Raw genomic sequence first — 56,024 nt, 5'->3', positions numbered from 1 at the left:
GGCTGGGCTATAGCTGCTGCAGGGTGCTTTGAATGGCGCAGTCGTCGGGACAGTTGGAAATGGAAGCTTCCAGGCGCAGGCGCACGGCCTGCAGTTGCGCAATCTTCTCGTCGATGACCCCGATTTTCTGCTGAACCTGCTCCTTGCCTTCGGGGCAGTTGAACAGGTCGGCATCCCACCAGTCAATCAGCTGCTGAATCTCGCGCAGGGTGAAGCCAAACCCTTTCAGGCTTTTGACGGCCAATAGCCGCCGCAGCATTGCCTCGGAGTAGTCTTTGTAGTTATTGGGCTGGCGCTCCTTCCGGCCCACGGAGATGAGGCCCTCACGCTCGTAGTAGCGAATGGTGTCCCGAGACAGGCCGGCACGCTGGGATAATACGCTGATGAGCATGGCAGTCAAAAAGTTAGAAGATAATGCTTGACCCTGGAGCATACTCCAGGGTTTAAGTTTACACCATCATTTTCATTTCTACCTATGAACCGCCTGTGCGTATTCCTCGCCGCCAGCCTGACCATGTGCCTGGGCGGCAGTTGCTCTTCTGCCTCCAATCACCAACCAGTTCCGCCCATGAACCCGGCCCCGACCTCCGCTAGCGCATCGTCCTTACCCGGTCAGCCGGAATTGGTTTGCAAGCTGACCACTCCGGAACTGCGGGCCCGGCAGCAGACGGTGCTCGCCAGCCTTAAGCGCCAGGTGCTGCACAGAAAGGAACTGGCCGATGGCTTTGCCTACGAATTTTCCGGCACCGATGCCATGCTCACCGAGTTGATGACCTTCATTCAAACCGAGCGGCAATGCTGCGGCTTTTTCCGCTTTGAGCTGGCCGTTCAGGACGAAACCCGTACCGCGTGGCTGAACATCAAGGGGCCCGAGGGTGTCAAAGACGTTATTCACAACGAACTGGCGCTATAAGCCCGGGGGACACGGCGCGCCGCCGCGGTTCCGGGTGGCGACGGCGCTCTGAACGGGCCTGAACGCTAATGGGCATCGGCCACGGCCTGGCTACGCTGCAACAGCCAGTTGAGCTTCGTTGTGCCGTGGAACTTGTCCCAGGCCGCCAGGTCGCTGCCCGGCGGAAAATGCGCGTCCAGCAGTTCGTGCAGGCGGTAATTGGTGGGAAAGGCCCGTTTCAGGTGCAGCAAGGTCAGGGGTTGTAGGGGCGCGGCCGCCGTGGTGCTGAAGTACAACCGCACAAAGCCGGGGTTCTTGCCCATAGGAGCCTGCTCTACTTTGTAAAGCAGCACCGCTTCGGTGGGGTTGAGCACAGGAAACGGCTGATTACGAACCAATCGATAGGTGCGGCCGTCGGCGTCGCGGTACCCATACACGGCCGCTTTCTGCACCGTGTCTTTGCGCCCCCCGTGAACGACGGTGAGGTAGGGGCGAAAGGGCCACTCGTGCAGGCGCACGCGAAAGGAAGCAGTCGTGGCAGGTGTTTCCAGAGTCAAGCGGTTTTGACGGAAGTCCTCGGCGGAGCGGTACAACCCGGCGCTGGTGGGGGCAGGCTGCGCCGAACTGTTAGACGGCCAGCCCAGCATGCCGAGCAAGCACAACAATGGATAGTTCATGGTAACGGGCTTGTTGAAGTGAGATACTGTGATGAAAAGCAAATAGTGGGGCAAGTTTTTTTTACCTTTGGGCTCTTTCAAGGAGGGCCTTCGGGTTCATCCTGCGTAGCCTCGGTTCGTTACACGGCCGGGGCTACTTCTTTTTGCGGCTGGTGGGCTGGATGATAGTGCGGGTCGTAAGGCCGGTCGTTTTTCCAAAGCGAGTAGCAGAGCAGCAAGAGTTTGCGCATGACAGCAATCACACCGGGCTTGCCGGTGGGGTGGCGACTGCGCAGGCGGGCATAAAAGGCCATCTGCTGCGGATTGTAGCGCAGGCTGCTCACGGCGGGCAGGTACAGGGCCGTGCGCAGGCGCACGTTGCCCCGACGCGAGATGCGCGTGGCCCCGGCCGAGAGGCCGCTTTGGCGCTGCACCACGTCCAGGCCGGCGTAGGAAGCGAGCTGGCGCTCGTTTTCGACCAGGGCGAAGCCCGTGGTCTCCGCCACCAGGGCGATGGCCGTGGTCAGGCCGATGCCCGGCACGCTCGTCAGGTGCGCCAGCTTACGGGCCAGCTCCGGCTCGGCGTTGACCAGGTCGGCCAGGTCTTTATCGACGGCTTTGAGTTGTTGGTCAATGAGTTGCTGCTGGGCCTGCAGGCGTTCCAGGGTCCGGGCATCGGGCTGGTAGCTGTGCTGGTAGGCGTGGCGGCGGATTTTGAGCCGCGCGCCCTGCCCCGTCAGGCTGTGGCGCTCGCGCGAGAGGGCCCGCAGCTGGCGCAGGGCCGGGGTGGGTGGCTGCCAGGCGGGCAGCACCCGCTCCAGGCCCAGGCGGCAGAGCAGGCGGGCATCGAGCAGGTCGGTTTTGCTTTTCTGCTCGGTGCTGTGGGCGAAGTGCCTGGCTTTGTTGGGCAACAAGACGCTCAGGGCCTGTTGCTGGTCGGCCAGGAAGTAGGCCAGCTCTTCGTAATACACGCCCGTGGCCTCGACCACGAACCAGAGCGGGGCGCTGCTGGCTTGCTGGCGCGCAGTCCAGGCCAGCAGTTCGGCAAAGCCGGTGCTGGTGTTGGCAAAGGTGGCCGGTTTGCCAAAGTGCAGGTGCTGCGTAGGGTCGATACGACCGAAGCAGGCCACGAAGCTGTCTTTGGCAATGTCGAGGCCCACGACGTATTTAAGGGGCGTAGCAGATGGCAGGGGCATAGGCGGGAGGTGGGAACGTGAGAAAGCAGCTTGCCAGGCAGGTTTTTACCGCAACTATCCTTGCACAAATACGGGATGCGCGGGCCCGGCCGTGCTCCCTCCATACTGTTCAGTCTTCGGGCAAAAACGGGAAACGGGGCACAGTCTCTAACGCACAACGTCAACGCCGAAGCGCCGCATTTAGGGATGGATGGTGACCCCGCTTCCTTTTCTGGCTACCCTTCTACGAAAGGCACTGCAATCATACAAGGGATGGAAAACATGCTTCCGGAAGTATTCCAACCGCACGCCAACAATGGCCTGTTCAGGGCTTTTTTATGCAATCACATGGTGATTAATTACTTATAACCAACACCGGTTTCTCCCCCAGACAACAGACATGGTTGCGCATTTCATTTCGGGTAGGCCATTTTTCATTCTGGAAAGCAATAGCTGATTCCCCGCGGCTTTTCGCCAGCTACTGTTTGCTGCTATGACGGAGCGAATGCGCCGGGTGTGCGGGGCTGTGGGGCGGGCAGGCCCCCGTTCGTTTCCACGCTTGGCTCCAGCAACAGCAGATGATTACTTTTCGTGACCAGGAACACCATGCCCAAGTTCGCTTTCCATGAACACCACCAGCCAAGCCGCGTACCAGGCCCTGGCGAATGTGCCGGCGGCGTTGCTTGCCAACCTGGAGGCGTATCTGGTCGGCAAAACGTCGTACCAGGATGAGACCGGCCAGCGCTGGATTTGCGCGGCCGACCTGGCCGCCTGGGCCGGCGACCCCATCCACGGGGCAGGCCTGGCCGTTCCCCTGCCGCTGGCCACGGTCGACCCAGACGACTTCCGGGCGACGACCTTGAAGCAGGCCCCCCTAAGTTACGTGAGTTGCCGGTGTGCGAGGCCAATGGCGGCGGTGCGCTCCTCGCTCATGCCGGCCGTAGCGGCAAACTCCGGCCATTGCGCCACGTGCGTCACGACCTCGTCGACGAGTTCGTCGGCCCCGCGGATGTTCATTTCCCGGGCCACCGCCCGCAGGTCGGCGCGGGTGAAGCCGTCGCGCTTGCCGTTCAGGGCCAGCTGGTGCTGGCTGGTCCAGCGGTTGCCGGGCTGGTAGGCGTAGGCCACATCGTAGGCCGGCGCCAGCTGCCACTGGCCCGCTTGGTTCATCAAAAACGAGATGTTCTTGGTGTGGTCGTCTTGGTTGCGGGCCACCACGTTGAACACCATCCGCCGGTAGAACTGCTCGGCCGCCGTGTAGGGCAGCCGCAGGTCGCGCATCACCTGGAATGCCTGCTCGTAGGAATAGGCGGCGGGCTGATTGTAGTCGTAGTGGGCCAGGGCGCACAGGGTCTGCGCGTGCAGTTTCTCTCCCTCAGGCGTCCGGTCAAAGCGCCGCGTCATGAAGTGGGCCCGCGGCCCTTCTGTATAGAGGCGGCACTCGCTCATCTGCAGGCCGCTGGCCGTGGCCATGAGGTAGTAGGCGTACTCCAGCCGGCCAAAGTCCTGGGGGTCGGCCAGGGCCAGGTCGCGTACCCCGTCGAGTTTGAGCAGCCAGTAGCCGAAGCCGGGCGGGGCCTTCACCTGGCCCGAGCGCACTTCGCCGCTTTCCTCGTTGAAGGCAATAATGGCCTTGGGCCGGGCCCCGCCCGCCGAGGTACCCACGGCCAGCAGGGCCGCCAGCCCCTCGGCCGCCTCGTCGCGCAGGTTGACGTGGAAGGCCTCGCGCTGGCCCACTACCTGCTGCGCCAGCTCCACCAGGGCGGCTACTTCCAGTGATTCGGCACCCGCCCCGGCCACGTTGCCCACCTGGGGCTCGAACTCCAGCGCCCCCATGCCGCGGTTGGCAATGTAGCACAGACGCTCCACCGGCGAGAAGTCCGCGGGGGCGCGGCCCTGCGTGGCCAGCCAAGCGTCGATAAGTTGGTTTCCAAACCGGTCCGGCAGCGCATCGGCCAGCAGCCCGGGCAGGCCGTGGTAGGTGTCGGGGTTCAGGCGCGGAAACGCGTACACCTGGTCGGCGCGGGTGGGCAGGGGCATCTGCAGCGGCGCCACGTTCAGGCCGGATTTGACAAAGCCCGGGTCGTAGGCAAACGTGGCCAGCGACCGGGCCGCATCCCACCGTACGACGCCGACTTCCTGCCCCCACAAGCGAACAAAAGCGAGGTCTACCATTCAGCAGGCGGGGGTGGGGGCGGTGTGGATGAAGCCGGCGACGCGTTGCGGCGCTGCTTTTTGGCGAGGCGGGCCAGGGCCAGGGGACTGATTTCGGCTTTGGTTACCAGGGTATCCAGCAAATCGAGCTGCTCCAGCGTGCGCAGCAGCTGCACGAAGGTGAGCAGCGAGGTGGGCCGGCCATGCTCAATCTGGCTCAAGGTGGCCCGGTCGATGCCGGCCGCCTCCGCTACCGCCTGCTGGGACTGGTTGCGGTTGAGCCGAATCTGGCGCAGGCTGCTGCCCAGTTCGCGCAGGATGGCCAAGTCGGAAAGGGAGTACCAATTCATGTTGTATAGACGCAACAAAGATGGCCAAATATACCACGTTTGTTGCGTTTGCACAACATAAATACAGCCATCGCCAGAATTGGCTCAAGGCCTACCTTAGCAACACACGCCTGTTAAAGTCGAAAGCCGGAAATAGCCTACAACGAGGTCGGCGGTATCACACCGGGCCGGTTACAGCAGGCGGGCATTGACGGCAAACAGCTTCGCCAAAGCCGGCGTCACGTTTTTGATAAGCGCGTGGGCCGGATTGCCGGCCACCGGGTCGTGGACGCAGGGGCAGCTCTGGTCCAGCGGGACTTTGGCCAGCAGCAGCGCGCCGGTGTGCGTGGCTGGGTTGGCAATGGCCTGCTCCAACGAAGTCAGTCCCAGAATATCAACCGAGAGGCCATCTTCGCCGCTGCGCATTTTGAAGGCCGCGCTGGTGGGTCGGCGCACGCCGTCCGGGGTGATTTTAAAGAACTGGGGCTGCAGGATGATGCGGCGAAGCAACTCGTCCTCGGGGGTTATCTGGTGCACGCTCATGTACGGCTGGCCGGGGGCGGGGGCGTGATAAAATGCCGCAGGGCCGCAAACAGCGACGGGTAGGAGCCCAGGACGGTGCCGTCCGGGGTGAAGAGCAGGTAGTCCTCGGTCCCGTCGGGGTGCACCTCGATTTCCATGGACGCCGCGTCCCGGTCCAGTTCGACCTGCACGCCGCCGTCGCGCATGGGAAACACGTGCACGCTCACGGCCGGCGCGTACACCAGCTGCAGGGAAAGCGCCTCCAACAACTGCCGGGCGCGTTCGAGCGCGCCGGGCTCGATGGGCAGCGCGCCGTAGGTGTCCCAATCCGCCGCCAGGGCCCGGAACGAGTCCAGTTGAGCCGCCAGCTTGGGAATCAACAGCCCCAGGCCCGTGGCCGGGTTCCGCCTGGTTTTGGTGGCCAAGGTTTCCAAGGTGATGAACAGGGCGAACTTGTTGCTCACCCCCCGGGCGCTCTTGCGGTTGGTGCGCTCGTTGCGCACGAACTCGTCCGCGTCCATGGCCCACATGTCGATGCCCTTCACCGACGGCGAGCCGCTGCGGACAATGGCCTTGCGCATGGTTAATTCCTGGGGTTCCATGGGAGGAAGTTATACCGCACGAAATTCGTACGAGGCTAATTTTAAAATCATGGTCAGTACGAGAAAGACGTTTTCGACGCCGTACTCGTCGTCGTCCATCAGGCCGTGGGCCACGCGGTTGCGCAAGTTATAGCCGGCCTTCTCACTGAGGAAAAACTTGATGAAGAACCGGTCTTCCTCTTCGAGTTTCCCTTTCAGGTCCGCCAGCAGTTCATCCAGCAGCTTTTCCATGGTTACGTCCGTGTTCTCGCGCATCTTGAAGGTGGGCAGGCGCAGCTGCACGCAGATGTAGCGCAGAATGTACTCCACTTTTAAGGTAAGCGAATCCGTGCTGGCGATAAAGTCGGGCTCGTAGTCCGGGTCTTGCCGCCAGGCTTCCAGCTCGTGGAACAGCAGGCGCACCCCGGACATGACCAGGCGCAGCGGCTGGGTCTGGGTTTGCTGGCCGCTCGACTCCACCAGCCGGGGCTGGCCCAGCCAGCTGCGCTGCAGGAACACCTGCACGGCATCGGCCGTCAGCTTCCGGGCCTTAAAGGCTTCCAGCATCAGTTTGACCAGCGTCTGGGTGGAGAGCTGCGCCAGCAGGCTGTAGGTGTTCAAAAACTGGAACTGCTCCTTTTCTTCTTCGGTGTAAAAGGTTTGGACCGTGTTGCCATGCTTGTCCTCCAGACTCTTGGGCAGCATGTCCATGAACGAGTCCCGCTGGGCCTGGGCCGCCTCACTGACTCGGTCCAGACTGTGAAACATGGGGGTCAGGCACAGCTCGGCGATGATGCCCTGGGCGTCTTTTGACCGCACGACTTCCGCGATGTACTCCATCAGCGCCCGCGTCGCTTCGTCCGGCATCTGGGTGCGGGTCTGGGTCAGGGCGAAGCGCGTGCGCAAGCGCTGGTATTCCAGTTCCAAGCGCCGGCTGTTCTCCTCGTCCTTCAGCTGCCGGTAAATGCGCAGGGCGCGTTCGGTGAAGGCCACGGCGGTCATGTTGTGCTGCACCTCGGCCTCCTGGGCCAGGGCTTCGAGCTGCTGGGCCTGAAAAAACGACCACCGCGCCCGTTCGCGTCCGGCTTTGCCGGCCAGCTCGGATGCTTCCGCGGCCAGCTCAATGGCCCCGTGCCGGTAGGTTTGCGCCAGTTGCTGCACCCCACGCCAGTCCTGCTCCAGCAGGGCATCGGCCTGCTCAGGCGCGGTCAGGGCGCGGTAGTACTCCGTGAACAGCTCCGTAATGGCGCTCAGTACCCGCAGCGTAGCCCGGTTGTCCAGGGGCCAGGTGGTGTGCAGCGCTACCAGGTATTGGACGATTTCGCCCAGCAGCTGCGCCACGGAAGCATCGTTTTTTCGCGTGTTGGCCAGCTGAAACGCCTTGCGCAGCGCCTCCAGAGCGTGCAGGGCGTAGTGGGTTCGTTCTCCGCCGACGCGGTGCTTCTCGACGTAGCCCACGCCCAACTGAAACAGGGTGGCCGCCAGCTCCCGCACCTGCTCGTTGGTGCGCAGGTGTTTGCGCAAGTACAGAAACAAGCCGTATTCGCTTTTCAAGTACAGATTCGGAGTTTCCTGGTAGCGCCGGCGCACGTACGCGTATTCGGGCTCGGCGTACCCGGACGTATCGGGCCAGCCCACTTCGTGCTCAACGCCCTGCTCATCCTTGCGCGTACCGCTGATTTGGTAGCCGACGCCCCTATCCAGCTGCTTGCTGGCCGCCAGTACTTCCTGTTCAACCCGGGCCCACCGGGCCCCGTCGGCATCCCCCGCTTCCGCCAGCTGGACAGCCAATTCGCCCAGCCGCGCCGTTAGCGCGTGGTTGTCCCGAACATCTTCGCTGGCGGTATCAAGGTAGCGGAGGTAACTCTGAAGGTCTTGCATGGAATGAATTTCCCGGGACTCGATTAACAACCTGGCGGGCAGAATTGCTCCAAGTACGGCACTGCGGAGAAAGTACGCTATTTTTCACGGCTGTCCCCGGCCGCCAAGCCCCACGTACGCCCTTGCCAAGCCCATTACTGCGCATCCGGGCGGGCGCCTGATTCGCTGCCAGCGAGTACTTCCGGAAGGGCTAAAAACCCCATGCTCTGCGCAAGGGCCAACCAGCACGTTGCTCTAGTGGCCTGGCGAAATGGCTGCTAAGTAGCTGGGCCGGCCTCCTAAACGCCCTTCGCAATCTTGCGCATGGCGGCCGGCGAGTCGCCAAACTTGCACAACGCCTCGCAGTGCTGCCGCAGCTCCGAAAACAGGATGTAGTGGATGGTCGCTCCCGCAGCCCGGATGGCAGGCCGCGAAAGCTGGGCCTGCACCTCCTTCTCGCGGGCATCGGGCACCACCAAGTACAAGGCCGTCTCGTTCTCCGGCATGGAAAACGCCAGGTCCGTCAGGCGCAGGATGCCGCTGTAGATGCTGGTGCTTTTCTCCACCTCGAAGGCCGCCACCACCCGGCTAGTGCCGGGGGCAAACCACACGATGTCAATCAGGCGGATGGTGCTGGCCACGTCGGCGGGCACGGGCAGCTCGGGGTGCTGGTCGAGGCAGAGAAACGAGAGCTTCTGCCCGCCGCAGAGGCGGTTGCGGTCATTGATGGCCGTGGTTACGTCGCAGCCCAAGGCCTTGCCTACGCGCAGCAGGTGGTGCTGCATCTCGGTGTGCTGGTTTTCCTCCTGGGCCTCGGTCTGCACCTCCTTGTGGCGCTTCTGGGCCTGCTGCTGGTACTTATCACGGTCCTCGTCGGTGGCAAACTGCTGGTCGCCGGCAATCATCTTCTTCACGCCCACGTCGAAAAGCAGGCCGCTCAGCGCGCCGTAGTCGAGGCTCAGGTGCTGGCGGTGTTCCTGGTTGAGGTCGCGCAGCCGGTCGCGCATGCGCAGGTATTCCGACCAGGAGCCGAGCTTAATTTTCTCCCCGAACAGCGCGTTGAAGCCGTTGACGATGGCCGTGTTGCAGGGCGGCATCAGGGTGGGGTGCAGGAAATACAGTATGCTGGCAACGGCCGGGCCGAGGCCCTTGATTTTGCGGCGGTCCAGAATGTCAATTTCGCGCAGCAGCTGCTGCTCGGTGGTGGCGGCCAGGCAGCTTTCCAGAAATTGCCCGAAGGCGCGCTTGTTGTCCTCGTGTTCGTAGATGTCGGGGATGCGCAGCTTGGGCTTCCAGTAGAAGGGGTGGGCCGCGCCCTGGAACACCTGCTTCTGCTCGCTAATGACGCTGAGCACGAATTCGAGTGAGGTGCCTTTAAAGTCGTTGCCGAAGCTGCCCGCTTTGATGTCCTTGACTACCTGCTGCACCCCGCGCCGGATGGAGCGAAAAGCCTTCAGGCGCTCCTCGTTGTTGATAAACCAGGTGTTGTAGACGGACTCGGAATCGGCTTTGTATTGCTGGATAAGTGGCGGTAGTGCAGCAGACATAAAACGGGGTAAACCAATGAAACCACTAAGATGCACAGAAGTGTACTTCTGAACGCTATTAGGTATGCCTGGCGAGGCTTGGCCTGATGTCATCGGGCAGCAAGTAGGGTTTAGTGAGGGCCAGCGCCGTCCGTCCGGCTCTGGCACAGCAGCCAGTTGATTTTGGTCATGCGGTGGTAAGTATCATACATCGTCAGGTCCCCGCCCGCGTGAAACTGTGCATCCAGCAGGTCGTGAAACGCATGGTTGTCCGGAAAGGCGCGCTTCAGCGTCAGCAGGGTTAGGGGCTGCACCGGGGCCTGCGCGGACGAGCTGAAGTACAGCCGTACGAAGCCCGGGTTCTTGCCCACCGTCGGCTGCTCAATCTTATAGAGCAGGACTTCCTCTCCGGGATTCAGGATGGGGTAGTGCTCGTAGTTGGAGGCAAAGCGGTAGTCCCGCCCATCGCAGTCGCGAAACCCGAACAGGCTGTCTTTGGCCAGCTGGTACACCTTCCCGCCATGCTTAACCGTCATAAAACGCTTGCCGCTGAATTCGTGCAGGCGCAATTTGTGAGTCGCCGTCTTGCAGTCCACGGCCAGCGTGAGGCGGTGCTGGCGAAAGTCTTCGGCCGAGCGGTAGATGCCGCTACCTATCGCCCCGGTCTGGCCCCAGGAGCCGGTGGACAGCCCAAAAATTGCTGCCAGGGCTAACAATATGTTTTTCATAGTAAAGTGAGGTTAGGGTGTCTCCGATTCTCTAAGCAGCTGCCTTGGGCCGGGTTACATGGGCATGTTGGCCATGCTCCCGCTGCCCCGCCGCAGCTCCCGCTCGCTTTCCAGCAGGTAGGCCCCGGAGGACACGACCCGCTCCCCGTCGTGCACGCCGCTGAGCAGCTCGACGTAGCTGCCGGCCCGGCGGCCGGTGCGAACCATGCGCCGCTCGAACACATTCGGGGCGGTCTGCACCCAGGCCGTGGTCATCGTCCCGATGTTCAGGGCCGTGAAAGGAGCGGCCAGCCCGCGCCGGGCAGCCGAACCCAGCTGGACCGTGGCCATCATCCCCGGGCGCAGCTGCCCCGCAGGGTTGGTCACGCGCAGCCGGACCAGGGTAATTCGGCTGTTTTCCGCCAGCGCGGGCCGCTCGTCCACGAGCCGGGCCGGGAACGTCTGCCCCGGATAGGCCTCCAGCGCCACCACCGCGCTGCCCAGCTGCCGTAGCTCAGTCAGCTCCGTGGGGTAGAGCTGGGCCTCGACCCATACCGTGGCGGCGCTGGTAATGCGCAGCAGCGGGGTGCCCTGCGTCACGTACTGCCCCTCCCGCACCAGCAGCTCCGCCAGGTAGCCGCTGGCCGGGGAGTCGAAACGCAGGGTGGCGGGCAGCTGCCGGGCTGACGCCAGCGCGGCCAGCTGCGCGGCGCTTATGCCCTGCAGCCGCAGCTTACGGGCCGCATTGGCCGGCAGGGACGGGGCGCCGGCATTGGGCTCCTCCGCCCGCTCGCGCAACGTGCGCCGGTACTCCAGCGCATCGGCTAGCAGCGTTTCGCTGTACAGCCCGTAAAGAGGCTGCCCGCGCCGGACCGGCTGCCCGGGGGTGTTCGCGTAGAGATGGTCCAGGCGCCCGGCCGCGCGGGCGCTGACCACTACGGTCTGGGTTTCATCCGACACCACCGTGCCCAGCACCTGCTGCCCGACAAAGAGAGGGCGGGGCGTTACCACCACCATTTTCAGGCCGGCCCGCGCCTGCTGGCCAGCGTCGAGGGTCAGGGTATCCTCAGCCGGGGCGACGGAGGACGACCCGGCATGCTGGTGCGCGGGCTCATCCGCGGGGGGCGCGGCACTCTTGCTGCCCTGGTCGGCTGAATCGGTCGTCCGGGGCTGGCAGGCGCTGAGCAGCCCCAGGCCCAGCAGGAGGCCAAGGGCTCCCCGCCGAAGGCAGCGGGCACCAGGGTGCATTCTTTCGTTCATGGCTGCAGGTCAATAAAGCTTTCACTGTCGACGAGGTATCCGGCATTGCGGGCCACTTTTTCACCCGGTGCCAGCCCGCCCCGGATGGCCACCATGGGGCCACCCAACGGCCCCGTGCGCACGGCGCGCGCCTCGAACAGTCGGTGCCCGCCGGCCGTGGGCCCGCGGTACACCCACACCAGCCGGCGGCGCCCCAGGTCGTACACGCTGGCGGCAGGCAGCTGCAGGCCGGCCGGCGCCGGGGCTTCCAGGGTGCCGGTGAGCAGGGAGTTGATTTTGAGATGCCCCTCCGGATTCGGCAGGTAGACGCGCACCTGCAGCAGCTTCTGGTTGGGAGCGAGGGCGGGCTCCACGTAGGCCACCCGGCCTTCCAAAACCTGCCCCGGGGCCAGCTCACTGCGCAGGAGCACGCGCTGGCCGGCCCGCACCCGGGCCACGTAGCGGGCCTCCACGGCCAGCAGGCCCCATACCTGGCGCAGGTCATTGATGCGCAGCAGCGGCTGCCCGCGCTCCACGTAGTCACCTTCGCGGAGCAGGCTCGTGGCGGGCGCTGGCAGAACGGCCGGCGCTGCCAGGGCCTGTCCTTCGCCCATGCCGGCATCACCCCCCATTCCCGCCCCGCTGGCCATGCCGCCAGGGGCGGGCATGGGCGCCGCAGCCGCTCCTTCCCCGGGTACCACGTAGCCCGCGTAGGGGCTGACGATGGGCACGGTGGGGACGAGTCCCTTGCCACTGGAAGTCAATTGAGCGGCCGACAAACCTAGCAGCAGCAGGCGGGTGCGGGCCCGGCGAATTAGGTCTGCGTCGCTTCCCTGGGCGAGCAGGTACTGGTATTCGGCCAGCGCCGTGTTCAGCTCGGGGCTATACAGGTCCAGCAGCTTCTGTCCCTGGGTCACGTACTGGTAGTTATAACGCGCGTACAGTCGCTCTATCCGCCCGCCGACGCGGGCCGCTACCTGTCGCTCCCGCCGTGGGTCGGGCGCCACGTAGCCGGTCAGCGAAATGGTATCGGCCGGGCCTGCCGCCAGGGGGCTGACCAGGGACTGGGCCGACACGACCAGCCGGCTGGGCGACTGCGCCAGGTAGGCCGCATGGGGAGGCAGTCCGGTGGCGGGTGTTGGCAGTGCGCGCGGTGGCTCGGTGCCACCACAGTTGTACAAAGCGCCAACCAGCAGGGCCAGCACTCCCAGCGTCCCGCCGCGGAAAAGGGAATTACTGCTCGGTTTCATAGTCGTAGGCGGCTTGCAGGCCCAGGGCCCGCTCGTAAGTGTCCCAGTAGTCCATCTGCTTCATGAGCAGCATCTGCCAGGCGTCCAGCAGCACGAACAGGTTGCCGGTAGTTTGCCGGTAGGCCAGCTGCTGCACCTCGAAGGTGCGGCGGTAGGCCGGCAGGATGCGCTGCTGGTAGTTTTGCAGCTGCTGCCCGGCGGCCAGCAGCTGGCTGCGCTTTTCGGCCACCGCCCGCCGGGCCTGCCGCTGCCGGGCCTGCTGCTGCAGGCGCAGCTCGTCCAGCTGCAGGGTCAGGGCCTGGGTTTCCGAGCGGTACATGCGCGCCGACCAGGGCACGACGGGTACCGTGACCATGCCCATCAGGGCGTAGCGGTTGGCCATGCCCGCCGTCATCTGCATGTGCTCGAAGCGCACCCCGAAGTCCGGCTTGCGCCCCAGCCCGGCGAGTTGCCGCTCCAGCCGGGTGGTTTGAATCATGGCCTCGGCTGCGGCCAGGTCGCTGCGCCGCGCCACGGTGGTGTCGCTCCACTCCCGCCGCAGCAGCCGGGTGGTGTCGAGCTGGAACGCCTGTTCCAGGGGCTTCCCCAGCAGGGTGTTCAGGGTAATGTTGCTTTCGCGAATGGTGGCCAGCAGGGCCGCGTCGGTGTTGTCGAGCTCCTGAAGCTGGGCCTCCGCTTTGTAGAGGGTGCCCAGCGGCGCCTGGTTGTAGGTGTACCGGTCGCGGGTGAGAGCCACCAGGCGCGCCAGAGTGCGGCGGCTCCCTGTGAGCACCTGCCGCTTATGCTCGGCCGCGTACCGCTGGAAGTAGGCCATGCGGGCCATGGCGCGCAGTTCGTTGAGCTCCCATCGCTGCTCAGCGCGTGCCACCTGGACCTGGGAGAGCAGCAGGTCGCGCCGGGCCCGCAGCTTGGCGGGGTTGGTCAGCATCTGCTCCACCGAGAACACCGCCCCGGCCTGGTTTTCCGGCGAGTCCATTTCCTTCAGGATGGCAGTGCGGTACGGAAACTGGCTTACGCCCACCCCTACCTGGGGCGGCATCTGGCTGCGCGCCCCCGCGGCCCGCGCTTCCAACCCCTGCGCCCGGCGCTGGTAAGCCGCCAGGGAGGGGTAACGGGCCTCTATCTCCGCCAGCACCTGCGCCAGCGACTGGGTGGGAACCGACTGGGCCTGAACCCGCGCGGGGAACAGGACAGCAGCGGCCAGCAGAAGGAGGAGCAAGGGACGGCACATGGCATTAATCCTGAAGCGAGAGGTAAGTGAGCTGGCCCGTGCGGCGCCATTCCCACTCTTTGACCAGGGCAAAAAGCGTCGGCACCACAATCAGCGCGTACAGCGTCGAGGTCACCAACCCAAAGACGTAGGGCAGCGCCAGCGGCCGCATTAAATCGCTGCCCACCCCGGTGGCGGCCAGCACGGGAAACAAGCCCAGCATGTCCACCACCACCGTCATCAGCACCGGTCGGATGCGCAGCACGGCCCCGGCAAACACCGCATTCTCGATGTCCTGCTGGGTAATCGGCGCCGGGGCGGGCGCCGCTACCCCGACCTCGTCCGCTGTGGTGCCGGCCGGGGGGAGCTGCGGCTGGCGGGAACGGACCAGGTTTTCCAGCGCCTGGTTCAGGTACACGAGCAGCAGTACCCCCGTTTCCATGGCCACCCCGAACAGGGCGATAAAGCCCACGGCCACCGAGACGGAGAAATTAACGCCGTAGAGGTGCAGCGAGTAGATGCCCCCAAGCAGGGCCAGGGGCATGCCGGAAAGGACAATCAGCACTTCCCGCAGGGACTTGAAGGTGAAGTAGAGAATAAAGCAGATGACCAGCAGCACCCCGGGGATGATGAGCTGCAGGCGCTTCTGGGCGCTGACCTGGTTTTCGTACTGCCCGCTCCACTCGATGTAGTAGCCCTGGGGCAGGCGCGGAAAGTGCTTGGCGACCCGCTCCTTGGCCTCGCCTACGACGCCACCCATGTCACGGCCGCGCACGTTGAAGAGCACCGTGCCCCGCAGCAGGGCATTTTCGGAGTTAATCATGGCCGGCCCCTCGGTCAGGCGCAGGGTGGCCACGGCCGAGAGCGGCACCGGCCCGTATTGGGCCGTCTGCACCGGCACCCGGGCCAGCGCGGTCAGGTTATTGCGAAAATCCTGGGCCAGGCGCACGCTGATGGTAAACCGCTCCCGTTTCTCCACCGTGGTGCCGATGCGGGCCCCGCCCAGCGCCGTCTCGATGATGGTGCCCACGTCGTCCACGTCCAGCCCGTAGCGGGCCAGCTCGCCGCGGCGCACGTCGATTTCCAGGTACTTGCCGCCCGTCAGCGGCTCCACGTACAAATCCACGAGGCCCGGGATGCCGGTGATAACCTGCCGCACCTGCTGGGCCAGCACGTAAATACTGTCCAGGTCACGCCCGTAAATCTTCACGCCTACATCGGTGCGAATGCCGGTGCTCAGCATGTTGATGCGGTTGATGATGGGCTGGGTCCACGCGACCGATACCCCCGGGATGCGCACCCGCTCGTTCATTTCGGCAATCAGGCGCTCCTTCGTCATGCCCTCGCGCCACTGCGCGCGTGGCTTGAGCAGAATGACTGTCTCAATCATGCTCAGCGGAGCATTGTCGGTGGCCGTGCCTGCGCGGCCGGCCTTGCCCAGCACGTTGGCTACCTCCGGAAAGCTTTTCAGCAGCTTGTCCTGCACCTGCAGGATGCGCTTGGCCTCGGTGTAGGACACGTCGGGCAGCGTGGTGGGCATCATCAGCAGGGAGCCCTCGTCGAGGGGAGGCATGAACTCGGTGCCCGTGCGCAGCACCACCGGGATGCTGACCAGCACCAGGGCCAGGACCAGCAGCAGTACGGTCTTTTTCCAGCGCAAACACAGGCGTACAACCGGGGCAAACACGCCGATGAAAAAGCGCGAGACGGGGTTGCGGCTGTTGGGAATGAGCTTGCCTTTGAGCAGCACGCCCATGGTCATGGGCAGAATAAACACCGCCACGAAGGCCGAGCCCATCATGCAGAAGGTCTTGGTGAGCACCAGCGGGGTGAACAGCTTCTTTTCCTGCCCGGTCAGCAGCAGGATGGGGGCAAACGAGACCAGCGTGATGAGGATGGAGGAGACCACCGCCCGGCCGATGGTGCGCGCCGACTGCTCCACCAGCTGGAGGCGCTCGGCTTCGGGCAGCTCCCGGGTATGTCCGATGCGGGGCCGGTCCATCAGTACTCGCCTTTTTGCTCGTCCAGGCCTACCACTCGCTCGGTGAGCTGGCGGTAGGCATTTTCTGCCATGACGATGCCCGAGTCCACCAAATCGCCCACGGCCAGGGCCACGCCCCCCAGCGACATCAGGTTGGAATCCACCCCGAACAGCTTCATCAGGATAAACCCGATGAGAATCGAGAGCGGAATGTTGACGATGGCCACCAGCCCCGAGCCAAAGTGGAACAGAAACACCAGCACCACGATGCAGACCACGATGACCTCCTCGGTGATGGCTTCCTTGACCGTATCAATGGCGGCGGCAATTAAGTCGCTGCGGTCGTAGGCCACTTTAAACCTGACCCCGGGCGGCAGGCCCTTCTGCACGTCCGCGAGGCGGGTTTTCACGCGCGCGATGACCTGCTGGGCGTTCTCCCCGTAGCGCATCACCACGATGCCGCCCACCACTTCGCCCTCCCCGTTTTCCTCCGTGATGCCCAGGCGCAGGTCGGCGCTCATCTGCACCGTGGCCACGTCGCGGATGCGCACGGGCACGGACTTGTACTGGCCCAGCGGGATGTTTTGGATGTCCTCTATGCTTTTGATGTAGCCCAGCCCCTTGACCAGGTAGCCCGCGCGGTTCTGCTCGAACAGGCTGCCGCCCACGTCGCGGTTGTTGCGGTTGATGGCGCTGATGACCTTGGTCAGGGGCACGCCGTAGTAGAGCAGCTTGTCGGGGTTGACACTCACCTGGTACTGCTTCTGAAAACCGCCGAAGGAGGCCACTTCACTCACACCCTCCACGTTCTGCAGGGCAAACTTGACGTACCAGTCCTGCAGGGCGCGCAGCTCCCCCAGGTCGTAGTCCGGCGCTTGCAGCGTGTACCAGAACACGTGGCCCACGCCCGTCCCATCGGGGCCCAGCGAGGGCGTGATGCCGGGCGGCAGAAATTTCTGCGCGTAGTTGAGCCGCTCCAGCACCCGCGAGCGGGCCCAGTAGATGTCCACGTCGTCCTGGAAGATGACGAACACGAAGCTCATTCCGAACATGGAAGCCGCCCGAATCGACTTGAGCCGGGGCACCCCCTGCAGGTTGGATACCAGCGGATACGTGACCTGGTCCTCCATGATTTGCGGGTTGCGCCCCATCCACTCCGTGTAAATGATGACCTGGTTTTGGGACAAATCCGGGATGGCGTCCACCGGCGTGGTGTAGATGGAATAGATACCCCCGGCCACAATCAGGCCCATGAGCAGGCTCACCCAGAAACGGTTATGGACCGACCACGAAATGAGGCGCTCTAACATGGTTAAGGGGTTTGAAACGGCTAAAAAGTCAGGATTGCAGCGGGAGCTGGCGGGCCGCCATCCGTCAGGGGCTGGCTGCGGGCCAGGGTGGCGCCGGGGGCTGGGCCGGCGGGCCGGAAGGCTCCACGACGGCCGGAAAGAACCAGTAGTGATACAGCTGCCCGAACACCAGCACCAGCAAGCCGGCACTGCCCGCCAGGAGCCCGTCCCAGCCGCTGAGCGGGTAGAGGTCCAGCGCCTGGCGGGTCAGCGGAAAGGAGTACACCCCGAGCACCAGCAACAGGCACAGACCGATGGCGTACCAGGCGTAGGGGTTGCGCACTACTTCGTTGCGGGCCGGCGAGAGCCCCGGCGTACCCAGGTTGAAGACGTGCGTGAGCTGCCCCAGCACCAGCGCTAAAAACAAGATATTGTTGCACAGCGCCGGATTCCACTGCTCCCCCCGGTGGAGGGCAAAATGACTGATGAGCACCGCCCCCAGGCTGGTCAGCCCAATGATGCCGGCGTAGACCAGCAGGCGCTGCCAGTGCGAGCGGGTGAGCAGCGCCTCGGCCGACGGGCGGGGCCGCTGCTGCATGATGGTGACCGAGCCCGGCGTCACGCCCAGGGCCAGGGCCGGCAGCACGTCGGTGACCAGGTTGATAAACAGAATCTGCAGCGGCACCAGCTGAAAGTGCAGGTTCATCACCGAAGCCGCGCCGATGACCAGCAGCTCGCTCAGGTTGCAGGAGAGCAGGTACATCACGAATTTGCGGATGTTCTCAAAGATGGTCCGTCCCTGGCGGATGGCCAGCACGATGGAGGGAAAGGCGTCATCCTGCAGCACCATGTCGGCCACTTCCTGCGCCACCTGGGTGCCGCGCAGCCCCATGGCAATGCCAATGTCGGCCTGTTTGAGGGCGGGCGCGTCGTTGACCCCGTCGCCGGTCATGCCCACCACCTCGCCCGCGTCCTGCAGCACGCGAATCAAATCCAGCTTTTGCTGGGGGCTGACCCGCGCAAAGACCCGCGTGGCGGCCCAGCGCTGGCGGGCCGCAGCATCCAGCTGCTCGTAGGCGGCCATATCCCGGCCGACGAGCACGCTCCCGGGGCCCGCATCCCCCGACAGAATACCCAGGCGCTGGGCAATGTTGCGGGCCGCCGCCGGGTGGTCGCCGGTAATCATCACCACCCGGATGCCGGCGGATTGGGCTTCCGCGACGGCGGGGGCCACATCCGGCCGGGGTGGGTCGAGCATGGTGAACAGGCCCACGAACACCAGCTCACGGAGCAGCTCCGGGTCGGGCCCGGTAGTTTCCTTATAGGCTACGCCCAGCACCCGCAGGCCAGTGGCCGCCAGCGCGTCGGCGCGCTGCAGCCACTGCCCACGCGTGGTCTCGTCCAGCACCGCCCGCCCCGTAGCCTGGAGCAGGGCCGTGCAGCGGGGCAGCAGCTCCTCGGCCGCGCCTTTGGCGTACACGGTGGAGGGCGTGGCCTCAGCCCCCGCGTGCAGGGTTGCCATGAGCTTGGTTTCCGAGGAGAAGGGCTCCTCCGCCAGCTTGGGGAAAGTGGCCCGCAGCGCGGCAACGTCGGCGCCGCCCGCGTGGGCAAACCGCAGCAGGCCCGTTTCCAGGGGGTCGCCCGTTTCGCTCAGCTCGGTGGAGGCAAAATCGACGGTGGCCGTGTTGCAGAGCACGGTGGCCCGCAGCGCTACCGTCAGGTCAGGAGTGGGTGACTCCGCCAGTGCGGGCAGCGAGGCCGCGGTCACTTCCCGCACCGGGGTAATCAAGCCCGTGACCGTGATGCGGTTTTCGGTTAAAGTTCCGGTTTTGTCGGTGCAGATGATGCTGGTGCCGCCCAGCGTTTCCACGGCCGCCAGCTTCTTCACGACCACCCGGTGCCGGGCCATGCGCAGCATGCCCTGCGCCAGGGCCAGGGTAGCCACAATGGGCAGCCCCTCCGGGACGGCCGCCACCGCCAGCGCAATGCTGGTTTCCAGCATCTCCAGCCAAGGTTGGCCGTTGAGCAGACCAGCCGCGAACACCACTACCACCAGCCCGACCGCGACTTTAATCAGGGTGCGGGTAAACACGGCCAGCTTTTCCTCCAGGGGGGTTGCCGCCTGCTCAGCCGTTTGCACTAGGTGGGCAATGCGGCCCAGCTCGGTACGCATGCCGGTGGCCGTGACCAGGGCGTGGGCATTGCCCTTCACGATGCTGGTGCCCTTGAATACGGCGTTGATTTGCTCGGCCAGGGGCAGCCCCGGGGGGAGGGGAGCCGGCTGCTTTTCCGCCGGCAGCGACTCCCCGGTCAGGGCCGACTCGTTGACCAGCAGCTGCGCCGCATCCAGCAGGGTGGCATCGGCCGGCACCAGGTCGCCGGCTTCGAGGAACAACACGTCACCCGGGACCACGGCTTCGGCGTTGATGGGCGTCAGCAGGCCATCACGAATCACGCGCGCCGGCACCAGTGCCAGCTGCTGCAGGGCCGCCATCGAGACCTGCGCCTGTACTTCCATGTAGTAGCCGATGGCAGCGTTCACGAGGATGACCAGCAGGATGGCCGCACCGTCCAGCCCCTCGCCCAGGAAAAAGGAAACGCCGGCCGCCAGCAGCATGAGTAGCACCAGGGCCGAGGCAAACTGGCTCCGCAGGATAACCCACCGGCTACGGGCCGCCTCGTGCACGATGGCATTGGGCCCCACCTCGGCCAGCCGCCGCGCCGCTTCCGGGCTGCTTAGGCCCGGCAGCCCGGCCGGCCGGGGCTGATAGACGGAAGGCGCAGGGTGCAGCAGGACGGCCATTGCAATGAAAGCTGGGAGCAGAATACTGTTGACCACACCAGGCAGCCGTTGCTTCTCGATGCCCTTGCGGGCAGGACAAAAGAAGGAGGGCTTCCTAAGCTAATTCATGACACCTGACAAATCGGGACATGATTATTATCAATATGTTAGCCAGCTGTGCCGCGTTCGGCCGTCCGCGCCGGCTGGATGCCAAGGCGGGGCTCGCTAGAAATTATAGATGTGAAGGCCGTAGCATTCCGATGTAAGCTCCGGCTTCCACTTGCTGACCAGAGATTTATAAGCTTCCCCTACGGGGCGCACCCGGCGGTCGAGGTCGTAGAGGCCCAGCCGGTTGACCCGATGGTGGTTGCCACGCAGGCAGTTATCCCAGTCCACCTGGTCCAGCAGACTGTACCAGGTAAAGCCGACGATGGGCACGCCATCCTGCTTGAGGCGATGCACGTTGGCCCATTCCTTGCGCAACCAGAGCACCGCCTCCGGGTCCTCGCGGTTGGTTTCCGTGTGCATTACGGGCAGGCGGTAGCGGCTGAAATACTGGTGGGTGATGGAGTAGTAGCCGAAAATTTCGCCTGATTCACTGGTGCTGCCATCCTCGTGCACCAGGTGCTCGTTGGTATAGTAGTAATCGTTGCCCATCACGCAGTGACGCTTGACGGTGTTCTGGCGAAACCACTCGTACTCCTGCCGCGTCATGCCGTTATCCAGCAGGTAGGTATACAGGCTGGCCTTGACCTCATGCCCGTAGGTAAGGTCGAAGGCCAGGAAGCGTTTTTCATTGAGAAAGGCCGTATGCGCCAGGCAGCGCTCGGAGGGCTCCTCGGCGTGAAAGTATTCCGTGGCCTCGCTTTGAATGAAGATGGCCCGGGGCTGCACGCGCAGGATGGCGTGCATGGCCTGCTGGTTGGCCCGGCACAGGTTGCCCAGGGCCGTGACAAAAGGGGTATCCCCGGTCAGGCACTCGTTCCACCAGCCCAGTTGCGCCGAGAATGTGGCGGCAATCATAATCTCGTTGACCGGGGTGTAAAACCGCAGGTGGGGGTAGCGGCGGGCAAACGCCTGGGCATACTCGGCAAAGTGGGTGGGCCAGTCTTTATTTTGGAAGTTGCCCAGCCAGTCCGGCACCCCAAAATGGCACAGGTCCACGATAGGCTCAATGCCCAGCTCCCGGAGCCGGGTAAAGGTGGCATCGGCCCAGCTCCAGTCATAGCGCCCGGGGCCCAGGTGGGTGGCATAGTACGGGGGGCCGAAGCGCAGATATGCCAGGCCCAGCTCCCGCACCAGTTCAAAATCCTCTTCCCAGCGCCGGTCATGCTGCGTCAGCTGCATTTCATCTACCCGCAGGCGGCTGCCGTCCGGCAGCGGGATAACCGGGTAACTGTTTTCAATTCCCGTGGCGAAGATGAAGGTGTTGTGCTCCATGACAATCGGCGCATAGCGGTGGAAGCCTGCCGCTGAAAAGGCAGCGGCGGCGCTGCTCAGTAAGGCGGACGTCTGAGGGCTTGGTCCGGCGTAGCAGTAGCTTCGTCAGCACAACCAGCACGGCTTTCCCGGCTCGGCTCAAGATACATCATTGTGAGTACGTTACCCTTGCGCATGAGATTTACCCGTAGCCGCTTCCGACTTACATAATTTGTACCGGCGAGCCGCCACGAAACCACGGCCACAAGTGCTGTAAAAGGGCGTGAGCGAACGGTATTCAACCCTACATGGAGTGCCCAGGCATGGCCGGCATGGGCATGGGCATGGACATGGGCTCGCCGGGCCGCATGTTCAAGTCCCCGTACCGTGCCGCCAGGTAATAGCCCACCGCCAGCATTGCCAGGGTGAGCAGGGTCACGACGGCCTTGCGCAGCCCCGAAACCTGGGCGCCGTCGCTCATATCCATGCCCGGCATCGCAGCCATGTCATGCCCCTGGTGCGCCGTCTCACGCTTTTCCGGTGGCACCCCGTGGTGCATTCCGGCCATTCCAGCCATTGCGGTGGAGTGCGCAGGATGTCCTGGGTCTTCCGCTATCGGTGCCCCGCCCTTGCCTAATGCACGTTCGGTACCCATGCCGTGCTTGAGTTTATTTTTAACAAGCCAATAATTCACCGGGTAGGCCACCACCACGCCCACCAGCGTCGCGGCCGACATGGCCGCCCAAAACCAAGGCGAGTTGGCTTCCATGGCCCGCATGTCCCGGCTCATCAGAATGACCATAGTGGGCATCATGCCGGCCATCATGGCGTTCATGGACACCCATTCCGGCAGAAACGAGTGGCGCAAGGCCTGCCCGTAGCTCATTTTCATCATGTCCTTCATAAACAGGGCCTGAAAAATGAACAGGCCAAAGGCAAAGCCAGCCGCGTATTCCAGCCAAATGTCCACGCCCATGCTTAGCCCAAAGTAGCCGGTAATGGCGGCCGCCACAATGATGCCCGTAGCGTCGCCGGCGGCGCAGTGAATGGTGGACCCCACTGTCTGCTTCCAAAGCGGAGCAATAAATTGCTCATGAGTGCCCGGAGAAGGCTCTCGGCACGAAAACCAATAAATAATCAGTCCTATTGGCCCAGTGTAAAGCGTCACCAAGACCCAGCCGTACTTCATCACCTTCATCTCCGGGGTGCTGGTAAACAGGTCCCAGGCCACGTAGGCCACGGACAGGGCGGTGAGGGCAAACCAAATCCATAACAGGTACTCGGGAAACAGTGGCTCGGACATGGGGTGCATCATGGGAAGGGGAATTGGGTTAGGAATAAAAAGCCAGGGGCCGGGGCTTAGTGGGGGGGCAGGCGCAGCTGGGCCTCCATCGCGGCGGTCAGCGGGTCGGCGTACACGCCATAGGCATTCACGAGTACGCCCCGCAGGTCGAGGCCGGGGGCGCTGATGGCGTAGAGGATGGACTGGTCGGCCGGGTCGGAGGGGCCCTCAAAGCGGAAAACCGAGTCAACCTTAAACTGCTCGGGCGCCAGCCGCAGGTCGTAGGCCGCGCAGTACAGGCAGTCGGGCCGCAGGTTAAAGTCTTCGGTGTAGCCGCGGCCGCGCAGCTGCTGCAGGGCGGAGGTGAGCGTGTCGGAGGGTTCCATAAGGGTAAGGAAAGAGAACGTAAGACTGGGAGAGCTGCTTACTGCGGCCAAATGATGCCCAGTTGCCAGCATTCGGCGTAGTCCAGCACCATGTGCAGCAAAAATCCCACGGCCCACACGCGGGTAATGGGCGGAAACAGCATGAACCCATAATTCCCCATGGCCCAGTAAGTGTGCAGCGGATGGTAGTTGATGCTGCACCGGCCGGCGTCGAACATGGGCGTGGCCAAGACGTGGTCCACGTCCAGCAGCAGCGCCGCCGCTAAGATGAGCCAGGTTCGGCGCCAGCGCGGCCGGTAAAACAGCAGGGCCACGACACCGGGCACCAGCACGTGGAGAAACGCGTGCACCATCGGCCGCAGACAACAAGGAGGGATAAGCAAAAAAGCGGCCCCACCGGAGCCGCCTTGCCGGGGCAGATGGGCCCCTGGTTAATAGGATTTGTTGGCCAGCAGCCAATCCTGCAGCTCTTTGACTTCCATTTGCTGGTCCGTGATTATCTGCCGGGCCATGCTCTTGGGCGTGGCTTCGCGGCCCAGCTCCAGTTCGTCCTCGCTCATCTCGATGGCGCTGGTGTGGTGGTCAATCATGAGTTGGGCAAAGTCCTGGTCGGCGTCGCCGGTGAGCACGCGCAGGTCGTTGTTTTTGTCCATGGTTTCCATGGCCATCATGGCGCGGTCCATAAATTCCATCACCATCGGGGCGTGGGCCGGGTGGCTGGTCAGAAAGGCGTTGAACTGCGTGATTTCGGCCTGCTGCGCGGTTATCATGCGCTGGGCAATGGCTTTCATCGCCGCGTTGTCGCCGGCGCTGAGCTCTTTCTGGGCCATCTTGATGGCGCCCGTGTGGTGCATGACCATCATCTTGGCGTAGTCCACGTCGGGGTCCATCGTGGCCGTCATCATGTCCATTTCTTTGCTCATGTCGTGCATGATGGTCATGAAGGCATTGTCGTTGTGGGCCTGCACCTTCAGGCCGTCGGCTTCGTCCTTGCTACACGAAGCAAGGGCACCAACGGCAAAGAGGCAAGCAAGCAGGGGGAGGCGGAGGGAACGTAGCATACGGCGGGGTTTCGTTTAGGAGAAAGCAACAGCAACTGTCACCCTGACTAAACGAGGCCGCCAGGCCCTCGGTTTGCCCACGATTCGGCCGAAAACCTTGTAAAGTTTCCAGCCCGGCGCCGTTAGGAGAGGGTTTCCAGCCCCAGCCGGCCCGCGCTGCCGGGACCCAGGGCCTGAAACGCGGAGGGCGACATGCCCGTGACCTGGCGGAACTGATTGGTCAGGTGGGCCGCGCTGCTGTAGCCCAGGCGCGCGGCCACCTCGGCCACCTTGGCGTCCTGGTAGCTGAGCAGTTCCTTGGCCCGCTCCACCTTCTGGCGGATGATGTACTTTTCCAGCGTCAGGCCCTCCCGCACCGAGAACTGGTGCGACAAGTACGCGTAGGCCCGCCCGACCCGCTCGCTGATGAAGTGGGAGTAGGTGTGAAAGGGCTGCAGCTCGGTGGGCGTGTAGTGAATCAGCTCCACCACGACGGCCTTCACCTGCTCCACCAGCTGGTCGCGCGGGTCCTCGACCAGGGCAAAGCCGTAGGCCTGCAGGGCGCTGCGCACCACGTCTTCGCGGACGGCCCCGCCGTCGGCCATCCGCACGTTGGCCGCGCCCAGCGCCACGCCGTCCACCACCAGCCCGGCCTTCTCCAGCTCGCGCTGCACCACGCGCAGGCAGCGGGGGCACACCATGTTGCGGATAGAGAGGCGCACCGCCCCGCCCGCGGGGGCCGGCAAGCTGGAGGAAGCGGACTGCGTCATGGTTTTCATTTTACGACCAGGCTGCCCCGCAGCATGTGCATGCCGCAGGTAAAGGCAAAGGTACCGGCTTGCTGGGGCAAAAACTCAATGGCCGTGGTTTTAAACGGGGCCAGGTCGCGCCGGATGTTGAAGTCGGGCAGCAGCAGCTCTTCCGAGCAGCTGTTTTCCTCGTCGCGGTAGAAGTTGAGCTGCACGGGCTTGCCGCGCTCCACCTCGATGACGTCGGGCGAGTAGCCGCCCTTCACCACGATGTCGACCTGCTGGATGCCGGCCGACGACGAGACGGCCGTGGCCACCCGGTGCGGGGCCAGAAAGAAAAACCAGCCCACCAAGCCCAGCAGGCCCACGCCCACCACGGTTACGATTATTTGCGTAGTATCCATACAAAGGGAGTACAAAAGAAGAAAGGAAAGCCAGGCGGGAGCCGCCTTACGCCGCCCGCTGGTAGCCGCGCAGGCGCAGCGAGTTGGTCAGCACCGACACCGAGCTCAGGGCCATGGCCGCGGCGGCCAGCATGGGCGAGAGCAGCCAGCCGGTAAACGGGTAAAGCAGCCCGGCGGCAATGGGAATGCCCAGCGTGTTGTAGATGAAGGCGAAAAACAGGTTCTGCCTGATGGTGCGCATGGTCTGGCGCGAGAGGTCCATGGCCGTCACTACGCCCTGCAAATCCGAGCGCATGAGCGTGATGCCCGCCGCTTCCATGGCCACGTCGGTGCCGCCGCCCATGGCCAGGCCGATGTCGGCCTGGGCCAGCGCCGGCGCGTCGTTGATGCCGTCGCCCACCATGGCCACCGTGCGGCCTTCGGCCTGTAGCTCCTTGACTTTGCCGGCCTTGTCGGCGGGCAGCACCTCGGCAAAGTAGCGCTTGATGCCCACCTGCTCGGCCACCTTGGCGGCGGTTTGGGGGTTATCGCCGGTCATCATCACCACTTCAATGCCCTCGGCCTGCAGGGCCTGGATGGCGGCCCGGCTGGACTCGCGCACGGTATCGGCCACGCCAAACAGGGCCACCACCTGCCCGCCCAAGGCGGCGTAAAGCACCGTCTTGGCCTGGCCCAGCAGCTGCGCGGCAGCCTGCTCGGCAGCGGCCGTTACCGGCACGCGGTGCTCGTCGAGCAGGCGGCGGTTGCCCAGCAGAAGGGCTTGCCCGTTTACCGTAGCGCCGGCCCCCCGGCCTTCAAAGGCCTGAAAAGCCGTGGCCGTCAGCACCGGGGTGCCCTGCGCGTCGGCGTAGCGCACCACGGCCTCGGCCAGCGGGTGCTCACTCTGGCGCTCCACGGCCGCCAGCAGGGGCAGCAGGCGGACAGCGTCGTCGCCGTTGACGGGCACAAAGTCCGTCACGCTGGGCTCGCCGCGGGTAATGGTGCCGGTTTTGTCGAGCAGCACGGTGGTGACTTTTTCGGCCTTCTCCAGTGCCTCGGCGTTGCGAATCAGCACCCCGTGCTCGGCCCCCTTGCCAGTGCCCACCATGATGGCCGTGGGCGTGGCCAGGCCCAGCGCGCAGGGGCAGGCAATGATGAGCACGGCCACGAAGTTGACCAGGGCCAGCGGCAGGCGCGTGGCCTCGGGAGCGAAGTCAAACCAGAGCACGAAGGTGACGATGGCCACCATGACCACCACCGGCACAAAAACGGCACTGACCTTGTCGGCCAGTTGCTGAATGGGGGCGCGGCTGCCCTGGGCTTCCTCCACCAGCTTCACAATCTGGGCCAGCATGGTTTCGGCGCCTACTTTCGTCACGCGGAAGCGGAAGGAGCCCGTCTTGTTGAGGGTGGCGCCGAACACGTTGTCGCCTTCCTGCTTTTCCACCGGCAGGCTCTCGCCGGTGAGCATGCTCTCGTCGACGGCCGAGTGGCCGCTGAGCAGCACGCCGTCGGTGGCCACTTTCTCGCCGGGGCGCACCACCACTTCGTCGCCGGGCACGACCTGCTCGATGGGCACGTCCACTTCCTGGCCGCCCCGCACGACGCGGGCCGTTTTGGCCTGCAGCCCCATCAGGGCCTTGATGGCGGCCGAGGTCTTGGATTTGGCCCGGCTCTCCAGCACCTTGCCCAGCAGAATCAGCGCAATGATGGTGGCGGTGGTGTCGTAGTACACCTCGGGCATGAGGCCGCGCTGCATAAACCAGTGGGGAATGAGCGTGGCGGCCAGGCTGTAGAGGAAGGCCGCCCCGGTGCCCACGGCAATGAGCGTGTCCATGCTGGCGGTGCGGTGCCGCAGGCCGTTCCAGGCCGAGACGTAGAACTCGCGGCCGCTGTAGAGCAGCACCGGCAGCGTCAGGGCCAGCAGCACGTAGTTGAGCACCGGCGTCGGAATCAGGTTCATCATCCGCGGCCAGAGCATGAGCATGCTCAGCGGCATAATCACCACGGCCAGCCCCACGGCCACCTGGAAGCGGCGCTTGAGCTTCTGGTAGGCCGCGGCCTTGCGCTGGTCCAGTTCCTGGTCGGAGGCCAGCACGTTGGGGGAGGCCGGCGCGGCCGGCTCGTGTACGCCGTAGCCGGCCTGCTCCACGGCGGCCTTCAGGCCGGCGCGGTCAATCTGGTCCGGTAGGTACTCGATGGTGGCTTTCTCGCTGGCCAGGTTCACGGTGGCGCGTTGCACGCCGGGCGTGCGGCTCAGGGCCTTCTCGACAAAGTTGGAGCAGGAAGCACAGGTCATGCCCTCGATGTTGAGGGTGGCCGTTTCCGTTGCGCTGGTGGCCGCCGCTGGAAGGGAGGGCGGCGTCGGGGCCGGGTGGTGGTGAGGTATGGTATCCACGGGTAGTAGCGTTGGTGAGGAGCGGCATTTTCGCTCGTCCTATAAACAGGAAGTAAACTGGCTTCGGCACCGAATAGATGTGCAGAATTGCGCTTTGCGCTTACAACATTTGCACGCCCCGCCAGCGGGCGCGCCGGGATGTATACAATTCAGTCGCTGCACTTATAAGATTTCCAGCCCCGCTTGTCAGTCTACCAGCTGTCCTAAAACCTAAAGGAGGCGCTGGATAGCCCTTCAAGGCTCAAAACGACCAATGCAGGGGCCATAGGGGCGTAAACGCGTTTGGCAATGGTGGCGCAATGGGTGTAGTAATGGCAGAATACTATTTAAACCTTTCCCATAATTTTGCCGTTGCTTCGTACCAATGTTCCGACTTCAGACCCATTCCCGACGCGCGATGGCGACCTCCTTGCTGGTGGTCTTCCTCAACGTGTTCTTTGGGCAGGTCTTCTGCGCGCTGGCCATGCCCGCGGCTGCGGCGTACGCCGCGGAACACCGGCACCCGGCCGGCACACCGGCGCATGAGCACCCGCGGCCGGCCGCGCACGAGCATCAGGCACCCCACTCTCACGGGGCCGGCCACGATGCGGCCGCCGCGCACCACCACGACGAACACAAAGCACCCGCCTCGGGCGGCTCGCACCAGCACGGCCCCAAGGGCGCCTGCTGTCAGGACGACGCCGCGGCCGTGTGGGCCTCGCTGACGCACCCGCCGAAAGCGGGCATTGAGAAGATGACGTTCATGCCGGTGGCCCTGCCCCCGGCCCCGCTGGCCCTGGTGGTCCGCTTTCAGCAGTGGGACCGCACGCAGCCCGTGCTGCTGGTGGCTCGCCGGCAGCTCAAACCCAAAATACCCGACATCCGCATTTTCATCCAGTCGCTGACTGTCTGATTGCCCCGACGCGCTAAGGCTCGCGCCGGCACAGCCCTGCTGTGTCCGGGGCGGGCCTTTTCGTTTGCCCGTCGCGCCGCCTAAGCCGGCATTTCCTCCCCTCATCTTCCGGGTTACCCCTGCTCCGCAATGAAAGATTGCTGCGAACCGGCCAGTGGCCCGCCTCCCCGCGGCCCGCTCCGCCGGCTGCTCACGGGGTTGCTCTACGCCATGCTGGCCGCTGCCCTGGGCTTTGTGCTCTGGCAGCAGTGGCAGGCCTGAGCTAACCGCCGGGATGGCCGATGCCAGTCCCCTCATTTCTCACCCTTACCCCCTGTTATGTTTCGCTTACCCGTTTCCGTGCTGGCCGTGGCCAGTCTGCTGACTGCAGCCAGCTGCTCGTCCGATTCCGCGTCGAGCAGCGCGACCAATACCGTTACCACCCCGACCGAGGGCACGGCCGACGCCGCGGCCGACCACGCCAGCGGCCATACCTACGCCTGCCCCATGCACCCCGAGGTGACCAGCACCAAGGAAGGGGAGACCTGCCCCAAGTGCGGCATGAAACTCGAACACAACGACCAGGTGGCCGGGAGTGGCAAGTCCTACGCCATGAAGTTTGAGCCCACGCCCATGCAGCTGACGGCCGGCCAGCCCGCGCAGCTAACCTTCACGCCCCAGGAAGTGGGCAACGAGGCCGCCCCTGTGCCCCTGGCCCTGGTGCACGAGAAGAAAATCCACCTCATCATTGTCAGCAAGGACCTGGGCCAGTTCTACCACGAGCACCCCGAGTACACGGCCCAGGGCAACTACCAAGTCAACTATACCTTCCCCAAGGGGGGCGACTACGTGCTGTTTCAGGACTACACGCCCACCGGGGCCGGCCACCAGCTGGGCCGCCAGCCCATCACGGTGCAGGGCCCGAAGTACGCCCCGGTAAAATTCAAAAACGACGACATGCAGTGGGCGCAGGATGGCTACCAAGCAACCCTCACCTTTGACAAGCCGCTCACCACCGGTCAGCTGCTGGGCATGAAAATCACCATCAGCAAGAACGGCCAGCCCGTCACGGACCTGGACAGCTACCTCGGGGCGCTGGGCCACGTGGTGGTCATCAGCGAGGACACGGAGCGCTACCTGCACGTGCACCCCAACGACCAGGCCGACAAAGGGCCCACCATCGGCTTCAACACAAATTTCGAAGCCCCTGGCCTCTACCGGGTCTTCCTGCAGTTCAACCACGCCGGCAAGATTCACACCGGCGACTTCACCATCAACGTGAAGGGCCCGGCCGCCAGCTAGGCCCCTTGCCGTGGAGCCGTTCCTTTTTCCAACCCTCAACCAATTCAATCCTATGAAAAAGTCCGCTTTTTTCCTCGCCGCCCTTTGCTCGGGCTCCCTGCTGGTGGCCTCGTGCAACAACGACAAAACCGCTGAGACTACGACGACCACCACCGAAACCAGGGCGCCCGACGCTAACGCTTCGAGTGACATGGCCGGCATGGACCAGTCCAACATGGCCGATGGGGCCATGGCTGGCAACTCGCCGCTGGTGGCTTCCATAAACGAGATGATGGCCAAGATGGACGCCATGAAGATGAAGGGCAACACCGACCACGACTTTGCCCACATGATGATGGAGCACCACAAGGGGGCCATTGCCATGGCCGACATCGAACTGCGCGACGGCAAGGACGCCACCATGCGCCTGATGGCCGAGAAAATCAAAACCGACCAGCAGAAGGAAATCGGGGAGTTGGAGCCCATTGCCGAGCGTCTCGATGCGGCCCCGACCAACTACAAACCGATGGACCCGAACGACCCCTTCACGGCCCAGATGAAGACGTCGATGGCCACCATGATGAAGGGCATGCCCAAGCCAGTGGCCAACCCGGACATGAACTTCAATATGCTGATGACCGTGCACCACCAGAGCGCCATGGACATGGCCAAGGCCGAGCTGACCCACGGCAAAGACACCAAGCTCAAGGAGATGGCGCAGAAAATGGTCGATACCCAGCAGAAAGAAATTTCCGCCTTCAAAACCTGGCACGCCCAGAACGCCGACAAGATGTAATCCGGGCCGCCGGCAGCGCCCCCCGGGGTCGTTGCCGGCCCCCTCCTTTTCCCTCCCCTTCACAGTACCCTCAACCCCCTTTTCCCATGAAGCTTTTTGGATTTCCCCTGGCTGTAGCGGCCGTTTTCGCCCTCGCCCCCCTGGCCTCGCAGGCCCAGCACGCCCACGCCGATGGCAAGCCGGATGCCCACATGGCCCCCGGCGAAACCCACGCCCACGTGGCCCCGCACGGCGGCGTCGTGCGCTCGGCCAGCCCCTACCACATGGAACTGGTGCAGCACGCTGGTGAATTGCACATCTACCTGCTGGCCGCGAAGATGGCGCCGGTGCCCAACAAGTCCCTCTCGGGCACGGTGATGGTGCAAACCGCCGACAATAAAACCACGACGGTCACCCTGGTAGCCGGGGGCGACGACCACCTGGTGGCCAAGCTGCCCGCCGGGGCGAAAGTGCGCACGGCCATCGTCAGCCTGAAGGCCGACGGCAAAGCCATCAACACCCGCTTCGACAAGCTCGACGCGGCCGCCCCGGGCAGCAAGGCCGTGGGCGCCGCCTACGAGTGCCCCATGAAGTGCGAAGGCTCGGCCAGCACCAAGCCGGGCAGCTGCCCGAAGTGCGGCATGGCCCTCGTGAAAAAGGCGTAGGCAGAGCCTGTTTTTCGGACGCCGTGCGTCCGGACCCTCTTCTGCGTCCCGGGCCGCTTGCTGCTGCAACGGCGGGCGGCCCCTTGACGAGCTCTAACCTGATACCATGAAGTACCCAACCATGAAACGTGCGGCGCACGGGCTGCTGGTGCTGGCGCTGCTGCTCGGGCTACTCCCGGAAGCGGCGCGGGCCCAAACCGCCATTAGCCTCGACAGCGCCGAAGCCCTGACGCTGCGCCGCCACCCGCGGCTGCGGCAGTCGGACCGCGAAATCGAGGAGCAGCGCGCCCTGAAGCGGGGCTCCTTCGCGCCCGCCAACCCGGACTTTCTGTTCTCGGCGCCCACGGGCGAGATGTGGGCCCCGGGCGTGGTGCAAACCATCGACCTGCCCAACGTGTACCGGCGCCAGCGCCAGGTGGCCGAGGCGGGCATCACCCTGGCCGAGCGCAACCGCGAGGTGAGCCGGGCCGGCGTGCTGCGCGACACCCGCCTGGCGTACCTCAGCCTGCAGTTTGCCGAGGCGCAGGTGCGGCAGCTTACCTACCAGGACAGCCTGTTTCAGGCCCTGCGCGTGGCCACCGAGCGCCTGTTCGCGGCCGGTGAAGTCACCTCCCTGCAGCGCATCAGCACCGACGCCGAAGCCCGGCAGGTGAGCGTGCAGCTGCAGCAGGCCACCGCCGACCAGCGCGCCGCCCAGCGCCGCCTGGGCTTGCTGCTGGGGCAGCCCACGGCCGCCCTGACCACCAGCACCGACCTGCGCCGCAGCGGGCCCGAGCTGGTGCAGACCGGCGGAGCGCTGCTGAACAGCCTCCCACCCGAAGACAGCACGGCCCTGGTGCGCAGCCCCACGCTGGCCGCCGCCACCCAAAACGTGGCCCTGAGCCAGTCGGGCATCAGCTTGGTGCGGGCCCGGCGCACGCCGGCCCTGACGGTGGGCTACCAGAATCAGGCCTTTGAAAATTCCGCCCTCAAGTACCGCTTCCAGTTCGGCGTGTCGGTACCCATCTGGTTTTGGACCTACCGCTCGCAGCTGCAGGCGGCCACGGCCCGCTCGCAGGCGGCCGGCTACCAACTGCAAACCCAGCGCCTGGAGCTCAGCACCCTCTACCAGCAGGCGCTGGCCGACACGCGCAAGTTCTCGGCGTCGCTGGGCTACTACGAGCAGACCGGCGTGCCGCAGTCGCGGGCCATCATCAGCCAGTCGCAGCGCCTGTTCCGGGCCGGCGAAATCAGCTACCTCGTGCTGATTCAGAGCCTCAACCAGGCCTTTACCATTCAGAATACCTACCTGACCACCATCCGCGACTACCGTCAGGCCCTCATCGAACTTAACTACCTGCGGGGTGAATAACATGAAACAACTCCTCATTTTGTTGCTGGGCCTGCTCGTGCTCAGCAGCGCGGCCTACGCCCACGGGGGCGAAGACCACGGCGACGGAGCCAAGGCCTCGACGCCGGCCGGCGCGACCTCCTTCTCGGTGGCGGCCCTCTCGGAACAGTTCGAGGTGCTGCTGCGCTACGAGCCGCTGGAAGGGGGCAAACCCGCTGATTTGCGCCTGTTTCTCTCGGATTACGCCACCAACGCCCCCATCAAGGGCGCCAAGCTCACGCTCACCAACCCCGAGGATGCGAAGCTGAAGTGGGCCGTGACGGAAAAAGAGCCCGGCGTGTACCTGGTGGAAGGCCAGTTTCCGGCCAACAAAACCTACAGCTTCGCGGCCAACATCGTGGCCGGCGACAAGGCCGATTTGCTCTTGCTCGAAGGCATCAAAGTAGGGGAGAAGCTACCCGTCGCCGCCGCGGCGCCGGCCGTAGCGACCTCGCTCTTTTCTTCCTGGAAAACCATTCTGGCCCTGGTGGGCGCCTTCGTGCTCGGCATCGGCCTGACGGCCCTGCTCATGCGCCGCCGGCGCCCGGAGCCCTCCGTGCTGAAGACGTCGGAGCCGGCGCTGACCGCCAGCCGGCGCACCCCCATTGTTTAACGCTCAACGGATATGAAAACCAAGCATAAAATCCTGGCGGCCACGGCCGCGGCCGCCGTGGTCTTGACTGTGCTGCTGCCGCCCCCGGGCCGGGTGCAGGCCCACGGCGGCGAAGACCACGGCGCCGCAGCGAAAGCCAGCACCGGCGTGGCCCTGACCGACGAGGTGCTGCTGCCCAAAGAAAGCCAGTTCCTGTTTCAGGTGCAGACCACCCTGGCCGCCTTCTCCACGACCTATAGCCGCGCCACCCTTTACGGAACGGTGTCCGCCGCCGCCGGCGGCGAAGGCCGGGTGGTGGTGCCACAGGGAGGCCGCATCGTCAGTTTATCGGCTACCGTGGGGCAACCCGTGCGGGCCGGGCAGACCCTGGCCGTCATTGAGCAAACCCTGGATGCCACCCAGCAAATCGGGCTCAGCACCGAGCGGGCCAACGCCCAGGCCGAGTTGCGCGCGGCTCAGCAGGACTACGCCCGCCTGCAGAGCATCGCCGACATCGCCGCCCGCAAGGACGTGGTGGCCGCCGAACTGCGCCTGCGCCAGGCCCGGCAGAACGCGGCCATCTACAACGGGCAGGCCCAGCAGCGGCGCGTACCCATCACCTCGCCGGTGAGCGGCACGGTGGACGTGTTTAATCTGGCCGTGGGTCAACAAGTCAACCAGGGCGACGAGCTGCTGCGGGTCATCAACCCCGGCAAGCTGCGCGTGGAAGCCCAGGTGTTTGCCCAGGATTTGGCCAAAGTCACCCCCGGAGCCGTGTTCCGGGTGGAAGGCCTGCAGGGCCAGCCCGGCGTGCCGGCTCGCCTGGTGGTGTTCAGCAACGTGGTCAACCCCGTCAACCAGGCCCGCCAGCTGGTGCTGGAGCTGGATGCCCAAGAGGGCAGCGCCTACCGCGCCGGCCAGGCCGTGAACGTGCAGGTCGTGGGCCAGACCGGGGGCGGCAAGCCGCAGCTGACCGTGCCGACCTCGGCCATTACCGACCTGAATGGCAAGCCGGTGGTGTTCGTGCACACCGAGCCGGAGCGCTTCAAGATTCGCTACGTGCAGCCCGGCGCCGCCAGCGGCGAGCAAACTGTGCTGCTGCAGGGCCAGGTCAACGAAAACGACCGGGTGGTCACGACCGGCACCTACCAGCTCAAGTCCATTTACCTCAATCAATAATTCCTTTTCCCTACCTGCTATGCGCCGTTTTCTCCTTGCCCTGCTCGCCGGGGCCGCTTGGTCGGCTCCGGCCCGTGCCCAAACCACCGCGCCCGCTGCCGCAACCACGCCGGCCGTTTCGGCCGACGAAGCCGCCGTGCGGGCCGTGCTGAAGCAGTACCAGCAGGCCGTGCAACAGCTCGACACCACCGGGACCACCCGCTTGTTCGTGGCCAACTCCGTGGTGCTGGAATCGGGCAGTCGGGAAGGAACCTATGCCCACTATCGGGACCACCACCTGGGCCCCGAGCTCAAGGAATTCAGCTCGTTTACTTACAGCGACTACAAGGCCGACGTGACGGTAGACGGTCCTTATGCCTTCGCCACGGAAAGCTACACCTACACCATAGGGCTGAAGAAAGGCCCCAAGGATACCGCGGTGCCGGCCCCCATCAAGCGGCGCGGGGTGGCCACGAGTGTGCTGCGCAAGAACGCGGCCGGCCAGTGGCAATTCGTGAGCAACCACAACTCGGCGCGCAAGTAGCCCCTCTACCCACCCGCACATGCCCGCCACTTCTCATCGACACCTTCCGGGGGTACTCCCCGGGTTCCAGCGAACCAGCCTGGGATTCCTGCTGCTGGCTCTGACGCTGCCCCTGGCTGCCCAGCACCAGCGGGCCGGCGGGCTGGCGCGTCTGCGGCAGCCGGGTAGTAGCCGGGCTGCCGTGGCGCTGGACACGCTCACGGCCCGGCCCACGCTCTACGCGGTCGGCGTGGCCGAAGGGGGAGGCGAGATTATGGTAGTGGCCGGGCAGGCGCACACCACCCGGCTCCGGCCCGATGGGGCCACCGAAACCACAGCCGGCTTTCAAGGCCGCGCCGCCTGGCTGCTGCAAAGCCGGGTAAGGCAGTGGCGGGACGCGGGGTCGGTTCCTGCCACGATTACGTCTCCGGCGCAGCTGGCCGAATTTATCCACGCCGCGGCTATCCGGGCAGGCCTGCCGTCGCGGCCATCTCAACCCTTTCGGCTCCTGGGCGAGCCGCTGGCAGTCTGGTGGCACGTGGCGGCTTATCCCACCGCCGGCCCGGCGGACGCTGCCGCGCCCGAACTAGGGGTCCATGGCCGCTTTGCGCCCGGGCCCCTCGACCTGCTGGGCTTCATGCTGCTACCAGCCCAACGCCGCGCGGCGAAGCGGCTGCACCTGCACGGGCGCCCCGCCGCTCAGCCCTTTGTGGCGCACGTGGACAGCCTGCGGCCCGGCCCGGGGCTGCGCCTTCTCTTACCTGCACTTCCTCACTAACTCATGCTTGACAAGATAATTCGCTTTGCGCTGCAGAACCGCCTGCTCATGCTGGCCTTTGCCGTGGGCCTCATCATTGCCGGCTCCTACACGGCCCGCCAGCTGCCGGTCGACGTGCTGCCCGACCTGGACCGCCCCCGGGTAACCGTGTTCCTGGAAGCCCCGGGCATGGCTCCGGAAGAAGTGGAGGCCCTGGTGACCTTGCCCGTGGAAACGGCCCTGAACGGGGCCACCGGCGTGTCGGCCGTGCGCTCCAACTCGGCCATTGGCCTGGGCATGGTGTTCGTCGAGTTTGACTACGGCACCGACATCTTCACGGCCCGTCAGATTGTGAGCGAGAAGCTGCAAACCACCGGCGAGCAGCTGCCCCAGGGCATCACGCCCGTGCTGGGGCCCATCTCCTCGGTCATGGGCCAGATAATGCTGGTGGGGCTGTCGGGCGGGCAGCAAACCAACGCGGCCGACCTGCGCACGCTGGCCAACTACACCGTGCGCCAGCGCTTGCTCTCCATCCCCGGCGTGGCCCAGGTCATTCCCATCGGGGGGGACAATTTGCAGTACCAGGTGCTGCTGGACATGCCCCGGCTCAACGCGACGGGCCTGACCGTAAACCAAGTAGAGGAGGCGCTGCGCAAGTCGAACCTGAACACCACCGGCAACTTCTTTGACCGCAACGGCTCCGAGGTGCTCATTCGCAACCTGGGCCGGCTGCGCTCGGTGCAGGATATTGAAAACATCATCGTGGGCTACCGCGCGCAGTCGCCCATCCGGGTAGCGGACGTGGCCAAGGTGGAGTTTGGGGCCCGCTTCAAGCGCGGCGACGGCAGCGTGAACGGCCAGCCGGCCGTGATTCTGAGCATTGAGAAGCAGCCGGGCGCCGCGACGGTGGGCCTGACCGAAGCCGTGGAAAAGGCCCTGGTGGAGCTGAAACCCTCCCTCCCCAAGGATGTCAAGGTCAACACGCGCCTGTTCAAGCAGTCGGAATTTATCGACTCGTCCATCACCAACGTGGAAGAAGCCCTGCGCGACGGCGCCATCCTGGTCGTCATCGTGCTGTTTGCCTTTCTGCTGAACGTGCGCACCACGTTTATCTCCCTGGTGGCCATTCCGTTGTCCTTGCTGGTCACGGCGCTGGTGTTTCGCTTCGCGGGCATCAGCATCAACACCATGACCCTGGGCGGCCTGGCCATTGCCATCGGGGAGTTGGTGGACGACGCCATCGTGGACGTGGAAAACGTGTACCGGCGCCTGCGCGAAAACCGGCAGCGCCCCAATCCGCAGCCGGTGCTGAAGGTCATCTACGCCGCTTCGTCGGAAGTGCGCAACTCCATCGTGTACGCCACCATCATCGTGGTGCTCGTGTTTCTGCCGCTGTTTGCGCTGGAGGGCATGGAGGGCCGCATTTTCGCGCCGCTGGGCATTGCCTACATCACCAGCATCGTGGCCTCGCTCTTTGTATCACTGACGGTCACGCCGGTGCTCTGCTACTACCTGCTGCCGAAGATGAAGCAGATGGACCACCCCGAAACCGACGGGGGCCTGGTGCGCTGGCTCAAGAAAAAGGACACCCGCCTGCTGAATTGGGGGCTGACGCACCCCAAGCTGGTGCTGACCACCACCGCCTTGCTTTTTGTGATGGCCGCGGCCATGGTGCCCTTCTTTGGCACCGAGTTTCTGCCGCCCTTCAACGAAGGCTCGCTCACGGTCAACTTCTCGGCCCCGGCTGGCACCTCGCTGGCCGAGTCCAACAAGCTCGGCACGCTGGGCGAGCAGCAGATGCTCAAGATTCCGGAAGTAGCCTACACTGCCCGCCGCACGGGCCGGGCCGAGCTGGACGAGCACGCTGAGTCGGTCAACAACTCGGAAATCGAAGTGGCCTTCAAAACCGAAGCGGAGCTGGAGAAGGAGGGCAAGAAGATGCGCAGCCGCGACGAGATTCTGGCTGACATGCGCCAGAAGTTGAGCCTGATAACGGGCGTAAATGTGAACATCGGCCAGCCCATTTCCCACCGCCTCGACCACCTGCTCTCGGGGGTGCGGGCGCAGGTGGCCATCAAGGTGTTCGGCAACGATTTGCTGGAGTTGCGCCGCTACGCCAGCGAAGTCCGCGCGGTGGCCGGCTCCGTAGCGGGCGTGGTGGACCTGCAGGTGGAAAAGCAGGTGCAGATTCCCCAGCTGCTCATCCGGCCCCGCGACGAGGCCCTGCGCGCCTACGGCATGGAGCGGGGCGAGGTGGTGCGCGACCTGGAAACCCTGTTTCAGGGCGCGGTGGTTTCGCAGATGCTCGACGGGCAGAAGCGCTTCGACCTGGTGGTGAAGCTGCCCGAGGCCCAGCGCAACGACATCGCCGCCATCGGCCAGACGCGCATCGAAACGCCTTCCGGGGCCATGATACCCGTGAGCGAGGTGGCGGAAATCGTCTACGAGCCCGGCCCCAACACCGTCAACCACGAAAACACCCAGCGCCGCATCACCATTTCGCTGAACGTAGCCGAGCGCGACCTGGGCTCCACGGTCAAAGAGATTCAAGCCAAGGTGAACCAGCAAGTCAAACTGCCGCCGGGCTACTACCTGACCTACGGCGGACAGTTCGAAAGCCAGCAGTCGGCCTCGCAGAAGATTCTCTGGCTGAGTCTCTTTTCGCTGGCCGGCATCTTCCTGGTGCTGTTCTCGCACTTCAAGTCCAGCTACATGGTGGGGCAAATCATGCTCAACATCCCGCTGGCGCTGATTGGCTCGGTGGTGGCGGTGCTGCTTACCGGCGGCACGTTCAGCATTGCCTCGCTGGTGGGCTTCATCACCCTGACCGGCATTGCCTCGCGCAACGGCATCATGATGATTTCGCACTACATCCACCTGGTGGAGCACGAAGGGGAGCAGTTCGGCAAACAGATGATTATCCGCGGCTCGCTGGAGCGCCTGGTGCCCGTGCTCATGACGGCCCTGGTCGCCGCCCTGGCGCTGGTGCCGCTCACGCTGGCCAAGGATGCGCCGGGCAAAGAAATCCTCTACCCCGTGGCCACCGTGATTCTGGGTGGGCTGCTCAGCTCCACCTTCCTCGACATCATCGTCACACCCGTGGTCTTCTGGCTGGTCGGGGAGAAGGCCCTGGCCCAATACTTCGCTTCCCACCAGGAAGTGGGCCTCGACGACCACCCGCAGGAGTTGGACGCCCAGCCGCTCACGCCGCCAGCGGACCAGAACGACTTATCACCGGCGCTGTAATTCCCCTAAGCCCATGCCCTCCACAGTTCTTTACATCCGGCACATGGTCTGCTCGAAGTGCATCCTGGTGATGCGCGAGCTCCTCGTGGAGCTGGGCCTGGTCCCCCTGCGCGTAGAGCTGGGGGAAGTAGAGCTGTTGGGGGCCGCTGACGCTATCGACTGGCCGGGCCTGCAGCAGTGCTTGGAGGCAGAAGGCTTTGCCCTGCTCGACCAGCTTTCCCCACAGCAGCGCGTGGTGGCGCAAATCAAAGAAGTGATTGCCGGACTGCTGCGCAACGAGCCGGCGGCGCTGCGCAGCGGGCACTTCTCGCGGCTGCTGAGCGGGCGTTTGCAGCGGCGCTTTGCTTACCTGAGCGACGTGTTTTCGGCCACCGAAGGCTTGAGCCTGGAGCAGTACGTGGTGCGCCAGCGGGTGGAAGCGGCCCGGTGCCTGCTGCGCGACGGCACCTTGCCCGTGGGCCGCATTGCCAATACACTGGGCTACAGCAACCTGGGCCACCTGTCCCGGCAGTTCCAGCGGGCCATGGGGGTTTCGCCCAGCGAGTACCGACGCCAGTGCACGGCCAGCGCCCAACTCCTCGAAAAGCGACTTCCCTGACTTCACCGGCCGGCGGCCTGACCGCACAACTCCTGGCCAGCCCGGCGCGTACTTCCCAAGCCTCTGTCTTCCGCTCGTTACCCGTGAAACGCGTTATCAGCCTGTTTCTGCTCGTTAGCTACCTGTTGTCCAGCCCCGGGCTGGTCTACAGCATGCACTTCTGTGGGCAGGCTTTGACGGCGGTAACGGTTACGCCCGATGCAGACAAGCACTGCTGCTGCCAGGATACCGGCAAGCCCGCGTGCGGCTGCTGCCACGACCAAAAAGTCGTCAGCGCTGCCAAGGACGTGAAACTAACGGCGACGCACTTCCTGCTGCAGGCACCCGACGTGGCCCCGGCGCCGACCATATTGCAGCTGGTGTGGCAGTTGGCCCTGCTGGCGTATCCTGCCAATGAGCCGGCGAGCAAACTCGTCGCGCACGCGGCCCCGCCGCCCGAGTGCCCCGCCTACGTGCGTGGGCATGCCTTTTTGATTTAGCGTTTGGGTTGATTATCGCTTCCCCCGGCCAGTTGGCTGCGGGGCTTTTCGGCTTGCCCGTTGCGGAGCAACGGGCCCCGTATCCAGGCTATCCGGCCCGCCGACGTCCCCACCCGGGGTTTCCGGCGCGGCAAGGCTCACCTATTCTTTTGCGGCTAATCAGACCATGATTGAGCGACTCATTTCCCTTTCCCTGCGGAACCGGTACCTCGTGCTGCTGCTCGCGGCCGGCCTGTTTGCCTGGGGCGCGTACGCGGTGCGCGCAAGCAAAATCGACGCCATCCCCGACCTGTCCGAAAACCAGGTCATCGTCTTCACCGAGTGGATGGGCCGCAGTCCTCAAATTCTGGAGGACCAGGTGACCTACCCGCTGGTGACCAACCTGCAGGGCCTGCCCAAGGTCAAGTCCGTGCGCGGCACGTCTATGTTCGGCATGAGCTTCGTGTTTATAATCTTCGAGGACGAGGCCGACATCTACTGGGCCCGCGAGCGGGTGCTAGAACGTCTCAACTACGCCCAGCGCCTGCTGCCGGCCGGCGTCACGCCCACCCTCGGGCCCGACGGCACCGGCGTGGGCCACGTGCTCTGGTACACGCTCAAGGCGCCCGGCCTGGACTTGGGCGAGCAGCGTGCCCTGCAGGACTGGTACGTGAAGTTCGGCCTGCAAAACGTGCCGGGCGTGAGCGAGGTGGCCAGCTTCGGCGGCTTTCAAAAGCAGTACCAGGTGACGGTGGACCCCACCCGCCTGACCTACTACGGCATCACCCTGCCCCAGGTGCTCTCGGCCGTGCGCAGCAACAACAACGAGGCCGGCGGGCGCAAGTTTGAGCAGTCGGGCTTGGGCTACATCATCAAAACGACGGGATACATCCAGGATATGGCCACGCTGGAAAACGTGCCGGTCATCACCCAAGGCACGACCCCGGTGCGCATCCGCGATGTGGCCACCGTGCAGATGACGGGCGAGAGCCGCCTGGGCATCATGGACCTGAACGGCGAAGGCGAAGCCGTGGGCGGCATCGTGGTGATGCGCTACGGCGAAAACGCCGACGCCATGATTGCGCGGGTGAAAGCCAAAATGGAGCAAATCCGCGCCGGTCTGCCCCCGGGCGTCTCGTTTCGGCTGGTCTACGACCGCAGCGGACTGATTCAGGACTCGGTGGATTCCATCAAGCACACGCTCATCGAGGAAATGGTGGTCGTGTCGCTGGTCGTACTCTTGTTTCTCTTCCACTGGCGCAGCGCCCTGAGCATCCTGATTCAGATTCCGATTACGATTGCCACGAGCTTCATTCTGCTCAACGCCTTCGACATCTCTTCCAACATCATGTCGCTCACCGGCATTGCCCTGGCCATCGGCGTCATCGTCGACAACGGCATCGTGATGACCGAAAACGCCTACCGCAACCTGGCCGAGTACCAGGCCCAGGAGAATACGGGCGGCCCGCCGGACCCCGGCCCGGCCACTTCGCCACCGTCAGCCAACGCCTCTTCGCCTTCAACCCCCGCCTAACATGGACAATACCAAACGCCTCGAAATTATCGAGTCTTCCAGCAAGCAGGTGTCGCGGGGAATCTTCTTCTCGACCATCATCATCGTCACCTCCTTTTTCCCGGTGTTTCTGCTCACCGGGCAGGAGGGCAAGCTCTTCCACCCCTTGGCCTGGACCAAGAGCTTCATCCTCATCATCGACGCCATCCTGGCTGTGACGCTGGCCCCGGTGCTCATCTCCTTTTTCCTAAAAGGCAAATTCAAAACCGAGGAGCAGAACCCTTTGAACCGCTTCCTGGAACGCATCTATTCCCCGATGCTGCACTGGGTGATGCGCTGGCGCAAAACCACCCTGGCCATCAACATTGGCCTGCTGCTCGTCAGCATCCCGCTGGTCATGAGCCTCGGCACCGAGTTCATGCCGCCGCTCAACGAGGGCTCCATCCTGTTTATGCCCGTGGCCCAGCCCGACGTGTCGAACACGGAAATGAAGCGCATCCTGCAAGTGCAGGACAAGATTATCAAGCAGGTACCCGAGGTGCTGAGCGTGCTCGGCAAAGCGGGAAGAGCCAGCTCGGCCACCGACAACTCGCCCATCAACATGATTGAAACCATCATCCTGCTCAAGCCTCGCGACCAGTGGCGCGACGGCCTGACCAAGGCCAAGCTGATTGAGGAGATGAACGGCAAGCTGCAGATTCCAGGCGTCGTGAACGGCTGGACCCAGCCCATCATCAACCGCATCAACATGCTCAGCACCGGCATCCGCACCGACGTGGGCGTGAAGGTGTACGGCCAGAACCTGAATACCATTAACGACGTGGCGGGTCAGGTCAACGCTGCCCTGAAAGGGGTGCCCGGCGTGGAAGACCTGTACGTGGAGCCCGTGACGGGCGGCAAGTACCTGGAAATAGCCATGAACCGCCCCGAGCTGGCCCGCTACGGCCTGACCGTGGACCAGGTCAACGAGGTGGTGGAATCCGCCATCGGCGGGGCGCCCATTGCCAGCACCGTGGAGGGGCGCCGCCGCTTTGCCATCAACGTGCGCCTGGCCCAGGACTACCGCAACAGCCTGGACGACCTCAAGCGCATCCCCATCCAGAGCGCCAGCTACGGGCCGGTGCCGCTCTCGGCCGTGACCACCATCCGCTACACCGAAGGGCCGCCGATGATAAACTCGGAAAACGCCCAGCTGCGGGGCGCGGTGCTCTTCAACGTGCGGGGACGCGACCTGGGCAGCACCGTGAACGACGCCATGCAAAAGCTGCAGCGTCTGGAAAGCACCTTGCCGCAGGGCTACTACCTGGAGTGGAGCGGGCAGTACGAGAACCTGATTAGCTCCCAGCGCACGCTCAAGCTGATTCTGCCGCTGGTGCTGGTGGTGATTTTCGGGGCCCTGTACTTCGCCTTTCGCTCCGTGCGGGAGGCGTTTATGAGCCTTATCACCATTCCCTTCGCCCTGATTGGCGGGGCCTACATGGTGTATTTCTACGGCGTCAACCTGTCGGTGGCCGTGGCCGTGGGCTTCATTGCCCTGTTCGGGCTGGCCGTGGAAACGGGCGTCATCATGGTCATCTACCTCAACGACGCCATGCAGAAGCTGGTGGCCGAGAAGGGCAACTCGGCCGAAACTATCACCCGCGAGGATTTGCAGGAGGCTGTGTTTCACGGCGCGGCCAAGCGCCTGCGGCCCAAGCTGATGACCGTGTCGGTATCGCTCTTCGGCTTGGTGCCGGTGCTCTGGGCCACCGGCACGGGCTCGGACGTGATGCTGCCCATCGTGCTGCCCATGATTGGTGGGGTGTTCACCTCGGCTACCCACATTCTGCTCGTCACGCCGCTCATTTTCCTGTATACCAAGGAGTACGAGCTGCGCAAATTCGGAAAAATCGATGTTCTCGCTGTCACGCACTAGCCCCCGTGTCGGGCAGGTGACCCGACCCTCTCGTCCCATGAAGAACTGGTTTAAATTCTCCCTGCTGGCCTTCTTGCTGGTAACCGTCGGCCAGCCACTGGCCAGTGGCCAAACCATGGGCAAGGACATGCATCCGGCGAGCCTGCGCGGCCCGGTGCTGCCCCTGGATTCGGTGCTGCAGCGGGTGGAGCGCCGCAACCCCGCCGTGCAGCAGTACGCTTACCAGGCCCAGGCCAAGGAAGCGGCCGTGGCCGGCTACAACAGTTGGGAAGCCCCCAAAGTCAGCGCCGGGCTGTGGATGACGCCCTACAACCAACGCAAGGCCCGCGAGCTGAGCGGTATGAATGGCGGGGCCGGCAGCAACCAGCTGCAGGGTCAGGCCATCGTATCGGTGGAGCAGATGATTCCCAACCCGGCCAAACAGCGCGCCCGGCGTGAGTACCTGAGCAGCCAGTCGGCCTCGGTGCTCGCCGACCGGCAGTACCGAGTAGTGCAGCTGCGCGCGCAGGCCAAGACGCTGTACGTGGAGCAGGCCGTGCTCACCCAAAAGCTGGCCGTGCTGGACGAGAACGAGGAATTGCTGCGCTTTCTCATCAAGCTGGCCGAAGCGCGCTACCCCTACAACCAGGCCACGCTGCCCAGCATCTACGACGCCAAAGCCCGGCTGGAAATGCACCTCAACGACCACCGGCAGGCGTCGGCCCTGGCCGCGCAAAACCTGATTGCCCTGAATACGCTCATGAACCGGCCGCGCGGCGAAGCCTTTGCCGTGGACACGGCTGTACTGACCACCCAAACGCTTGCCCCTACGCCGGTCGATACGGCCGCGCTGGCCAGCCGCCGCAGCGACGTGCGCAGCCTGGACCGGGCCCTGACCACCGTGCGCCTGAGCCAGAACCTGGAAGCCAGCCGCCGCCTGCCCGACTTCGGGGTGCAGTTCGACCACATGCCTTTCCTGGGCACGGGGGCCAATCAATTCACGCTGATGGGCTCCGTGAGCTTGCCGCTGGTGCCCTGGGCAGCGCGGGAGTACAAGGCCAACACCGCCGCCCTGGGTTTAGAGGCCCAGGCCCTGCGCAAGCAGCGCGAAGACGTGCTCAACGAAGCCGCCGGCAGGCTGGCCAGCCTGCAAACCGACCTGGCACTACGCCGCGACCAGACCCGCGCCTTTGAGCGGCGCATCCTGCCCGCCCTGCGCAAAAGCTACCAGGCCACCATGCTGGCCTACGAGCAGAATACCGGCCAGCTGTTTCAGGTGCTCGAAGCCTGGACGACCCTGAAAAGAACCCGGCTGGAATACCTGGACAACCTGCAACAACAACTCACTCAGCAAATCGCATATGAAAAAGAGCTGGAACAATAGCCCTAGGCGGGCCCGGCTCGTGCTGCTGGCCCTGCCGCTGGCGCTGCTGCTGGGCGGCTGCCAGTCGGATAAAAAGCCCCCGGGAGCGGTCGGCACTGCGGAGGCACCGGCCGCCGACGCGCACCACCACGAAGGTGCCGGGGATGTGTATACCTGCCCCATGCACCCGCAAATCATTCGGGATAAGCCCGGCCAGTGCCCCATCTGCGGCATGGACCTGGTGAAAAAGCCCAAGGCCAGCGGTGCTCTGGCCCCGGCCAGTGGCACCCTGCAGAACCTGCTCAATTCGCCCGATGCCACGGTGGTTTCCACCCAGGCCACGGTGTACCCGTCGGCCAGCGCCCCGGACCTTACGCTGACCCTAACCGGCCGGGTGGAGTACGACACGCGCCGCACGGAGGTCATTGCCGCCCGTTTCGGCGGGCGGGTGGAAAAGCTGCTCGTGCGCTACAACTACCAGCCCGTCAGCAAGGGCCAGAAGCTGCTCGAAGTGTACAGCCCCCAGCTGGTAACGGCTCAGCAGGAGCTGATTTTCATCCTCACCAACGACGCCGAGAACCAGACCCTGCTGCGGGGTGCCCGCCAGAAGCTGCGCCTGCTGGGGTTGACCGACGCGCAAATCAACCAAACCATCGCCACCCGCAAGCCCAGCTACAGCGTAGCCATCTACAGCCCCTACTCGGGCTACGTAGTCGAGCAGCCGGCCCAGCCCGGTGGGGCCCTGCCACCTCCGCCGGCCCCGGAAGCGGGCGGCATGAACAGTGGTGGGGCAGACCCCATGGCGGGTGGTGCTCCTTCCCTGGGCAGTGCCCCGGTCGCTGCCTCCCTACCGGCCGAAGCCGGTCTGACGCTTACCGAAGGCGCCTACATCACGGCTGGCCAGACCTTGTTTCGGGTGGTCAACACCCGGCAGGTGTGGGGCGTGTTCGAGCCCCGGCCCGACGAGCTGGCCGCGCTGCAGGTGGGCCAACCCATCCGGGTACTGCCCGAAAACAACCCGGCGCGGGCCCGCACGGCACGCATTGACCTGATAGAGCCCTTCTTCCGCGAAGGGGCCCGCACCGGCGCTGTGCGGGTTCACCTCAGCAACGCCGACGAACGCCTGCGCAGTGGCGCCCTGCTTACGGGCACGGTCAGCGTGCCAGCCGTCGGCGGGCTGTGGCTGCCCCGGGCGGCGGTGGTGGACCTCGGGGGCAACCGCCAGGTGGCCTTTGTGCGCCGCGGCGGGGCCTTCCAGGCCGTGCCGGTGCAGACCGGCCGCCGCAGCGCCGAGCGGGTGCAAATCCTGCAGGGCCTTACCACCCAGGATGCGGTGGCCACCAACGCCCAATTCCTAGTGGACAGCGAAGGCTTCGTGCAAACTGCCCCCACGACCAACCAGCCCCAGACCGACTACCGCGATGAATAGCTTCCTTAGACTGCCCCTGCGCTTTGTCGTGCATCGTCTGCCGGCTTTTCTGTTGCTGGCGGGCCTGCTGGCCTTCGTGGTTAGCGCATGCCAGCAAGCTGCCCCCGAGCAGCAGAGTGAGGCTCACGACGGCACCCCCACGTACTTTACCTGCCCCATGCACCCGCAAATCGTGCGGGATAAGCCCGGTAAGTGCCCCATCTGCTCCATGGACCTGGTGAAAGCCACCAAGCAGGCGGCGGCTAAACCCACTGTGGCCATCGCGCCGGCGCTCACGCACTACACCTGTCCGATGCATCCCCAAATCAGCCGGAAAGAGCCCGGCAAATGCCCCATTTGCGGCATGGACTTAGTGAAAGCGTCCAAAGCGGCTCCAGCGGCAAAGGCCACTTCCGGCACGACAACCTCGGCGCCGGAAGTGATGCTGAGCGCCCAACAGCGGCAGCTGGCAGGCATTCGCGTGGCCACTTTCGGCCCCTCGGGCAGCGCCGCCGGCAGCACCGTGCTCACAGGCATCATCACCGCCAACGCCAACCAAACCCGCACGGTCAGCAGCCGGGTGGCCGGGCGCGTCGAGCGGCTGTTCGTGCGCCAGACGGGAGAGGCCATTCGGGCGGGGGCCCCGCTGGTTTCCATCTACAGCGAGCAGCTGCAGGCCCTGCAACAGGAATACCTCTTGGCCCTGGCCCAGCAACGGGCAGTGGGGAAGAGTGTTAACCAGTACGGCCGCCTGGTGGCCAGCGCCCGCCAGAAGCTGCGGCTGCTGGGCTTGACCGAGGGGCAGCTGCACACCCTGGCCGCCACGGGCCGGCCAACTTCTTCCCTGACCTTTTACAGCCCGCAGGCGGGCCTGGTGCAAGCCGTGGGCGTCACGGAAGGGCAGTACGTGGGCGAGGGCTCCTTGCTCGTGTCGCTTACCAATCTTTCCTCGGTGTGGGTGGAAGCCCAGCTCTACCCCGACGAAGTAGCCGGCATCGAGATGGGCCAGTCCGTGCAGGTGCAGGTATCTGGCCGGCCGGATACCTACTCGGGTCGGGTGGTCTTTCTAAGCCCCGAGCTGCAGGCCAACAGCAAGGTCACTTTGCTGCGCGTACAGGTGGCCAACCCCGGCGGGCGGCTGCAGCCGGGCATGCAGGCCAACGTGCGCCTGACCAGTTGGAGTACCATGGCCCAATCCCGTACCCTGCCCCAGGACGCCGTGCTGCGCGACAGCCGCGGCAGCTACGTCTGGCAGCAGATAGATGCTGGGGGCCATTTTCGGCGCCTTAACGTCACCACGGGGGCTGAAACGGATGAGGCGGTGGCCATCACTGGGGGTCTGGACGCAGGTGCGCTGGTGGTGGTCAACGGAGCTTACCTGCTGGAAAGTGAATATGCTTTGTACCAGGGTACCGACCCCATGGCGGGCATGGACTCCAACATGCCGGGCATGGACATGAAAAAGCCGGCCCCGGCGGAAAAGGCGCCGGCGATGGACCCCAACATGAAAATGTAATCCACGGCCTGGGGTACTTGCCCGCGCACTGCCGGAACTGGAACCACAGGAAAGAAAGACCGGTAGCGCTTGACGAGCACCCCCACCGCGGCCGTAGTTGCTGAAAAGACTAGCTCCATGCTTCCTAAAGACCTCACCCGCGACCTAAAAAGCCGCTTGAACATGCTGGCCGGTCAGTTGCACGGCATCGTTAGGATGCTGGACGCCGAAACCACTGAGCCCGAAAAAATTTTGGTGCAGTTCAAGGCCGTCACCAATGGGCTGAGCAGCGCGGAGCACCTGCTGCTGGACGAAGTTTTTCGCAAAGGGCTGGCCTTGCAAATCGTGGACGTGGTGGATGCCTGCCCCGGCGACTGCCAGGACGCGGGGCGCATTGAGCAACTGCGCCGCGAGTTTCCGAACCTGAGCGAGGGCGAGTTGACGCAAAAGATGCGGGAGCTACGCGAGATTGGCGGGCGCCTGGAGCAGCACAACGCCACAGTAGCGGTGAAAGATGTACCTCAAAAGCTTGACTGTCACCTGGGGGTGGGCAGCACCTTTGACTCGTTCAATTGATAATCTCCTTCACTCACCCCTATGAAACGCATCATCGAAGTCTTTACCGCTGGCTGCCCGTTGTGCAGCCCCATCGTAGAACTGGTCAAAAGCACCGCCTGCAGCAGCTGCGACATCATCACCCACAACCTGACCGAGACCGAAGCCGGCAATCCGGCCCTGCGCCGGGCCCGCCTGCTGGGCGTGCAGGCCCTGCCCGCTGTGGCCGTGAATGGCACTTTGCTGGCCTGCTGCCAAAGCGGCGGCATCACCACAGAAGCCCTCGAAGCCGCTGGCATCGGTCAGGCAGCTTAGCTCCTCAACCAGTGCAGGGTACGGCCTGCGTTTACTTATCCGCCCGGCTGCCGTAACCGGCCAGCTCATTCAAGCCATTTGTTGTATGAAACAGAAAGCATTGATGCTTACCTCTGCGGTCCTGCTGACCGGCGGGGCCTTGCTGGGCTTTACCAGCCCCGACAAAACGGCGGACTGCCCGCTGAAAGGCACGCCGGAATGCCCGCTGGTGAAGAATTGCCCGGCTAAGGGCACGGCGGCTTGCACGTTGGCGGGAGTGGCTGCCTGCTGCGCCAAAAAGTAGCCTTAACTCCATTAAAAAGCACGGAGAGAAGCAGCGCTGGTACGCAAGATTTTCTCCGTGCTTTTCAATTGAGGAAGGAATTTGCGCTACGAAGCAAATTATGCAAGCAATCTACCCCAATCGTGCACAACTACCAGCTGCACGGCAAGTACATACTGGAAATCGTTCTTTACTAAACCCTCCCGTTCCATGCATAACCAAAACCAACCCCTGCTCGACGCCCTCAATGCCTGCATCGCCTCGTGCGAGCACTGCGCTACCGCCTGCCTGCAGGAGCAGGATGTGCAAATGATGGCCCGCTGTATTAGCCTTGACCGCGACTGCGCCGACATCTGCGCCCTGACCGCCCGCCTGCTGGCCCGCGGCTCGGAGCACGCCCAGCACCTGCTGCGCGAATGCGCCGAAATCTGCAAGGCCTGCGGCGACGAGTGCGAAAAGCACGCCGCCCACATGGAGCACTGCCGCGAGTGCGCCGAAGCCTGCCGCCGTTGCGAAGCAGCTTGCCGCCAAGGCGTGAGCGTAGCTGCTTAAAGCGCCCCAAAATGTTGTCAAAGCCAGCTTGTTCCAACAGGCTGGCTTTTTGCTTTACCGACTTTCAATTATGTAAGCCCCTGGCGTAATCGTGTACGACAACCCACATGCCCGCCACTAGTTTTGGGTCAACGCTACCGCCCCCGATGCCTACTTCCATGACCCTGACTCCTCCGTTGCGAAAGCTCCTGCTCACGGCCCACATCACGTTTTCCGTGGGGTGGCTGGGGGCCGTCGCCGTCTTTCTGGCGCTGGCGGTTACGGGCCTTACCAGCCACGAGACCCCGCTGGTGCGCGCCGCGTATCTGGCCATGGGCCTGAGCGGCTGGTATGCCATTGTACCATCCAGCTTCGCGGCCTTGCTCACGGGCGTGGTGCAGGCGCTGGGCACGCCGTGGGGCTTGTTCAAGCACTACTGGGTGCTGGTCAAGCTGCTGCTGACGGTGGCCGCCACGCTGTTGCTGTTAGTACACATGCAGCCCATCAGCTACTTGGCAGCCGTAGCCGCGAAAGCCGACCTTACCGCGACGGAGCTGCGGGGCATGCGCATCCAACTGGTAGCCGACGCGGCCGCGGCGCTGGGGGTGCTGCTCGCGGCCACGGCCATCTCCGTGTACAAACCCTGGGCACGCATCGGCACCTGGCTGCAACAGCGGCGGGAACCTGCGGCGGCCGTACCCGTGCCTGCTTCCTGGGGCCGGTACGTGCTGTGGGGCCTGCTTGGGCTGGTGCTGGTGTTCCTCATCGTGCACCTGCTGGGCGGGGGACTGGGGCACCACTAAGCCGGATGGGCGTGCAAATCATGTAAGCGTCCGGCACAATTCTGTACCCTTGGCGCGGCACGCGGGCCTAGTTTTGCGCGTTCTACACCTGAACCCGACCAGCTCGGCAGACTCTAACTTCTCTTCCCATGAAAACCCTTCAGTTCAAGACCAATATCAACTGCGGCGGCTGCATTAAAGCCGTAACGCCGACCCTGAACCAGCAAGCCGGCGCCGGCAACTGGCAAGTGGACACGGCCAACCCCGACAAGATACTGACTGTCAACTCCGACAAGCTCACCGCCGAGCAGGTGGTGCAGGCCGTGGAGGAGGCCGGCTTTACGATTCAGGAAGCCTGAGCGCCTGCGCTGCCTTCTGGTAAAACGCCCGGCTCTGCCGGGCGTTTTTGCTTTTCATAGGTCTGCGGAGCCAGAAGCATGGAAATTATGTAGGCCGGGCGCTCAATTGCAGCAAACATTACCCGGGCCGGCCTGCGTAAGGGAATAGGCTGGCCTCCCCCTGCATATTGCTATTTCGAAAGTCAGGCAGCACTATTAGCCTTCCTTGGCTTGGTAGTGGCCAGGGAGCAGGGGCAGCACTTCACCCCGGAAACCGTTGTGGCGCCGGGGCCCTGCAGGGGCCCGGCGCTTTTGGCGGATTCCCGCTTTTGAAACTTTGCCTGCGCCTATGTTTTCAGATTTTCCCAACCTGCACCCCTTGGTGGTGCATTTGCCCATTGTCCTGCTGCTGCTCAGCGCTGGCCTGCAGGCGCTGAACGTATATAAGGATTGGCCCCCGGTGAAGTGGATTACCATAGGGGTAATGGCCGGGGGCTTTCTGGGCGCCCTGGCCGCCAGCACCGTGTTCCACGCCATGCCTACGGGCCTGGCCCCCCGGGCCGCCGCCGTTTTCGAGGCCCACGAAAAGTTCGCGGGCTACACGCTGTGGCTTTCCGGTATCACCTTGCTGCTGGCCGGTATCGGCACGTTTTTCAAGATTCAGCGGCGGGCCTACGAAATCCTGGTGCTGGTGTCGGCCGTGGCCACGGCCGGCGTGCTATCGGTAGCCGGGCACCGCGGGGCGCAGCTCGTCTACGTCGAGGGCGTAGGCCCCCAGGGCCGCCTGCTCGACAAAAGCCACGGCCACGGGGGCGAGGAAACCATGCCCGCCATGGATATGGGTGCCAACCGCCACGACGAGGCAGAAGGTGCCGACGACCACAACGGTAGCAATGCACCCGCTTCGCCCGGCTCGAACGCCGCCCCGGGTTCAACCGCCATGCCCGGCATGGACATGAGCGCGCCCGCGCCTGCCAAAAAGGGCAGCAGCACTGCACCCGGTGCGATGGACAACATGAACATGCCCGGCGGTAAGCCGGCTGGTCAGGCTCGGCCGTCCTCCCCTAAAAGCGCCATGCCAGGCATGCCCGGCATGAACATGCCCGCCGCAAAAAGCGCTCAGCCCATGCCCGCCGGCATGGAGATGAGCCGCCCGGCCAAGCAACAGCCCATGAATGCAATGCCCGGGATGGAGAACATGCCGGGGATGAGCCAGCCGAAAGCAGGCGCGAAAAAGCCGGCCACCACCCAACCCGGCATGGAAGGCATGGGTGCCATGGGGAATATGCCGGGCATGCAGGCTCCGAGCCCGAAGCAGCCCAAGCAAACCATGCCGCCGATGGACAATATGCGCAACATGCCCGGCATGGAAAAAGACCAGGCCATGCCCCAAATGAGCATGCCCACCAACCCCATGGACAAGTTCCGCTTCGAGGACAACAATCCCGCCCGCAGCAAACCCAAACCTGCTAAACAGTAATGTGCTGATGAGATTATTTGCTCTGCTATTCTTTGCACTTGGCTGGCTGCCTCTGGCCGCCCAGATGCCCCAGCACCAGGCCATGCCCAAAGGCAAAGCGGCCAATGGCCTGGCGACGCCGCCCCCGGACCAGGACTTGCGGGGTTACGTGGTGGCACCCCGCTCCGGCCACGCCGGCCACCGGGTTGAATACGACCTGTACGTGGACGAGCGCCGGGTGAATTACACCGGCAAAACCCGTCTGGCCATCGCCATCAACGGGCAGATTCCGGCGCCCACGCTGCGCTTCACCGAGGGCGACACGGCCATTATCCGGGTGCACAACCAGATGGACGTGGAAACCAGCATTCACTGGCACGGCATCCTGCTGCCCAACCAGTACGACGGCGTGCCTTACCTCAACACGGCCCCCATCGAGCCGGGCGGCACGCACACCTTCACGTTTCCGCTCATCCAGAGCGGCACCTACTGGTACCATTCCCACACCATGCTGCAGGAGCAGAACGGCTTGTATGGCTCCATCGTCATTCAACCCCGCGAAGTCAAGTACGAGCTCAAGGAGTACGTGCTGCTGCTCTCGGACTGGACCGACCACCCGCCTAAGGAAGTGCTACGCTACCTCAAGCGGGCCGGCGAGTGGTTTGCCGTGCAAAAAGGCGCCACCCAGAGCTACGGCGAGGCTATTGCGGCCGGCTACTTCAAAGATAAAGTCAAGCAGGAGTGGGGCCGCATGCCGGCCATGGACCTGACGGACATCTACTACAACAAGTTTCTCACCAACGGCCGCGAGAAAAGCTACTACCCCGACGCCAAGCCCGGGGAAGTCGTGCGCCTGCGCATCATCAACGGCAGCGCCTCCTCGTACTTCTACCTGCAGTACGCCGGCGGGCCCATGCAGGTCATCGCCGCCGATGGCATCAACGTCGAGCCTTTTCCCGTCACCAAGCTCGAAATTGCCACGGCCGAAACCTACGACCTGCTGGTGACCATCCCGCCCGCGGGCGCCGCCGAGTTGCGGGCCACGGCCAACGACATCACCGGCTACTCCTCCAGCTACTTCGGGGCCGGGGAGCCGCTGAAAGCGCCCGACTTGCCGCGCATCAACTACTTCCAGATGATGCGGGAAATGGGCAGCATGGGCAACATGACCGGCATGGACATGGGCGGCAACGGCCAGATGGCCCCCCAGGGCGCCGGCATGAAGGGCATGAACATGAAAGGGGGCGGTGGGGAGATGAAAGGCATGCGCATGCCCGGCGGGCAGCAGCCCACCTCGCCCGCAGAGCCCTCCATGCAAGGGATGGACATGAAAAACGGCACCATGCCCGCCGCCACGGCGCCCTCGCCGCCGGACCGGCCGATGAGCATGCAGGAAAAGAGCGGCAAGAGCATGGGCACCATGCAGGACCAAGGCGGCAGCATGGCCGGCATGGACATGAGCGGCGGCGGCAGTATGGCCGGCATGAGCATGGGTGGCTCGGGCGGCGATTTTGACTACAACCAGCTGCGGGCCCTGAACCCGACGACGCTGGATTCTACCCGGCAGTGGCGCGACATCAAGCTCACGCTCACCGGCAACATGCTGCGCTACCTCTGGTCGTTCGACAACAAGACTCTCTCGGAGGCCGACAACATCCCCATCCGCCGGGGCGAGAACGTGCGCATGACCTTCACCAACCTGACCATGATGCGCCACCCGCTGCACCTGCACGGGCACTTCTTCCGCCTGGTCAACGCCCAGGGCGCCTACTCGCCCATGAAGCACACCTTCGATATCCCGGCCATGGGCACCGTGACCATCGAGTTTGAGGCCAACGAGACGCAGGACTGGTTTTTCCACTGCCACATCCTCTACCACATGATGGCCGGCATGGCGCGCATCATCAGCTACGACGCCAGCCCCCAGAACGAGTATGCCCAAGGCAACTACCGCATGCTCAAGCGCGAAGACAACGCGGTGTACCCCTGGTTTGACCTCTCGGTGCATTCGCAAGCCGCTTACCTGGAAGGCAACCTCTCCAACAACCGCAACGCGCTCGAATTTGAGGGCCGCGTGAACTACCAGGGCAACTACGAAACCGAAACCCACCTGCTGCGCTACCTCGACAAGCGGCAATTGTGGGCCGGCTTCGTCGGGTACGACTTCCGGGACAATAAAACCCTGCGCTCGGAAGCAGATGCTGAAGGCGGCAACCGTCGTACGGCCGAGAACAACCGCAACTTCCGCCGGCAGGCCGAAGTCGGCGTGTACTACCTGCTGCCGATGCTGGTACGGGCCGAACTGCGCACGGACCTGACCGGCCAGGTGCGCCTGCGCCTGGAACGCCGCGACCTGCCCCTGAGCAACAACGTGTTCATGGACATCAGCGCCAATACGGACAAGGAGTTCACCCTCGGCTTCCGCTACATGGTCAGCAAATACGCCTCGCTGAGCACCAACTACGACAACCAGTACGGCTGGGGTGCCGGACTCACCTTCCACTACTAGCGCAGGCAAGCGCAGCGCCGAGGTGCTGGGCCTGCCCGTTGCCAAGGCTTACACCATCCCCAGCGTTCCTTGCATAGTTTCCTGGCAGGCAACCTTTTGCCGGTCAGAATGCGATTTCACCAGTAACGCGTGGCTGGTCCGCCACCCATGCATTTCCCCTTAAGCTTTATGTTACTGCATGCGCATTAAGCAATTCGAGCACCTGTGCCGCCGCCTGGCACAGCAAATGGCCGAGCCTTCGGCGGCCGAAACGGAAGCTGCCTGGCAGCAGCTGGTTCACCGCCTGGACCGGCTTCAACCGGGCACCGGCAGGGCCGATTTCCTTACCAGCCTGTGCGTGGACCGGCCCGGCCCGCACGGCCAACTGACGAAGCAGCCGGCGTCCGCGTCTGGCTTGCGGGAGGCGCAGCCGCGCCGGTAACGCCTGGCACGCGCTTACTGGCAGGTTTGCACCAGGGCCGTTACACTGAGCGTCGCCGTCGCGTCGGTGGTGTAGTTGTCGTTGTTCACGCACACGTAGAGGCGCCGCGTACCCGCCGGCAGGGCCAGGGGCCGGGTTTCCTGGGGCGTGTTCTCCGCCGCCCGGAAGCACATCTTGTCCCGGGTGATGGTGCCCTTGGTGGCCAAAAACTGCTGGGCTGCGCTTTCATCGGGGGTGATGTACCAGTGGCACTTGGTGCTCACCGTGGGCGGGGCGTTGTTGCCCTGCTTGGTGAGGGCCGTGGCCGCGGTGCTGAGCAGGGCGGGGGCAGCCGCCCCGCCGCTGCCCGCCACGGCCGCCACGGCCAGCGCCGTCGACCAGGAAATAGGGGGCTGGCCTTCGTCGCGCACGTCGAGTTTGTAGACGATGCCGACCGTGCCCACGGGCAAGTCCACGGTAAAGACCTTCCGGCTGGTGTGCATGCAGTTGCTGCAGTGAATGGTGGCGTTGCTGAGCGGCAGCGCGTCCTGCAGTTGGGACGCACACTTGATTTCGCGCCCGTCGTCGTGCCAGCTGCGAAAATCGGCTTGCTGCACGCCGTTAACGTAGGTGCCGCGAAAGCTCACCTGCCCGTTCTCGTGCCAGCCGCAGCACAGACCCGTGGGCTTGTCGGGATTTTCCGCGGCCATTTTGCCCTCCCACTGCTTTTTCCACGACGGGTAGAAGTAGTCGCGTACGGTCCCGATGGTTTTGCCGGCCGCGTCGTGCCGGGCAATGCGGGCGTAAGCTACTTCCTCCAGCGTTTCGGTCCGCTCCCAGTCGCGGTCAAAGTAAACCGTATCGACCGGGGGCAGGGTAGCCGCCGCCGGCTTGGGCCGCTGCGCCAGCGCGGGCAAGGAAGCCAGCATAAACAGGAAATACAGAGCGTAGCGTTGGGCCATAAATGCGGACTAACTAGGGAGTGTGGACAGTGGTCGTAGCTTAGCGGCATGCTACGCCGCCATGAATTAAGCGAACGGGAATGGAAATTGGTCGAACCGCACACTTTGGGTCGTCCGGGTACGGGTGGGGGCACC

Annotated in this window: 53 protein-coding genes; 28 read left to right on the top strand and 25 right to left on the bottom strand. The window is 64.3% G+C overall.

Translation table 11 applies throughout. The features are described from left to right. Positions 1–7: 7 nt before the first annotated feature. On the bottom strand, positions 8–391 hold the full coding sequence (locus FY528_RS15685; protein ID WP_262384024.1) for a MerR family transcriptional regulator: 384 nt from the start codon (positions 389–391) through the stop codon (positions 8–10). 84 nt (positions 392–475) lie between these two features. On the opposite strand from FY528_RS15685, the gene FY528_RS15680 reads away from it, so the two are divergent. After that, positions 476–913 carry a hypothetical protein gene (locus FY528_RS15680; RefSeq protein ID WP_149071976.1) on the top strand — a complete coding sequence of 146 codons (438 nt, stop codon included), beginning with the start codon at positions 476–478 and terminating at the stop codon, positions 911–913. A gap of 65 nt (positions 914–978) precedes the next feature. On the opposite strand, the gene FY528_RS15675 is transcribed toward FY528_RS15680, so the two are convergent. The 23 genes from FY528_RS15675 to FY528_RS15565 form a co-directional block, all read right to left on the bottom strand. Further along, entirely contained in the window at positions 979–1,569 is a 591-nt protein-coding gene (locus tag FY528_RS15675; RefSeq protein WP_149071975.1) for a hypothetical protein, read from the bottom strand. 119 nt (positions 1,570–1,688) lie between these two features. Continuing rightward, the gene (locus FY528_RS15670; protein ID WP_149071974.1) at positions 1,689–2,744 is read right to left on the bottom strand and encodes an IS110 family RNA-guided transposase; all 1,056 of its coding nucleotides are present in this window, start codon (positions 2,742–2,744) and stop codon (positions 1,689–1,691) included. 858 nt (positions 2,745–3,602) lie between these two features. Beyond that, positions 3,603–4,898 (bottom strand): type II toxin-antitoxin system HipA family toxin, encoded by a 1,296-nt coding sequence (locus tag FY528_RS15665; protein ID WP_149071973.1) that lies wholly within the window; start codon positions 4,896–4,898, stop codon positions 3,603–3,605. Next, positions 4,892–5,227, bottom strand: a complete 336-nt coding sequence (locus tag FY528_RS15660) for a helix-turn-helix transcriptional regulator (protein WP_129919142.1) — start codon at positions 5,225–5,227, stop codon at positions 4,892–4,894. The genes FY528_RS15665 and FY528_RS15660 overlap by 7 nt, the downstream gene beginning before the upstream one ends. 171 nt (positions 5,228–5,398) lie before the next feature. After that, positions 5,399–5,743: a hypothetical protein gene (locus tag FY528_RS15655; RefSeq protein WP_149071972.1), complete on the bottom strand. Its 345-nt coding sequence runs from the start codon at positions 5,741–5,743 to the stop codon at positions 5,399–5,401. 2 nt (positions 5,744–5,745) lie between these two features. Continuing rightward, positions 5,746–6,330: a hypothetical protein gene (locus FY528_RS15650; RefSeq protein WP_149071971.1), complete on the bottom strand. Its 585-nt coding sequence runs from the start codon at positions 6,328–6,330 to the stop codon at positions 5,746–5,748. Positions 6,331–6,339: 9 nt separating this feature from the next. After that, a complete protein-coding gene (locus FY528_RS15645) occupies positions 6,340–8,190 on the bottom strand; it encodes a DUF4209 domain-containing protein (protein WP_149071970.1) in 1,851 nt (616 codons plus the stop codon). Positions 8,191–8,468: 278 nt separating this feature from the next. Beyond that, positions 8,469–9,716 (bottom strand): type II restriction enzyme NmeDI-related protein, encoded by a 1,248-nt coding sequence (locus tag FY528_RS15640; RefSeq protein WP_149071969.1) that lies wholly within the window; start codon positions 9,714–9,716, stop codon positions 8,469–8,471. 110 nt (positions 9,717–9,826) lie between these two features. Continuing rightward, on the bottom strand, positions 9,827–10,423 hold the full coding sequence (locus FY528_RS15635) for a hypothetical protein (protein ID WP_149071968.1): 597 nt from the start codon (positions 10,421–10,423) through the stop codon (positions 9,827–9,829). Between the two features lie 54 nt (positions 10,424–10,477). After that, the gene (locus tag FY528_RS15630) at positions 10,478–11,662 is read right to left on the bottom strand and encodes an efflux RND transporter periplasmic adaptor subunit (RefSeq protein ID WP_149071967.1); all 1,185 of its coding nucleotides are present in this window, start codon (positions 11,660–11,662) and stop codon (positions 10,478–10,480) included. Continuing rightward, positions 11,659–12,891, bottom strand: coding sequence for an efflux RND transporter periplasmic adaptor subunit (locus FY528_RS15625; protein WP_149071966.1), 1,233 nt, complete (start codon positions 12,889–12,891; stop codon positions 11,659–11,661). Before FY528_RS15625 ends, FY528_RS15630 begins: the two co-directional genes overlap by 4 nt. Next, a complete protein-coding gene (locus FY528_RS15620; RefSeq protein ID WP_187632147.1) occupies positions 12,875–14,110 on the bottom strand; it encodes a TolC family protein in 1,236 nt (411 codons plus the stop codon). Before FY528_RS15620 ends, FY528_RS15625 begins: the two co-directional genes overlap by 17 nt. Positions 14,111–14,126: 16 nt before the next feature. After that, the gene (locus FY528_RS15615; RefSeq protein WP_149071964.1) at positions 14,127–16,103 is read right to left on the bottom strand and encodes an efflux RND transporter permease subunit; all 1,977 of its coding nucleotides are present in this window, start codon (positions 16,101–16,103) and stop codon (positions 14,127–14,129) included. Further along, complete coding sequence (locus FY528_RS15610) at positions 16,103–17,392, bottom strand: efflux RND transporter permease subunit (protein ID WP_149071963.1); 1,290 nt, start codon at positions 17,390–17,392, stop codon at positions 16,103–16,105. The genes FY528_RS15615 and FY528_RS15610 overlap by 1 nt, the downstream gene beginning before the upstream one ends. A 64-nt stretch (positions 17,393–17,456) precedes the next feature. Then, complete coding sequence (locus FY528_RS15605; RefSeq protein WP_149071962.1) at positions 17,457–20,174, bottom strand: cation-translocating P-type ATPase; 2,718 nt, start codon at positions 20,172–20,174, stop codon at positions 17,457–17,459. 204 nt (positions 20,175–20,378) lie between these two features. Next, positions 20,379–21,593, bottom strand: coding sequence for a family 1 glycosylhydrolase (locus FY528_RS15600; protein WP_149071961.1), 1,215 nt, complete (start codon positions 21,591–21,593; stop codon positions 20,379–20,381). A gap of 283 nt (positions 21,594–21,876) precedes the next feature. After that, complete coding sequence (locus tag FY528_RS15595; RefSeq protein WP_149071960.1) at positions 21,877–22,887, bottom strand: DUF4396 domain-containing protein; 1,011 nt, start codon at positions 22,885–22,887, stop codon at positions 21,877–21,879. Between the two features lie 44 nt (positions 22,888–22,931). Beyond that, the gene (locus tag FY528_RS15590) at positions 22,932–23,240 is read right to left on the bottom strand and encodes a phosphoribosylpyrophosphate synthetase (RefSeq protein WP_149071959.1); all 309 of its coding nucleotides are present in this window, start codon (positions 23,238–23,240) and stop codon (positions 22,932–22,934) included. A gap of 38 nt (positions 23,241–23,278) precedes the next feature. Continuing rightward, complete coding sequence (locus FY528_RS15585) at positions 23,279–23,593, bottom strand: DUF6122 family protein (protein ID WP_149071958.1); 315 nt, start codon at positions 23,591–23,593, stop codon at positions 23,279–23,281. 78 nt (positions 23,594–23,671) lie between these two features. Next, a complete protein-coding gene (locus FY528_RS15580) occupies positions 23,672–24,301 on the bottom strand; it encodes a DUF305 domain-containing protein (RefSeq protein WP_149071957.1) in 630 nt (209 codons plus the stop codon). Positions 24,302–24,423: 122 nt separating this feature from the next. After that, positions 24,424–25,059 (bottom strand): helix-turn-helix domain-containing protein, encoded by a 636-nt coding sequence (locus FY528_RS15575; RefSeq protein WP_129919149.1) that lies wholly within the window; start codon positions 25,057–25,059, stop codon positions 24,424–24,426. Then, positions 25,056–25,433 (bottom strand): cupredoxin domain-containing protein, encoded by a 378-nt coding sequence (locus FY528_RS15570; protein ID WP_129919150.1) that lies wholly within the window; start codon positions 25,431–25,433, stop codon positions 25,056–25,058. The genes FY528_RS15575 and FY528_RS15570 overlap by 4 nt, the downstream gene beginning before the upstream one ends. 46 nt (positions 25,434–25,479) lie before the next feature. Beyond that, a complete protein-coding gene (locus tag FY528_RS15565) occupies positions 25,480–27,810 on the bottom strand; it encodes a heavy metal translocating P-type ATPase (protein ID WP_308418677.1) in 2,331 nt (776 codons plus the stop codon). A 397-nt stretch (positions 27,811–28,207) separates the two neighbouring features. Here FY528_RS15565 and FY528_RS15560 point away from each other — a divergent pair, with 397 nt between their 5' ends. The 27 genes from FY528_RS15560 (at position 28,208) to FY528_RS15435 (ending at position 54,948) form a co-directional block, all read left to right on the top strand. Next, the gene (locus tag FY528_RS15560) at positions 28,208–28,702 is read left to right on the top strand and encodes a hypothetical protein (protein ID WP_149071956.1); all 495 of its coding nucleotides are present in this window, start codon (positions 28,208–28,210) and stop codon (positions 28,700–28,702) included. Between the two features lie 129 nt (positions 28,703–28,831). Beyond that, positions 28,832–28,963: a hypothetical protein gene (locus FY528_RS21620; protein WP_262384021.1), complete on the top strand. Its 132-nt coding sequence runs from the start codon at positions 28,832–28,834 to the stop codon at positions 28,961–28,963. A gap of 57 nt (positions 28,964–29,020) precedes the next feature. After that, positions 29,021–29,983, top strand: a complete 963-nt coding sequence (locus tag FY528_RS15555; RefSeq protein ID WP_149071955.1) for a DUF8832 domain-containing protein — start codon at positions 29,021–29,023, stop codon at positions 29,981–29,983. Between the two features lie 52 nt (positions 29,984–30,035). Further along, on the top strand, positions 30,036–30,758 hold the full coding sequence (locus FY528_RS15550) for a DUF305 domain-containing protein (RefSeq protein ID WP_149071954.1): 723 nt from the start codon (positions 30,036–30,038) through the stop codon (positions 30,756–30,758). 86 nt (positions 30,759–30,844) lie between these two features. Then, positions 30,845–31,402, top strand: coding sequence for a heavy metal-binding domain-containing protein (locus FY528_RS15545; RefSeq protein WP_149071953.1), 558 nt, complete (start codon positions 30,845–30,847; stop codon positions 31,400–31,402). A 106-nt stretch (positions 31,403–31,508) separates the two neighbouring features. Beyond that, positions 31,509–32,753 carry a TolC family protein gene (locus FY528_RS15540; protein ID WP_149071952.1) on the top strand — a complete coding sequence of 415 codons (1,245 nt, stop codon included), beginning with the start codon at positions 31,509–31,511 and terminating at the stop codon, positions 32,751–32,753. Between the two features lies 1 nt (position 32,754). Further along, on the top strand, positions 32,755–33,384 hold the full coding sequence (locus FY528_RS15535) for a hypothetical protein (protein WP_149071951.1): 630 nt from the start codon (positions 32,755–32,757) through the stop codon (positions 33,382–33,384). A 12-nt stretch (positions 33,385–33,396) separates the two neighbouring features. After that, positions 33,397–34,542 (top strand): efflux RND transporter periplasmic adaptor subunit, encoded by a 1,146-nt coding sequence (locus FY528_RS15530; protein WP_149071950.1) that lies wholly within the window; start codon positions 33,397–33,399, stop codon positions 34,540–34,542. 19 nt (positions 34,543–34,561) lie between these two features. Then, positions 34,562–35,065, top strand: coding sequence for a YybH family protein (locus tag FY528_RS15525; protein WP_149071949.1), 504 nt, complete (start codon positions 34,562–34,564; stop codon positions 35,063–35,065). Positions 35,066–35,084: 19 nt separating this feature from the next. After that, positions 35,085–35,822, top strand: coding sequence for a hypothetical protein (locus FY528_RS15520; protein WP_149071948.1), 738 nt, complete (start codon positions 35,085–35,087; stop codon positions 35,820–35,822). Positions 35,823–35,825: 3 nt separating this feature from the next. Next, the gene (locus FY528_RS15515) at positions 35,826–39,047 is read left to right on the top strand and encodes an efflux RND transporter permease subunit (RefSeq protein WP_149071947.1); all 3,222 of its coding nucleotides are present in this window, start codon (positions 35,826–35,828) and stop codon (positions 39,045–39,047) included. 13 nt (positions 39,048–39,060) lie between these two features. After that, on the top strand, positions 39,061–39,645 hold the full coding sequence (locus FY528_RS15510) for a helix-turn-helix transcriptional regulator (protein ID WP_149071946.1): 585 nt from the start codon (positions 39,061–39,063) through the stop codon (positions 39,643–39,645). A gap of 83 nt (positions 39,646–39,728) precedes the next feature. Next, on the top strand, positions 39,729–40,124 hold the full coding sequence (locus FY528_RS15505) for an HYC_CC_PP family protein (protein ID WP_129919162.1): 396 nt from the start codon (positions 39,729–39,731) through the stop codon (positions 40,122–40,124). Positions 40,125–40,290: 166 nt separating this feature from the next. Then, positions 40,291–41,637 carry an efflux RND transporter permease subunit gene (locus FY528_RS15500; RefSeq protein ID WP_149071945.1) on the top strand — a complete coding sequence of 449 codons (1,347 nt, stop codon included), beginning with the start codon at positions 40,291–40,293 and terminating at the stop codon, positions 41,635–41,637. 1 nt (position 41,638) lies between these two features. Continuing rightward, positions 41,639–43,531, top strand: a complete 1,893-nt coding sequence (locus FY528_RS15495; RefSeq protein ID WP_149071944.1) for an efflux RND transporter permease subunit — start codon at positions 41,639–41,641, stop codon at positions 43,529–43,531. A 16-nt stretch (positions 43,532–43,547) separates the two neighbouring features. Next, the gene (locus FY528_RS15490) at positions 43,548–44,894 is read left to right on the top strand and encodes a TolC family protein (protein ID WP_222931826.1); all 1,347 of its coding nucleotides are present in this window, start codon (positions 43,548–43,550) and stop codon (positions 44,892–44,894) included. Beyond that, positions 44,872–46,302: a heavy metal-binding domain-containing protein gene (locus tag FY528_RS15485; RefSeq protein ID WP_149071942.1), complete on the top strand. Its 1,431-nt coding sequence runs from the start codon at positions 44,872–44,874 to the stop codon at positions 46,300–46,302. Before FY528_RS15490 ends, FY528_RS15485 begins: the two co-directional genes overlap by 23 nt. Further along, positions 46,295–47,797: an efflux RND transporter periplasmic adaptor subunit gene (locus FY528_RS15480; protein ID WP_149071941.1), complete on the top strand. Its 1,503-nt coding sequence runs from the start codon at positions 46,295–46,297 to the stop codon at positions 47,795–47,797. Before FY528_RS15485 ends, FY528_RS15480 begins: the two co-directional genes overlap by 8 nt. A 117-nt stretch (positions 47,798–47,914) precedes the next feature. Further along, positions 47,915–48,352 carry a metal-sensing transcriptional repressor gene (locus tag FY528_RS15475; protein WP_129919168.1) on the top strand — a complete coding sequence of 146 codons (438 nt, stop codon included), beginning with the start codon at positions 47,915–47,917 and terminating at the stop codon, positions 48,350–48,352. A 21-nt stretch (positions 48,353–48,373) separates the two neighbouring features. After that, complete coding sequence (locus FY528_RS15470) at positions 48,374–48,646, top strand: glutaredoxin (RefSeq protein ID WP_129919169.1); 273 nt, start codon at positions 48,374–48,376, stop codon at positions 48,644–48,646. Between the two features lie 85 nt (positions 48,647–48,731). Then, positions 48,732–48,929 (top strand): hypothetical protein, encoded by a 198-nt coding sequence (locus FY528_RS15465; RefSeq protein ID WP_149071940.1) that lies wholly within the window; start codon positions 48,732–48,734, stop codon positions 48,927–48,929. Between the two features lie 189 nt (positions 48,930–49,118). Beyond that, complete coding sequence (locus tag FY528_RS15460; RefSeq protein ID WP_149071939.1) at positions 49,119–49,460, top strand: four-helix bundle copper-binding protein; 342 nt, start codon at positions 49,119–49,121, stop codon at positions 49,458–49,460. 158 nt (positions 49,461–49,618) lie between these two features. Next, positions 49,619–50,242, top strand: a complete 624-nt coding sequence (locus tag FY528_RS15455; protein ID WP_187632144.1) for a hypothetical protein — start codon at positions 49,619–49,621, stop codon at positions 50,240–50,242. A 128-nt stretch (positions 50,243–50,370) separates the two neighbouring features. Further along, complete coding sequence (locus tag FY528_RS15450) at positions 50,371–50,580, top strand: heavy-metal-associated domain-containing protein (protein ID WP_129919174.1); 210 nt, start codon at positions 50,371–50,373, stop codon at positions 50,578–50,580. 328 nt (positions 50,581–50,908) lie between these two features. Beyond that, the gene (locus FY528_RS15445; RefSeq protein ID WP_149071938.1) at positions 50,909–52,039 is read left to right on the top strand and encodes a DUF2231 domain-containing protein; all 1,131 of its coding nucleotides are present in this window, start codon (positions 50,909–50,911) and stop codon (positions 52,037–52,039) included. Positions 52,040–52,046: 7 nt separating this feature from the next. Beyond that, positions 52,047–54,527, top strand: a complete 2,481-nt coding sequence (locus FY528_RS15440) for a multicopper oxidase domain-containing protein (protein WP_149071937.1) — start codon at positions 52,047–52,049, stop codon at positions 54,525–54,527. A 178-nt stretch (positions 54,528–54,705) separates the two neighbouring features. Then, positions 54,706–54,948 (top strand): hypothetical protein, encoded by a 243-nt coding sequence (locus tag FY528_RS15435; RefSeq protein WP_149071936.1) that lies wholly within the window; start codon positions 54,706–54,708, stop codon positions 54,946–54,948. A gap of 14 nt (positions 54,949–54,962) precedes the next feature. On the opposite strand, the gene FY528_RS15430 is transcribed toward FY528_RS15435, so the two are convergent. Further along, the gene (locus FY528_RS15430) at positions 54,963–55,889 is read right to left on the bottom strand and encodes a toxin-antitoxin system YwqK family antitoxin (RefSeq protein ID WP_149071935.1); all 927 of its coding nucleotides are present in this window, start codon (positions 55,887–55,889) and stop codon (positions 54,963–54,965) included. Positions 55,890–56,024: the final 135 nt, after the last annotated feature.

The organism is Hymenobacter lutimineralis (assembly GCF_008271285.1).
GTDB classification, from domain to species: domain Bacteria; phylum Bacteroidota; class Bacteroidia; order Cytophagales; family Hymenobacteraceae; genus Hymenobacter; species Hymenobacter lutimineralis.
Note: the sequence above shows the minus strand (reverse complement) of the source record. Positions and strands in the feature narration are given on the sequence as shown.

Excerpts from the sequence above, each read along its gene's own strand:
- FY528_RS15430 (WP_149071935.1), bottom strand. The coding sequence starts at position 55,889 with ATGGCCCAACGCTACGCTCTGTATTTCCTGTTTATGCTGGCTTCCTTG.
- FY528_RS15610 (WP_149071963.1), bottom strand. The coding sequence starts at position 17,392 with ATGTTAGAGCGCCTCATTTCGTGGTCGGTCCATAACCGTTTCTGGGTG.
- FY528_RS15520 (WP_149071948.1), top strand. The coding sequence starts at position 35,085 with ATGCCCGCCACTTCTCATCGACACCTTCCGGGGGTACTCCCCGGGTTC.
- FY528_RS15590 (WP_149071959.1), bottom strand. The coding sequence starts at position 23,240 with ATGGAACCCTCCGACACGCTCACCTCCGCCCTGCAGCAGCTGCGCGGC.
- FY528_RS15570 (WP_129919150.1), bottom strand. The coding sequence starts at position 25,433 with ATGGATACTACGCAAATAATCGTAACCGTGGTGGGCGTGGGCCTGCTG.
- FY528_RS15615 (WP_149071964.1), bottom strand. The coding sequence starts at position 16,103 with ATGGACCGGCCCCGCATCGGACATACCCGGGAGCTGCCCGAAGCCGAG.
- FY528_RS15645 (WP_149071970.1), bottom strand. The coding sequence starts at position 8,190 with ATGCAAGACCTTCAGAGTTACCTCCGCTACCTTGATACCGCCAGCGAA.
- FY528_RS15530 (WP_149071950.1), top strand. The coding sequence starts at position 33,397 with ATGAAAACCAAGCATAAAATCCTGGCGGCCACGGCCGCGGCCGCCGTG.
- FY528_RS15640 (WP_149071969.1), bottom strand. The coding sequence starts at position 9,716 with ATGTCTGCTGCACTACCGCCACTTATCCAGCAATACAAAGCCGATTCC.
- FY528_RS15685 (WP_262384024.1), bottom strand. The coding sequence starts at position 391 with ATGCTCATCAGCGTATTATCCCAGCGTGCCGGCCTGTCTCGGGACACC.
- FY528_RS15665 (WP_149071973.1), bottom strand. The coding sequence starts at position 4,898 with ATGGTAGACCTCGCTTTTGTTCGCTTGTGGGGGCAGGAAGTCGGCGTC.
- FY528_RS15605 (WP_149071962.1), bottom strand. The coding sequence starts at position 20,174 with ATGGCCGTCCTGCTGCACCCTGCGCCTTCCGTCTATCAGCCCCGGCCG.
- FY528_RS15650 (WP_149071971.1), bottom strand. The coding sequence starts at position 6,330 with ATGGAACCCCAGGAATTAACCATGCGCAAGGCCATTGTCCGCAGCGGC.
- FY528_RS15595 (WP_149071960.1), bottom strand. The coding sequence starts at position 22,887 with ATGATGCACCCCATGTCCGAGCCACTGTTTCCCGAGTACCTGTTATGG.
- FY528_RS15670 (WP_149071974.1), bottom strand. The coding sequence starts at position 2,744 with ATGCCCCTGCCATCTGCTACGCCCCTTAAATACGTCGTGGGCCTCGAC.
- FY528_RS15600 (WP_149071961.1), bottom strand. The coding sequence starts at position 21,593 with ATGGAGCACAACACCTTCATCTTCGCCACGGGAATTGAAAACAGTTAC.
- FY528_RS15660 (WP_129919142.1), bottom strand. The coding sequence starts at position 5,227 with ATGAATTGGTACTCCCTTTCCGACTTGGCCATCCTGCGCGAACTGGGC.
- FY528_RS15460 (WP_149071939.1), top strand. The coding sequence starts at position 49,119 with ATGCATAACCAAAACCAACCCCTGCTCGACGCCCTCAATGCCTGCATC.
- FY528_RS15510 (WP_149071946.1), top strand. The coding sequence starts at position 39,061 with ATGCCCTCCACAGTTCTTTACATCCGGCACATGGTCTGCTCGAAGTGC.
- FY528_RS15440 (WP_149071937.1), top strand. The coding sequence starts at position 52,047 with ATGAGATTATTTGCTCTGCTATTCTTTGCACTTGGCTGGCTGCCTCTG.
- FY528_RS15540 (WP_149071952.1), top strand. The coding sequence starts at position 31,509 with ATGAAGTACCCAACCATGAAACGTGCGGCGCACGGGCTGCTGGTGCTG.
- FY528_RS15445 (WP_149071938.1), top strand. The coding sequence starts at position 50,909 with ATGTTTTCAGATTTTCCCAACCTGCACCCCTTGGTGGTGCATTTGCCC.
- FY528_RS15480 (WP_149071941.1), top strand. The coding sequence starts at position 46,295 with ATGAATAGCTTCCTTAGACTGCCCCTGCGCTTTGTCGTGCATCGTCTG.
- FY528_RS15450 (WP_129919174.1), top strand. The coding sequence starts at position 50,371 with ATGAAAACCCTTCAGTTCAAGACCAATATCAACTGCGGCGGCTGCATT.
- FY528_RS15485 (WP_149071942.1), top strand. The coding sequence starts at position 44,872 with ATGAAAAAGAGCTGGAACAATAGCCCTAGGCGGGCCCGGCTCGTGCTG.
- FY528_RS15535 (WP_149071951.1), top strand. The coding sequence starts at position 32,755 with ATGAAACAACTCCTCATTTTGTTGCTGGGCCTGCTCGTGCTCAGCAGC.
- FY528_RS15630 (WP_149071967.1), bottom strand. The coding sequence starts at position 11,662 with ATGAACGAAAGAATGCACCCTGGTGCCCGCTGCCTTCGGCGGGGAGCC.
- FY528_RS15580 (WP_149071957.1), bottom strand. The coding sequence starts at position 24,301 with ATGCTACGTTCCCTCCGCCTCCCCCTGCTTGCTTGCCTCTTTGCCGTT.
- FY528_RS15455 (WP_187632144.1), top strand. The coding sequence starts at position 49,619 with ATGACCCTGACTCCTCCGTTGCGAAAGCTCCTGCTCACGGCCCACATC.
- FY528_RS15585 (WP_149071958.1), bottom strand. The coding sequence starts at position 23,593 with ATGGTGCACGCGTTTCTCCACGTGCTGGTGCCCGGTGTCGTGGCCCTG.
- FY528_RS15435 (WP_149071936.1), top strand. The coding sequence starts at position 54,706 with ATGCGCATTAAGCAATTCGAGCACCTGTGCCGCCGCCTGGCACAGCAA.
- FY528_RS15495 (WP_149071944.1), top strand. The coding sequence starts at position 41,639 with ATGGACAATACCAAACGCCTCGAAATTATCGAGTCTTCCAGCAAGCAG.
- FY528_RS15465 (WP_149071940.1), top strand. The coding sequence starts at position 48,732 with ATGAAACAGAAAGCATTGATGCTTACCTCTGCGGTCCTGCTGACCGGC.
- FY528_RS21620 (WP_262384021.1), top strand. The coding sequence starts at position 28,832 with ATGAAAGATTGCTGCGAACCGGCCAGTGGCCCGCCTCCCCGCGGCCCG.
- FY528_RS15680 (WP_149071976.1), top strand. The coding sequence starts at position 476 with ATGAACCGCCTGTGCGTATTCCTCGCCGCCAGCCTGACCATGTGCCTG.
- FY528_RS15675 (WP_149071975.1), bottom strand. The coding sequence starts at position 1,569 with ATGAACTATCCATTGTTGTGCTTGCTCGGCATGCTGGGCTGGCCGTCT.
- FY528_RS15635 (WP_149071968.1), bottom strand. The coding sequence starts at position 10,423 with ATGAAAAACATATTGTTAGCCCTGGCAGCAATTTTTGGGCTGTCCACC.
- FY528_RS15625 (WP_149071966.1), bottom strand. The coding sequence starts at position 12,891 with ATGAAACCGAGCAGTAATTCCCTTTTCCGCGGCGGGACGCTGGGAGTG.
- FY528_RS15560 (WP_149071956.1), top strand. The coding sequence starts at position 28,208 with ATGGCGACCTCCTTGCTGGTGGTCTTCCTCAACGTGTTCTTTGGGCAG.
- FY528_RS15525 (WP_149071949.1), top strand. The coding sequence starts at position 34,562 with ATGCGCCGTTTTCTCCTTGCCCTGCTCGCCGGGGCCGCTTGGTCGGCT.
- FY528_RS15550 (WP_149071954.1), top strand. The coding sequence starts at position 30,036 with ATGAAAAAGTCCGCTTTTTTCCTCGCCGCCCTTTGCTCGGGCTCCCTG.
- FY528_RS15545 (WP_149071953.1), top strand. The coding sequence starts at position 30,845 with ATGAAGCTTTTTGGATTTCCCCTGGCTGTAGCGGCCGTTTTCGCCCTC.
- FY528_RS15500 (WP_149071945.1), top strand. The coding sequence starts at position 40,291 with ATGATTGAGCGACTCATTTCCCTTTCCCTGCGGAACCGGTACCTCGTG.
- FY528_RS15555 (WP_149071955.1), top strand. The coding sequence starts at position 29,021 with ATGTTTCGCTTACCCGTTTCCGTGCTGGCCGTGGCCAGTCTGCTGACT.
- FY528_RS15515 (WP_149071947.1), top strand. The coding sequence starts at position 35,826 with ATGCTTGACAAGATAATTCGCTTTGCGCTGCAGAACCGCCTGCTCATG.
- FY528_RS15575 (WP_129919149.1), bottom strand. The coding sequence starts at position 25,059 with ATGAAAACCATGACGCAGTCCGCTTCCTCCAGCTTGCCGGCCCCCGCG.
- FY528_RS15475 (WP_129919168.1), top strand. The coding sequence starts at position 47,915 with ATGCTTCCTAAAGACCTCACCCGCGACCTAAAAAGCCGCTTGAACATG.
- FY528_RS15470 (WP_129919169.1), top strand. The coding sequence starts at position 48,374 with ATGAAACGCATCATCGAAGTCTTTACCGCTGGCTGCCCGTTGTGCAGC.